The organism is Aeromonas sanarellii, assembly GCF_000820085.1.
Taxonomy (GTDB): Bacteria; Pseudomonadota; Gammaproteobacteria; order Enterobacterales; family Aeromonadaceae; genus Aeromonas; species Aeromonas sanarellii.
The window spans coordinates 1-56,343 of the sequence record NZ_CDBN01000071.1; the positions used below are offsets into that span (position 1 = coordinate 1).

General features: G+C 65.2%; 54 protein-coding genes (1 of these 54 only partly in view). 22 read left to right on the plus strand and 32 right to left on the minus strand.

Going from position 1 to position 56,343, the window contains the following annotated elements; all coding sequences use genetic code 11:
- The first annotated feature begins 66 nt into the window (after positions 1-66).
- Positions 67-1,392, plus strand: a complete 1,326-nt coding sequence (rstB, locus tag BN1132_RS13375) for a two-component system sensor histidine kinase RstB (protein WP_042078181.1) — start codon at positions 67-69, stop codon at positions 1,390-1,392.
- Positions 1,393-1,446: 54 nt separating this feature from the next.
- Entirely contained in the window at positions 1,447-1,623 is a 177-nt protein-coding gene (locus BN1132_RS19685) for a hypothetical protein (protein ID WP_167335715.1), read from the plus strand.
- Between the two features lie 83 nt (positions 1,624-1,706).
- Here BN1132_RS19685 and BN1132_RS13380 read toward each other — a convergent pair whose 3' ends face one another.
- The 3 genes from BN1132_RS13380 to rpmE all read right to left on the minus strand — a co-directional run bounded on the left by BN1132_RS13380 (position 1,707) and on the right by rpmE (position 4,908).
- Positions 1,707-2,963, minus strand: a complete 1,257-nt coding sequence (locus BN1132_RS13380) for a malic enzyme-like NAD(P)-binding protein (RefSeq protein ID WP_042078182.1) — start codon at positions 2,961-2,963, stop codon at positions 1,707-1,709.
- A gap of 179 nt (positions 2,964-3,142) precedes the next feature.
- The gene (locus tag BN1132_RS13385; RefSeq protein WP_042078183.1) at positions 3,143-4,576 is read right to left on the minus strand and encodes a DUF2867 domain-containing protein; all 1,434 of its coding nucleotides are present in this window, start codon (positions 4,574-4,576) and stop codon (positions 3,143-3,145) included.
- 116 nt (positions 4,577-4,692) lie between these two features.
- Positions 4,693-4,908 carry a 50S ribosomal protein L31 gene (gene rpmE / locus BN1132_RS13390; RefSeq protein WP_042078184.1) on the minus strand — a complete coding sequence of 72 codons (216 nt, stop codon included), beginning with the start codon at positions 4,906-4,908 and terminating at the stop codon, positions 4,693-4,695.
- Between the two features lie 147 nt (positions 4,909-5,055).
- On the opposite strand from rpmE, the gene priA reads away from it, so the two are divergent.
- Positions 5,056-7,263, plus strand: coding sequence for a primosomal protein N' (gene priA, locus BN1132_RS13395; RefSeq protein ID WP_042078185.1), 2,208 nt, complete (start codon positions 5,056-5,058; stop codon positions 7,261-7,263).
- A 156-nt stretch (positions 7,264-7,419) separates the two neighbouring features.
- Here the strand turns inward: priA and ompA are convergent, their stop codons facing one another.
- From ompA to ilvG, 6 genes are all read right to left on the minus strand, one after another.
- A complete protein-coding gene (gene ompA, locus BN1132_RS13400) occupies positions 7,420-8,547 on the minus strand; it encodes a porin OmpA (protein WP_042078186.1) in 1,128 nt (375 codons plus the stop codon).
- 253 nt (positions 8,548-8,800) lie between these two features.
- A complete protein-coding gene (gene ilvA / locus BN1132_RS13405; RefSeq protein ID WP_042078187.1) occupies positions 8,801-10,333 on the minus strand; it encodes a threonine ammonia-lyase, biosynthetic in 1,533 nt (510 codons plus the stop codon).
- Positions 10,334-10,398: 65 nt separating this feature from the next.
- A complete protein-coding gene (gene ilvD, locus BN1132_RS13410) occupies positions 10,399-12,240 on the minus strand; it encodes a dihydroxy-acid dehydratase (protein WP_042078188.1) in 1,842 nt (613 codons plus the stop codon).
- Positions 12,241-12,386: 146 nt separating this feature from the next.
- Positions 12,387-13,319 (minus strand): branched-chain amino acid transaminase, encoded by a 933-nt coding sequence (locus tag BN1132_RS13415; RefSeq protein WP_042078190.1) that lies wholly within the window; start codon positions 13,317-13,319, stop codon positions 12,387-12,389.
- Between the two features lie 12 nt (positions 13,320-13,331).
- Positions 13,332-13,595, minus strand: a complete 264-nt coding sequence (gene ilvM, locus BN1132_RS13420) for an acetolactate synthase 2 small subunit (protein ID WP_042078191.1) — start codon at positions 13,593-13,595, stop codon at positions 13,332-13,334.
- A complete protein-coding gene (gene ilvG, locus BN1132_RS13425; RefSeq protein WP_042078192.1) occupies positions 13,592-15,238 on the minus strand; it encodes an acetolactate synthase 2 catalytic subunit in 1,647 nt (548 codons plus the stop codon). The genes ilvM and ilvG overlap by 4 nt, the downstream gene beginning before the upstream one ends.
- A gap of 384 nt (positions 15,239-15,622) precedes the next feature.
- On the opposite strand from ilvG, the gene BN1132_RS13430 reads away from it, so the two are divergent.
- From BN1132_RS13430 to BN1132_RS13440, 3 genes are all read left to right on the plus strand, one after another.
- Positions 15,623-17,140, plus strand: coding sequence for a YifB family Mg chelatase-like AAA ATPase (locus tag BN1132_RS13430; protein ID WP_042078193.1), 1,518 nt, complete (start codon positions 15,623-15,625; stop codon positions 17,138-17,140).
- A 120-nt stretch (positions 17,141-17,260) separates the two neighbouring features.
- The gene (locus BN1132_RS13435) at positions 17,261-18,160 is read left to right on the plus strand and encodes an acyltransferase (RefSeq protein ID WP_042078194.1); all 900 of its coding nucleotides are present in this window, start codon (positions 17,261-17,263) and stop codon (positions 18,158-18,160) included.
- Positions 18,161-18,167: 7 nt separating this feature from the next.
- Positions 18,168-19,115, plus strand: a complete 948-nt coding sequence (locus BN1132_RS13440; protein ID WP_042078195.1) for an acyltransferase — start codon at positions 18,168-18,170, stop codon at positions 19,113-19,115.
- Here the strand turns inward: BN1132_RS13440 and BN1132_RS13445 are convergent.
- Together BN1132_RS13445 and BN1132_RS13450 are read right to left on the minus strand one after the other, a co-directional pair.
- Positions 19,058-19,531, minus strand: coding sequence for a 2-thiouracil desulfurase family protein (locus tag BN1132_RS13445; RefSeq protein WP_422613983.1), 474 nt, complete (start codon positions 19,529-19,531; stop codon positions 19,058-19,060). The two genes, BN1132_RS13440 and BN1132_RS13445, sit on opposite strands and share 58 nt — an antisense overlap.
- An 11-nt stretch (positions 19,532-19,542) precedes the next feature.
- A complete protein-coding gene (locus tag BN1132_RS13450; protein ID WP_042078198.1) occupies positions 19,543-20,193 on the minus strand; it encodes an NUDIX hydrolase in 651 nt (216 codons plus the stop codon).
- Between the two features lie 74 nt (positions 20,194-20,267).
- Between BN1132_RS13450 and BN1132_RS13455 the strand changes: the two genes are divergently transcribed.
- From BN1132_RS13455 to BN1132_RS13475, 5 genes are all read left to right on the plus strand, one after another.
- Positions 20,268-20,903 (plus strand): nicotinamidase, encoded by a 636-nt coding sequence (locus tag BN1132_RS13455; protein WP_042078199.1) that lies wholly within the window; start codon positions 20,268-20,270, stop codon positions 20,901-20,903.
- Between the two features lie 101 nt (positions 20,904-21,004).
- On the plus strand, positions 21,005-22,183 hold the full coding sequence (gene pncB / locus BN1132_RS13460; protein ID WP_042078200.1) for a nicotinate phosphoribosyltransferase: 1,179 nt from the start codon (positions 21,005-21,007) through the stop codon (positions 22,181-22,183).
- Between the two features lie 122 nt (positions 22,184-22,305).
- Entirely contained in the window at positions 22,306-23,151 is an 846-nt protein-coding gene (locus BN1132_RS13465; RefSeq protein ID WP_042078202.1) for a putative selenate ABC transporter substrate-binding protein, read from the plus strand.
- The gene (locus BN1132_RS13470; protein ID WP_042078203.1) at positions 23,148-23,909 is read left to right on the plus strand and encodes an ATP-binding cassette domain-containing protein; all 762 of its coding nucleotides are present in this window, start codon (positions 23,148-23,150) and stop codon (positions 23,907-23,909) included. Before BN1132_RS13465 ends, BN1132_RS13470 begins: the two co-directional genes overlap by 4 nt.
- The gene (locus BN1132_RS13475) at positions 23,897-25,444 is read left to right on the plus strand and encodes a PhnE/PtxC family ABC transporter permease (protein ID WP_052447026.1); all 1,548 of its coding nucleotides are present in this window, start codon (positions 23,897-23,899) and stop codon (positions 25,442-25,444) included. Before BN1132_RS13470 ends, BN1132_RS13475 begins: the two co-directional genes overlap by 13 nt.
- Positions 25,445-25,526: 82 nt before the next feature.
- On the opposite strand, the gene BN1132_RS13480 is transcribed toward BN1132_RS13475, so the two are convergent.
- The 9 genes from BN1132_RS13480 to rph form a co-directional block, all read right to left on the minus strand.
- Positions 25,527-26,135 carry a thiol:disulfide interchange protein DsbA/DsbL gene (locus BN1132_RS13480; protein WP_042078204.1) on the minus strand — a complete coding sequence of 203 codons (609 nt, stop codon included), beginning with the start codon at positions 26,133-26,135 and terminating at the stop codon, positions 25,527-25,529.
- A 134-nt stretch (positions 26,136-26,269) separates the two neighbouring features.
- Positions 26,270-27,259, minus strand: coding sequence for a serine/threonine protein kinase (locus tag BN1132_RS13485; protein WP_042078205.1), 990 nt, complete (start codon positions 27,257-27,259; stop codon positions 26,270-26,272).
- 126 nt (positions 27,260-27,385) lie between these two features.
- Positions 27,386-28,834, minus strand: coding sequence for a cytochrome c oxidase accessory protein CcoG (ccoG, locus tag BN1132_RS13490; RefSeq protein WP_042078207.1), 1,449 nt, complete (start codon positions 28,832-28,834; stop codon positions 27,386-27,388).
- Between the two features lie 197 nt (positions 28,835-29,031).
- Positions 29,032-29,295 carry a YihD family protein gene (locus BN1132_RS13495; RefSeq protein ID WP_042078209.1) on the minus strand — a complete coding sequence of 88 codons (264 nt, stop codon included), beginning with the start codon at positions 29,293-29,295 and terminating at the stop codon, positions 29,032-29,034.
- A gap of 31 nt (positions 29,296-29,326) precedes the next feature.
- Positions 29,327-30,481, minus strand: a complete 1,155-nt coding sequence (locus tag BN1132_RS13500; protein ID WP_042078210.1) for a GGDEF domain-containing protein — start codon at positions 30,479-30,481, stop codon at positions 29,327-29,329.
- Positions 30,482-30,586: 105 nt separating this feature from the next.
- Positions 30,587-30,976, minus strand: coding sequence for a Cu(I)-responsive transcriptional regulator (gene cueR / locus BN1132_RS13505; protein ID WP_042078211.1), 390 nt, complete (start codon positions 30,974-30,976; stop codon positions 30,587-30,589).
- 10 nt (positions 30,977-30,986) lie between these two features.
- Complete coding sequence (locus BN1132_RS13510; protein ID WP_042078212.1) at positions 30,987-33,410, minus strand: heavy metal translocating P-type ATPase; 2,424 nt, start codon at positions 33,408-33,410, stop codon at positions 30,987-30,989.
- A 161-nt stretch (positions 33,411-33,571) separates the two neighbouring features.
- Entirely contained in the window at positions 33,572-34,225 is a 654-nt protein-coding gene (pyrE, locus tag BN1132_RS13515; RefSeq protein ID WP_042078213.1) for an orotate phosphoribosyltransferase, read from the minus strand.
- A gap of 75 nt (positions 34,226-34,300) precedes the next feature.
- Positions 34,301-35,017, minus strand: a complete 717-nt coding sequence (gene rph, locus BN1132_RS13520; RefSeq protein WP_042078215.1) for a ribonuclease PH — start codon at positions 35,015-35,017, stop codon at positions 34,301-34,303.
- Between the two features lie 146 nt (positions 35,018-35,163).
- Here rph and BN1132_RS13525 point away from each other — a divergent pair, with 146 nt between their 5' ends.
- Positions 35,164-36,027, plus strand: coding sequence for a YicC/YloC family endoribonuclease (locus BN1132_RS13525; protein ID WP_042078217.1), 864 nt, complete (start codon positions 35,164-35,166; stop codon positions 36,025-36,027).
- 176 nt (positions 36,028-36,203) lie between these two features.
- On the opposite strand, the gene BN1132_RS13530 is transcribed toward BN1132_RS13525, so the two are convergent.
- The 3 genes from BN1132_RS13530 to waaF all read right to left on the minus strand — a co-directional run bounded on the left by BN1132_RS13530 (position 36,204) and on the right by waaF (position 39,561).
- Positions 36,204-37,082, minus strand: coding sequence for a DMT family transporter (locus BN1132_RS13530; RefSeq protein ID WP_042078218.1), 879 nt, complete (start codon positions 37,080-37,082; stop codon positions 36,204-36,206).
- A gap of 111 nt (positions 37,083-37,193) precedes the next feature.
- The gene (waaA, locus tag BN1132_RS13535) at positions 37,194-38,462 is read right to left on the minus strand and encodes a lipid IV(A) 3-deoxy-D-manno-octulosonic acid transferase (protein WP_042078219.1); all 1,269 of its coding nucleotides are present in this window, start codon (positions 38,460-38,462) and stop codon (positions 37,194-37,196) included.
- A 1-nt stretch (position 38,463) separates the two neighbouring features.
- The gene (gene waaF / locus BN1132_RS13540) at positions 38,464-39,561 is read right to left on the minus strand and encodes a lipopolysaccharide heptosyltransferase II (protein ID WP_042078220.1); all 1,098 of its coding nucleotides are present in this window, start codon (positions 39,559-39,561) and stop codon (positions 38,464-38,466) included.
- A 318-nt stretch (positions 39,562-39,879) separates the two neighbouring features.
- Between waaF and BN1132_RS13545 the strand changes: the two genes are divergently transcribed.
- Positions 39,880-40,668 carry a glycosyltransferase family 2 protein gene (locus tag BN1132_RS13545; protein ID WP_042078240.1) on the plus strand — a complete coding sequence of 263 codons (789 nt, stop codon included), beginning with the start codon at positions 39,880-39,882 and terminating at the stop codon, positions 40,666-40,668.
- 88 nt (positions 40,669-40,756) lie between these two features.
- Here BN1132_RS13545 and BN1132_RS13550 read toward each other — a convergent pair whose 3' ends face one another.
- Positions 40,757-41,800, minus strand: a complete 1,044-nt coding sequence (locus tag BN1132_RS13550) for a glycosyltransferase family 9 protein (protein WP_042078221.1) — start codon at positions 41,798-41,800, stop codon at positions 40,757-40,759.
- Positions 41,801-42,020: 220 nt separating this feature from the next.
- Between BN1132_RS13550 and coaD the strand changes: the two genes are divergently transcribed.
- Positions 42,021-42,503, plus strand: a complete 483-nt coding sequence (gene coaD / locus BN1132_RS13555) for a pantetheine-phosphate adenylyltransferase (protein WP_042078222.1) — start codon at positions 42,021-42,023, stop codon at positions 42,501-42,503.
- Between the two features lie 93 nt (positions 42,504-42,596).
- On the opposite strand, the gene BN1132_RS13560 is transcribed toward coaD, so the two are convergent.
- The 6 genes from BN1132_RS13560 to radC all read right to left on the minus strand — a co-directional run bounded on the left by BN1132_RS13560 (position 42,597) and on the right by radC (position 46,259).
- A complete protein-coding gene (locus BN1132_RS13560; RefSeq protein WP_042078223.1) occupies positions 42,597-43,469 on the minus strand; it encodes a VirK/YbjX family protein in 873 nt (290 codons plus the stop codon).
- 177 nt (positions 43,470-43,646) lie between these two features.
- On the minus strand, positions 43,647-44,459 hold the full coding sequence (gene mutM, locus BN1132_RS13565; RefSeq protein ID WP_042078224.1) for a bifunctional DNA-formamidopyrimidine glycosylase/DNA-(apurinic or apyrimidinic site) lyase: 813 nt from the start codon (positions 44,457-44,459) through the stop codon (positions 43,647-43,649).
- Between the two features lie 27 nt (positions 44,460-44,486).
- Positions 44,487-44,942, minus strand: coding sequence for a hypothetical protein (locus BN1132_RS13570; protein WP_042078225.1), 456 nt, complete (start codon positions 44,940-44,942; stop codon positions 44,487-44,489).
- A 90-nt stretch (positions 44,943-45,032) separates the two neighbouring features.
- A complete protein-coding gene (rpmG, locus tag BN1132_RS13575; RefSeq protein WP_005323752.1) occupies positions 45,033-45,200 on the minus strand; it encodes a 50S ribosomal protein L33 in 168 nt (55 codons plus the stop codon).
- A gap of 11 nt (positions 45,201-45,211) precedes the next feature.
- On the minus strand, positions 45,212-45,448 hold the full coding sequence (rpmB, locus tag BN1132_RS19690; RefSeq protein WP_005307492.1) for a 50S ribosomal protein L28: 237 nt from the start codon (positions 45,446-45,448) through the stop codon (positions 45,212-45,214).
- Between the two features lie 136 nt (positions 45,449-45,584).
- A complete protein-coding gene (gene radC, locus BN1132_RS13580) occupies positions 45,585-46,259 on the minus strand; it encodes a RadC family protein (RefSeq protein ID WP_042078226.1) in 675 nt (224 codons plus the stop codon).
- Between the two features lie 147 nt (positions 46,260-46,406).
- Here radC and coaBC point away from each other — a divergent pair, with 147 nt between their 5' ends.
- From coaBC to BN1132_RS13600, 4 genes are all read left to right on the plus strand, one after another.
- Positions 46,407-47,609, plus strand: a complete 1,203-nt coding sequence (coaBC, locus tag BN1132_RS13585; protein WP_042078241.1) for a bifunctional phosphopantothenoylcysteine decarboxylase/phosphopantothenate--cysteine ligase CoaBC — start codon at positions 46,407-46,409, stop codon at positions 47,607-47,609.
- Between the two features lie 90 nt (positions 47,610-47,699).
- Positions 47,700-48,158: a dUTP diphosphatase gene (gene dut, locus BN1132_RS13590; protein ID WP_010676116.1), complete on the plus strand. Its 459-nt coding sequence runs from the start codon at positions 47,700-47,702 to the stop codon at positions 48,156-48,158.
- Between the two features lie 70 nt (positions 48,159-48,228).
- Positions 48,229-48,825, plus strand: coding sequence for a nucleoid occlusion factor SlmA (gene slmA, locus BN1132_RS13595; RefSeq protein WP_042078227.1), 597 nt, complete (start codon positions 48,229-48,231; stop codon positions 48,823-48,825).
- A 170-nt stretch (positions 48,826-48,995) separates the two neighbouring features.
- On the plus strand, positions 48,996-49,829 hold the full coding sequence (locus BN1132_RS13600; RefSeq protein WP_042078229.1) for a mechanosensitive ion channel domain-containing protein: 834 nt from the start codon (positions 48,996-48,998) through the stop codon (positions 49,827-49,829).
- 123 nt (positions 49,830-49,952) lie between these two features.
- On the opposite strand, the gene BN1132_RS13605 is transcribed toward BN1132_RS13600, so the two are convergent.
- On the minus strand, positions 49,953-50,141 hold the full coding sequence (locus tag BN1132_RS13605; protein WP_042078230.1) for a hypothetical protein: 189 nt from the start codon (positions 50,139-50,141) through the stop codon (positions 49,953-49,955).
- Positions 50,142-50,554: 413 nt separating this feature from the next.
- Between BN1132_RS13605 and pgi the strand changes: the two genes are divergently transcribed.
- The gene (gene pgi, locus BN1132_RS13610) at positions 50,555-52,204 is read left to right on the plus strand and encodes a glucose-6-phosphate isomerase (RefSeq protein WP_042078232.1); all 1,650 of its coding nucleotides are present in this window, start codon (positions 50,555-50,557) and stop codon (positions 52,202-52,204) included.
- Between the two features lie 257 nt (positions 52,205-52,461).
- On the opposite strand, the gene ilvC is transcribed toward pgi, so the two are convergent.
- On the minus strand, positions 52,462-53,943 hold the full coding sequence (gene ilvC / locus BN1132_RS13615; RefSeq protein WP_042078234.1) for a ketol-acid reductoisomerase: 1,482 nt from the start codon (positions 53,941-53,943) through the stop codon (positions 52,462-52,464).
- A 213-nt stretch (positions 53,944-54,156) separates the two neighbouring features.
- Here ilvC and ilvY point away from each other — a divergent pair, with 213 nt between their 5' ends.
- The 3 genes from ilvY to BN1132_RS13630 all read left to right on the plus strand — a co-directional run.
- The gene (gene ilvY, locus BN1132_RS13620; RefSeq protein ID WP_042078235.1) at positions 54,157-55,050 is read left to right on the plus strand and encodes an HTH-type transcriptional activator IlvY; all 894 of its coding nucleotides are present in this window, start codon (positions 54,157-54,159) and stop codon (positions 55,048-55,050) included.
- 95 nt (positions 55,051-55,145) lie between these two features.
- Positions 55,146-55,337, plus strand: a complete 192-nt coding sequence (locus BN1132_RS13625; RefSeq protein WP_042078236.1) for a hypothetical protein — start codon at positions 55,146-55,148, stop codon at positions 55,335-55,337.
- 90 nt (positions 55,338-55,427) lie between these two features.
- Positions 55,428-56,343, plus strand: the start of a protein-coding gene (locus BN1132_RS13630) for a bifunctional acetate--CoA ligase family protein/GNAT family N-acetyltransferase (protein WP_042078238.1). 1,664 nt of this gene lie beyond the right edge of the window; 916 of the gene's 2,580 nt are visible here — the first part of the coding sequence; the start codon lies at positions 55,428-55,430; its stop codon lies off the right edge, out of view.

Genomic DNA, 56,343 nt, shown 5'->3' on the forward strand with positions numbered 1-56,343 from the left:
GAAGGGTTGGGGATGAGGGGCAACAAGGCAATGCCCGACGCAATCCAGGCAAGAGGAGAGCCCCCGATGCGACGCCTGTTTATCCAGTTCTACCTGCTGCTGATGGGCTGCTTCGCCCTGGCCATCCTGCTCATCGGCCTGGTCTATCAGGTCAGCGCCGAGCGGGCGGGGGATCGCTACCTGGAGCGGATGATGCAAGGCTCACTCGGCCTGCTCACCGGCGAGCTGGCCCGGCTGCCACCGGCGCGCTGGCCCGCCCGCACGGCGGAGCAGAGCCGCCAGCTCAACCTGCCGCTGCAGGTTGGTCCCCTCGCCAGCCAGCCCCTCGCCCGCGAGGATCGGGCCTTCCTCGCGGCGGGCAACATCGTCATCGTCGAGGAGGACGACACCTTCCTGCAGCGCATCCCGGGCACGGACCGGGTGCTGATCGTCGGCCCCGTCCCCTACCTCTCCTACCTGCACGAGCTGCGCTGGGTGGACGTGGGGCTGCTGCTGCTCATCGGTCTCTCGCTGGGCCTGCCCATCCTGCTCTGGCTGCGCCCCCACTGGCGCGGCCTGCAGCGGCTGGAGCAGACCGCCCGCCGGGTCGGCGACGGGGATCTCTCCTGCCGCACCGACCTGCCTGCGGGCAGCAGCCTGGGCCGGGTCGGTCGCACCTTCGATCAGATGGCCGAGCAGTTGCAGGCCATGCTGGCCAGCCGCAAGCAGCTGACCGACGCCATCGCCCACGAGCTGCGCACTCCCCTGGTACGGCTGAGATACCGGCTCGCCATGCTGGAGCGGGCCCCCTCGGCAGAGGAGCAGCAGGGGCTGGAGCGGGACCTCGGCGCGCTGGACGCCCTGATCGAGGAGATGCTCACCTACGCCAGGCTCGATCGCCCCGAGCTGCCGCTCCAGTACAGCGAACTGGAGCTGGGCCACTGGGCCGGCAGCCGCCTCGCCGACTGGCAGGCGCTGCGCCCCGAGATCCGGCTCGAACTCGAGTCCCCCGCCGCTCCCCTGCCCTGGCGCGGCGACACCCGCTTGCTGGATCGGGCGCTGGAGAACCTCATCGGCAACGCCCTGCGTCACGCCACCCGCCAGGTGACCCTGCGCATGGCGCGGCAGGGGGGCGACTATCTGCTGGAGGTGGCCGACGACGGGCCCGGCATAGCTCCCGCACTGGCGGGCCAGATCTTCGAGCCCTTCGTGCGGCTGGATCAGAGCCGGGACAGGCGCACCGGCGGCGCCGGCCTGGGGCTGGCCATAGTGCGCAGCATTGCCCGCCACCACGGCGGCGAGGTGCAGCTGCTGCCCAGCCCCAGCGGCGCCCGTTTCTGCCTGACCCTGCCCGTACATTTGGATACACACCGTCACCACTCCCTCACTGAAGCAAACCGGGGGCAGACTTAGGATGAACTCATGGAGAAACGCTCCATGCCATCAACCCGAACGAGGAACTGGAATATGAACAAGCTGATCCCCCTGAGCCTGGCCGCCGTCTTCGCCCTGACCTCCGGCTTCACCATGGCGGCCACCCCGACCAAGGCCGCCGCCCCCCAGGCGACCCAGACCAAGGTCGTGAAGAAGCACCACAAGGCCGCCAAGGCGCCGACCGCCCAGGTGGCTCCCAAGACCAAGTAATCCAGCCACAAGCTTCCCGCAATGAAGAGGGGCCCCATCACGGGGCCCCTCTTGTCGCTTGTCCTGCCCTCATCGGCTCAGGTTCACTCCAGCATATAGTCCGCCGGCAGTTCGATGCGGGCCACCCCGGAGGCAACCGCCGCCAGTGCCACGGCACGGGCGACCCGCGGCAGCAGGCGGGCGTCCATGGGCTTGGGAATGACGTACTCCTTGCCGAAGGCGAGTTCACTCACGCCAGCGGCGGTCAGCACCTCGGCGGGCACCGGCTCCCTGGCCAGGGCGCGGATCGCCTCCACTGCCGCAATCTTCATGGCATCGTTGATGCGGCTGGCACGGGCGTCGAGGGCACCGCGGAAGATGAAGGGGAAGCAGAGCACGTTGTTGATCTGGTTCGGGTAGTCGGAACGGCCCGTCCCCATGATGAGATCCCCGCGCACTGCGTGAGCCAGGGCAGGCTTGATCTCGGGGTCCGGGTTGGAGCAGGCGAAGATCACCGGGTTGGGGGCCATCAGGGCCACCGCCTCGGCGGGCAGTACGTCCGGGCCGGAGACGCCGACGAACACGTCAGCCCCGTCGATGACATCCATCAGGGTACGCAGGGGCGTGTCGTTGGCGAAACGCTGCTTGTACTGGTTGAGATCGGTGCGGTCGCTGTGGATCACCCCCTGGCGGTCCAGCATGAAGATATTCTCGGGCGCAGCCCCGCACTTGATCAGCAGGTCCATGCAGGCGGTGGCGGCGGCGCCGGCGCCCATGCAGACGATGCGGCTGCTGCCGATCACCTTGCCCTGCACTTCCAGGGCGTTGAGCAGGCCGGCGGCGGTGACGATGGCGGTACCGTGCTGGTCATCATGGAACACCGGGATGTCGCAGCGGGCGATCAGCGCCTCTTCAATCTCGAAGCACTCGGGGGCCTTGATGTCTTCCAGGTTGATGCCGCCGAAGGTGTCGGCGATGGCGGCCACAGTGTCGATGAACTGGGCGCTGGTCTCGTGCTTCACCTCGATGTCGATGGCGTCGATGCCGGCAAAGCGCTTGAACAGCAGGGCCTTGCCCTCCATCACCGGCTTGGAGGCCAGCGGCCCCAGGTTGCCCAGCCCCAGGATGGCGGTGCCGTTGGAGATGACGGCCACCAGGTTGCCCTTGCCGGTGTAACGGTAGGCATCGGCCGGGTTGGCGGCGATCTCGCGCACCGGCTCGGCGACACCCGGGCTGTAGGCCAGCGCCAGATCCCGCGCGGTCTCGGCGGGCTTGGTGAGGGCGATGGCGATTTTGCCCGGCACGGGCTGGGCATGGTAGTCGAGTGCCTGTTGGCGGAGATCGTGCTGCTGATCGGACATGGGGGACCCCGATACGGAAGTGAATGAGTGGTGCATTGGCTCGCCGATGGGCGAGGGCTGGGGATCATAAAGAAAACCCGCTCCCTTTCACAGCAGAAAGTATTGTCCAGATCTACTGATGAGGCGTTTGTCAGCAGGTAACACCAAATATTAATACCCATTTAGTTATAGATATGGTTTCAATCCATCACGGGTATGCCGGCCCTCTGCTCCGCCTGGCGGGCGATGGCCTCCGTCATCCCCTGGAAGATGAAGAGGTGGAAGGGCAGCATGGCGAGCCAGTAGGCCAGTCCCCAGGCCCCCTGCGGGTGCCAGTGGGCCGTCACCCTGAGCCGGGTCAGGCCGGACTCCAGCGGCTGGATGTTGAACTCCAGCCGCCCGACGCCGGGGGCCTTCATGTTGAACAGCAGATCCAGCCTGCGCCCCTCGTCCACCCCGAGGATCTGCCAGGAGTCCAGCATGTCCCCCTTCACGAAGCGATCCGGGTTGGTGCGCCCCCGGGTCAGGGCCGGGCCGCCGATCAGGTGATCCATCCACTCCCGTACCACCCACAGCTCGTTCATGTAGAAGTAGCGCTGCTCGCCCCCCAGCTGCTGCAGCACCTGCCACACCACCTCGGGGGAGGCGAGGCTGTCTGCCTCGCCGCTGGCGGTGCGATCGTAGAAACCATATTCGGGGTGGCGCCAGCGCAGGCCGAGCGGCGTCTCCTCTCCCTGCTGCTCAGCGCCGAGCCTCTGCTCCAGGGCCAGGCTCTCGGTCAGCGCCTCGTCGAAGCTGAGCAGGGTTTGCGGCAGCAGGGCGCGCAGCGGGCCGTCGTCCGCCGGGATGTCGTGCTTGAGGCCGCCCACCAGCGCCTTGGCCACCGGCTGGGGCACCGAGGTGGCGAACTGCAGCCACCAGGCGGAGAGCCGCGGGCTCAGGAAGGGGAGCGGGATGATGGGGCAACGCTTGCCGATATGGGCGGCGAACTTCTGGAGCTGCTGCTGGTAGCTGAGCAGCTCGGGGCCGGCGGCGTTGAAGATCTGGCCATCCACCCCTTCCGCTTCCACCAGCCCGACCAGATAGTGCAGCAGGTTGGAGAGGGCGATGGGGGGCGTGCGGGATCGCACCCATTTGGGCGTCACCATCATGGGCAGGTTGAACACCAGATCCCGCATCACCTCGAACGCCGCCGATCCGGGACCTATGATGATGCCGGCCCGCAGCTCCACCGTGGGCACGCCGGCCTCCCGAAACAGCTCGCCGCAGTAACGGCGGGAGTTGAGGTGGCGGCTGTTGCAGGGGTCGGGCTGGATGGCACCGAGATAGACGATGCGCCGCACCCCGGCCGCGCGGGCGGCGGCGGCGAAGTTCTTCACCCCCTGCTGCTCCAGCCGGTGAAAACCGGCTCCCGCCCCCATGGCGTGCACCAGATAGAAGACGGTGTCGACCCCCGCCAGCGCGGGCAACAGGGTGATGGGCTTGAGGCTGTCGGCGAGGCGAAACGCCACCCCCTCCGGCAGGCGGCAAGGGTGGCGAGCCCCGGCGATGACCCTGTACCCCAGACCCTGCAGATGGGGCACCAGGTAGGATCCTATGTACCCGGCCGCCCCCATCACCAGACATGTGCGCATCGGCTCTTCTCCCTTGGTTGAGCCAACACCATAGGGCAAAGCGGGGAATTACAGAATGCCGCGCAATAAAAAAGGCACCCGATGGGCGCCTTTTTCAGAATTCTTCAGAAGCAAGATTACTTCTTGGAGGTCAAGCCACCGAAACGCTTGTTGAACTTGTCTACGCGGCCGCCGCTAGAAACTTCTTTCTGCTTGCCGGTGTAGAAGGGGTGGCACTCGGAGCACACGTCCAGGTTCAGATCTTTACCGATGGTAGAGAAAGTGTTGATGACGTTACCGCAAGAGCACTTGCAGGTGATGGCTACGTAGTCAGGATGGATACCAGCTTTCATGGACAACCTCAATTATCAGGCCGTGTCGCCATCCGATCTCTTGTCGGACACCACACGATTGTTGAACACAGTTTCAAAGGCTGCGAATAATATAGGAAACGCCTGAGATCAGGCAAGTGGCTTCGCAGAAAAAATAGGCAATCCCTGGTGAATTCTTCCCAAACCCTTGATCTGGTTCGTGTGGCAGTGCCGGTGCCCTTGCGCCGTCATTTCGACTATCTCTCCCCCCTGCCCTTGCCTGCCCCCGGCTGCCGGGTCGAGATCCCGTTCGGCCCCCAGACCCTGGTCGGCCTGGTGGTCGATCATCCGGCCGAGAGTCAGGTGCCGCGCAACAAGCTCAAGCCCATCAAGCGCGTACTCGACAGCGCCCCCGCGCTGGGGCCCGACATCCTGGCGCTGATGGCCTGGAGCGCCTGCTACTACCAGCACCCCCTGGGGGAGGTGCTGCCCCACGCCCTGCCGGTGCTGGTGCGCAAGGGGGAGCCCGCCGCCTATCGGGAGCTGGAGTTCTGGTTCGCCACCGAGGCCGGCATGGCCATCGACCTCAACGAGCTCAAGCGGGCCGCCAAGCAGCAGCAGGCCCTCGCCCTGCTGCGCAAGGGACCGCAGACGCCATCCGCCCTCAAGCAGGAGGAGATCCAGGGCGCCGCCCTCACCGCGCTGGAGAAGAAAGGCTTGCTGGAGAAGCGTTCGCTGGAGCCGAGCCATGACGGCGACTGGGCCGCCCGTTTCGAGCCGGGGGAGGGTCTGCGCCTCAACGGCGAGCAGGCGCTGGCGGTGGCCGCCGTCACCAGCCAGAGCGACAGGTTCGGCGCCTTCCTGCTGGACGGCATCACAGGCTCCGGCAAGACCGAGGTTTACCTGAGCATCCTCGAGCCCCTGCTCAAGGCGGGCAAGCAGGCCCTGGTGATGGTGCCCGAGATAGGCCTCACTCCGCAGACCATCAACCGCTTCCGGCGCCGCTTCAAGGTGCCCGTGGTGGCCATGAACTCCGCCATGAACGACAGGGAGCGGCTCGACGCCTGGCTGGCCTGTCGCGACGGTGGCGCCGCCATCCTGATCGGCACCCGCTCCGCGGTGTTCACGCCGTTCAAGGATCTCGGCATCATCATCATCGACGAGGAGCACGACGGCTCCTTCAAGCAGCAGGACGGTTTTCGCTACCACGCGCGGGATCTCGCCGTGATGCGGGCCCATCGCGCCGGCATCCCTATCCTGCTCGGCTCGGCCACCCCGTCGCTGGAGACGCTGCACAACGCCCGCACCGGCAAGTATCACCACCTCAGCCTGACCCGGCGTGCCGGCAACGCCCAGACCGCCCGCCAGGTGATCCTCGACATCAAGAACGTGCGGCTGCAGGCCGGGCTTTCCCCCCAGTTGGAGCAGCTGATGGCGGAACACCTGGCGGCCGGCAACCAGGTGATGCTGTTTCTCAACCGCCGTGGTTATGCGCCGGCCCTCATCTGCCATCAGTGCGGCTGGAGCGCCGCCTGCGAACGCTGCGACGCCTGGTACACCTGGCACCAGGCCGGGCGGCGGCTGCACTGCCATCACTGCGACAGCGTGCGCCCCCTGCCCCACCACTGCCCCGAATGCGGCAGCAGCGAACTCATCGGCTCCGGGGTGGGCACAGAGCAGCTGGAGCAGCTGCTCACCACTATCTTCCCGCAATACCCCGTGGTGCGCATCGATCGGGACAACACTCGCCGCAAGGGGGAGCTGGAAGTCCATCTCGGCGACATCAAGGCGGGCAAGTACAAGATCCTGATCGGCACCCAGATGCTGGCCAAGGGCCACCACTTCCCGGATGTGACCCTGGTGGGTCTGCTGGATGTGGATGGCGCCCTGTTCAGCGCCGATTTTCGGGCAGCCGAGAAGCTGGCCCAGCTCTACACCCAGGTGGCGGGCCGGGCAGGCCGGGCCAGCAAACCCGGGCTGGTGGTGCTGCAGAGCCACCACCCGGAGCATGCCCTGCTGCAGGATCTGACCCAGAACGGCTATGGCCATTTCGCCGACACGGCGCTGCAAGAGCGCCGCCTGCTGGGGCTGCCGCCGTTCAGCCATCAGGGACTGTTTCGGGCCGAGGCCAATGGCCGGGACGAGGTGCAGCTGTTCCTCGCTCGCCTCGCCGATACCCTGCGCAGCGCCCGCTATCCCCAGGTGCAGGTGCTGGGGCCCATCAGCGGCTTCATGGAGCGCAAGGCGGGGAAGTTTCGCATGCAGTTGCTGGTGCAGGGACCGAGCCGTGCACCGCTGGCCCAGCTGCTGGACTGGGCGGTGAAGGAGCTGGAGGCCTGGCCCGAGACCAAGAAGGTGCGCTGGAGCCTGGATATAGACCCCACGGAGTTGAATTGAGGGTCGCTGCGCTGATCCGATTACGCTTCGCTAATCGAACCTACGTCCCTGCTCCCTTCTCCCCTCGCGGGAGAAGGGTTGGGGATGAGGGGGGAGCCAGAACGCAACGAGGGGGCCTTGGCCCCCTCGTTATTTTTACCCCATGACGGCACCGGCCTATTCGGCGACCTGGGACACCCCGGTCAGCCGCACCTCGACCCGGCGATCCGGGGCCAGGCAGGCGATCATCTGCGCCTTGGCGCCATCCGGGCAACTGCCCCCCGTCACCGGGGAAGACTCGCCCCGCCCCTCGGCGCGTACCTTGTCGGCAAACAGCCCCTTGGCGATGAGATAATCCGCCACGGTACGGGCCCGCTGCTCGGAGAGGGACTGGTTGTAGGCCTCCGAGCCGATGCGATCGGTGTGGCCGATCACGGTCGCCACCCCGTCCTTGGGATTGGCGGCCAGGATCTGGGCAAACAGGTTGTCCAGGGCCTGGCTGGCTTCGGGCTTCAGGGTCGCCTTGTTGAACTCGAACAGCACGTCGGAATCCAGGTTGAACTGCTTCTCCACCAGCACGGGAGCCGGGGCGGGCGCAGGCTCGGGCGCGGGGGTCGGCGCCACCGGCTCGTCGCCTATCTGGCCGAAACGATAGAGCATGCCGACCGACAGCAGGCCGTTGTCCATCTCTATGCCGGACTCATCCAGCGAGGTCTTGCCGAGCGGCGTGGTGTACTGGTATTCGAGGCGGGCGGCCCAGTCCTTGTCGATGGCGTATTCCACCCCCAAGGCCCCCACGAAGGCGGCACCGTGGTACTTGCCCCCACCCGACTCGGTGAGATTGGTGGTGCCGTCGTTGGCCCAGGCATCTATGGTGCTCTCCGTCCAGGCGTAGGCGCCCCCCAGCCGACCATAGATGTCCAGCGCCGTGGTCGCCGGGAAGCCGATCTTCATGGTGGCCTGGATCATCTGGGCCTTGGCTTCCCCATTCAGACCCGCATCGACACCGTTGCCCGAGAAGCGCTGATCCACCTGGTACTTGCCGAGCCAGTCGTAACCCAGCTCGATCGCCACGTTCCGGTTGACCTGATAACCGGCGAAGAGCCCCAGGCCCAGGTCGCTGTGATCCTTGTCCGGATCATAGGTATCGAGCAGATCCTTGACCTGATCGTCGTAATCCACCCCGTAAAAACTGGACCAGCCGGCCTTGCCACCGGCGTACCAGGTGTTGTCCTGGGCGGCAGCCTGCACCGTCCCCGTTGCCATCAGAGCGCCGATCAGGACGGCGAGCATAGATCTGTTCATGGATGAGCCCCTGCAATGAATTGTTATGACGCGACTGCGCCTCTCTTCCCTGACGGGGCCCCGAATCCAAGCCCCGTCTTCAGATTATCCCATCTGCAACCAGCCTCAAACGACCAGGGCCTCAGGAGTGTGATATTGGCGACATTATCGACCACCGTGCCCCCAATCATGGGGGGTTGGAACGTCGCCCATAAAAAAACGAAGAGCCGGGCTCTTCGTTTCTCATCTCGTAGCGCGGATCGTCAAGCCGCCGTCACTGACTGCCCTGGCTCGCCAGGAACAACCGGTAGGCGGGATCGTCGCTCACCTCCTTCCAGCCGTAGCCAATCTCGTGCAGGTAGTCGTGGAAGGCGGCCACGTCCTCGTCCGGCAGCTCGAAGGCACAGAGCACCCGGCCATAGTCGGCACCGTGGTTGCGGTAGTGGAACAGGCTGATGTTCCAGCGGCAGCCCAGGGTCTCGAGGAAGCGCATCAGGGCCCCCGGCTGCTCCGGGAACTTGAAGCTGTAGAGCCGCTCACCGAGCGGCCGGGCAGGCCGGCCACCAATCATGTATCGCACGTGGTTCTTGGCCAGCTCGCTCTCGGTCATGTTGACCACCGGATAGCCGTTACCGCCGAGCTGATCGATGATCTGGCCGAGCTCCTCGTCACCGCCGGTGAGGCGCACCGAGACGAACAGCGACGCCTGCTCGGCATCGGCGTAGCGGTAGTTGAACTCGGTCACCATGCGGGGCCCGAGCTGACGGCAGAAGTCGAGGAAGGCCCCCTTGCGCTCGGGGATGGTCACCGCCAGCATGCCCTCGCGCTTCTCGCCTATCTCGCAGCGCTCCGACACGTAGCGCAGGCTGTGGAAGTTGACGTTGGCGCCCGACAGAATGGCCGCCATCCGCCCGCCCTTCACCTGCTCCCGCTCGCTATAGGCCTTGAGGCCGGCCAGGGACAGGGCCCCCGACGGCTCGGCGATGGCGCGGCAGTCGTCGAAGATGTCTTTCAGCGCGGCGCAGATCTGGTCGTTGGAGACGGTCACCACCTCGTCCAGATACTGGTTGCACAGGCGGAAGGTCTCCTCGCCGATGCGCTTGACCGCCACCCCATCCGCAAACAGGGAGACCCGCTCCAGGTTGACCGGCTCGCCGGCCGCCAGCGCGGCCTTGAGGCAGGCGGAGCCCTCCGCCTCCACCCCGATCACCTTGACGTCCGGCAGCAACTGCTTGATGTAGACCGCCACCCCGGCGGCCAGACCGCCGCCCCCCACCGGCACGAAGACATGGGTGAGGTGGGTATCCTGCTCCAGCAGCTCCTTGCCGATGGTGCCCTGACCCGCGATCACCTCGACGTCGTCAAACGGCGGGATCAGGGTATAGCCCTCGCTCTCGGCGAGGCGGCGGCTCTCGCCATAGGCCTCGTCGAAGCTGTTGCCAAACAGCAGCACGTTGCCGCCCTGACGGCGCACCGCGTCGATCTTGATGTCCGGCGTGGTCTTGGGCATCACTATGATCGCCTTGATACCGAGCTTGGCCGCCGACAGGGCGACCCCCTGGGCGTGGTTGCCCGCCGAGGCCGCCACCACGCCGCGCGCCTTCTGCTCCTGGGTCAGGGTGGCGATCTTGTGGTAGGCGCCGCGCAGCTTGAAGGAGTGAACCGGTTGCAGGTCCTCCCGCTTCAGGCTGACGTGATTGCCGAGCCGCTCGGAGAGCTTTTTCAGGGTTTGCAGGGGGGTGACCCGCGCCGCCTCGTAGACGGGGGAGAGCAGCACCTTGCGCAGATAATCCGCCGCAGAGACCATGGTTTATTCCTCCGTCTCGTGGCGAAGGGCTCGCAATGCGCCCACATCATGACTGGTCATCATCTTCACTCCCCCAGCAGGGTACGATCGCGCACCGCACCCTTGTCGGCACTGGTGGCGAACATGGCGTAGGCACGCAGGGCGAACGAGACCTCGCGCTGGCGATCCAGCGGCTTCCAGCCACGCGCCTCGACGGCCACGCGACGGGCGGCCAGCACGCTGTCGGCCACCTCCAGCACCATGCTGCGGGCCGGGATGTCGATGTTGATGATGTCGCCATCCTCCACCAGGCCTATGGTGCCGCCGGAGGCCGCCTCCGGCGAGACGTGGCCGATGGAGAGACCCGAGGTACCGCCGGAGAAGCGGCCGTCGGTGATCAGGGCGCACGCCTTGCCCAATCCCATCGACTTGAGATAGGTGGTGGGGTAGAGCATCTCCTGCATGCCCGGGCCCCCTTTCGGCCCTTCGTAGCGGATCACCACCACCTCACCGGCTTTCACCGTGCCGTCCAGGATGCCGCTCACCGCGCTCTCCTGGCTCTCGAACACCCGGGCCGGGCCACGGAAGCGGAGGTTCTCCTCATCCACCCCGGCGGTCTTGACGATGGCGCCGTTCAGCGCCAGGTTGCCGGCGAGCACGGCGAGGCCCCCCTCCTGGCTGTAGGCGTTGTCGAAGGAGCGGATGCAGCCTTCCGCTCTGTCCAGATCCAGCTCGGGCCAGCGGCAATCCTGGCTGAACGCCTTGGTGGTGCGGATCCCGGCCGGGCCGGCGCGGTAGAAGTCGTGCACCGCCTTGTCATCGCAGCGGCTCACGTCGTACGCCTCAAGCAGCTCGCTGAGCGAGGTGCCGAGCACATTGCGGGCATCCCCGTGCACCAGGCCCGCCTTCTCCAGCTGGCCCAGGATGGCGACCACGCCGCCGGCGCGGTGCACGTCCTCCATGTGGTATTTCTGGGTGGAGGGCGCCACCTTGCACAGCTGGGGCACCTTGCGGGACATGCGGTCGATGTCGGCCATGGTGAAGTCGACACCCGCCTCCTGGGCCGCCGCCAGCAGGTGCAGCACGGTGTTGGTGGACCCCCCCATGGCGATATCCAGCGCCATGGCGTTCTCGAACGCCGCCTTGGTGGCGATATTGCGCGGCAACGCCGAGGCATCGTCCTGCTCATACCAGCGCTTGGCCAGGGTGACGATGCGCTGGCCCGCCAGCTTGAACAGCTGCTCGCGATCCGCGTGGGTCGCCAGCAGGGAGCCGTTGCCCGGCTGGGAGAGACCGAGCGCCTCGGTCAGGCAGTTCATGGAGTTGGCAGTGAACATGCCGGAGCAGGAGCCGCAAGTGGGGCAGGCGCTGCGCTCGATCTGATCGCTCTGGGCATCGGAGACCTTGGGGTCGGCGCCCTGGATCATGGCGTCCACCAGATCCAGCTTGATGATCTGGTCGGAGAGCTTGGTCTTGCCCGCCTCCATGGGGCCGCCGGAGACGAAGATCACCGGGATGTTGATGCGCAGGGCCGCCATCAGCATCCCCGGGGTGATCTTGTCGCAGTTGGAGATGCAGACCATGGCGTCGGCGCAGTGGGCGTTGACCATGTACTCCACCGAGTCGGCGATGAGTTCGCGGGACGGCAGGGAATAGAGCATGCCACCGTGGCCCATGGCGATGCCGTCATCCACGGCGATGGTGTTGAACTCCTTGGCGACGCCGCCGGCCGCCTCGATCTCCCGGGCGACCAGCTGGCCGAGATCCTTGAGATGGACGTGGCCGGGCACGAACTGGGTGAAGGAATTGACCACGGCGATAATGGGCTTGCCGAAATCCTGATCGGTCATGCCGGTGGCACGCCAGAGGGCGCGGGCCCCGGCCATGTTACGTCCGTGGGTGGTGGTGGCGGATCTCAACTTCGGCATTGTCTCTACTCCCTGAATGCCCCTGGGGCGCATTGTCTTTCAACATGAATGTGTGATTCGCGGATCGGGAATCGATCCTGGTGAAGGCACCTCGGGGAGCCTTCACCGGAAGCGACTCGGGGAGGCGTGACGCCTCCCCGCTCTCATCAGTCGTTGACGGGGGTCAGCCAACCCCACTTGTCTTCGGTCTTGCCGTTGAACAGGCCGAAGAAGGCGTTCTGCAGCTGTTCGGTCACCGGGCCACGGCAACCAGCGCCCACCTGCATCCGATCCACCGAGCGCACCGGGGTCACCTCGGCGGCCGTGCCGGTCATGAAGATCTCGTCCGCGACGTAGAGCGCCTCGCGGGGCAGCGCCTGCTCGCGCACCTCATAACCCAGATCGCGGGCCAGCGTCATGATGGTGTCGCGGGTGATGCCGGGCAGGATGGCGGCGGTGGCAGGCGGGGTGAACAGCACGCCGTTCTTCACCAGGAACAGGTTCTCCCCCGCCCCTTCGCTCAGGTAGCCGTTCACGTCCAGCGCCAGCCCCTCGGCGAAGCCGTTGCGCTTGGCCTCGCGGCTGATGAGCTGGGAAGAGAGGTAGTTGCCGCCCGCCTTGGCGCCAGTGGGGATAGTGTTGGGGGCGAGCCGGTTCCAGGAGGTGACGCACACATCCACCCCGTTTTTCAGCCCCTCTTCACCGAGATAGGCGCCCCAGGGCAGGGCCGCGACCATGAGGTCTGCCTTGGCATCCAGCGGTGGATGCAGCCCCAGCCCCACGTTGCCGACAAAGGCCAGCGGGCGCAGATAGCCGCTCTTGAGGCCGTTCTCGCGCACCACGGTGCGGCAGGCTTCATTCACTTCGGCCTCGCTGTAGGGGACGTCCATCCAGTAGATCCTGGCGGAGTCGAACAGGCGACGGGTGTGCTCCTGTAGGCGGAAGATGCAGGTGCCCCTGGGGGTGTCGTAGGCGCGCACCCCCTCGAACACGGAGGAGCCGTAGTGCAGGGCGTGGCTCATCACGTGCACCTGGGCATCCTGCCAGGGCACCAGCTTGCCGTTGAACCAGATGTATTGAGGGTGGGAAGGCTGTGACATTGGCTTGGCTCCTTAAGCGCTGATCCGGGATGGCTGTTCCAGTGCATCGACCCGGGAGACGTCCACCAGCTTGTTCAGCTGGCTCCACAACTGCTGGATGGGACGCACCGACTCGACAGTAACCGTGATCCGCAGCTGTTGGCAATCCTGCTCCATGTGCAGGGCATTGAGGGCGAAGCCGCGGTGGCGGACCACCCGCAGCACCCGCTCCATCACTTCGGGTCTGGGCTGGGCATGGATATGCAAGGTGTGCTGGTGCTGACTGTGCTGACTCATGGGCGTTGCTCCATCATCTTGTGGTTGGCGACTCCCGGTGGAACCAGGGGCCAGACGTTTTCTTCCTCTGAAATAGCCACATGCAGCAGGTAGGCACTCTCGCTTGCCAGCAGGCGATCGAGGGCGCCGGCTATCTGCTCCTTGCATGTGATGGTCTCGCCCGGGATGCCGAAGGCGGCGGCCAGGGCGATGAAGTCGGGGTTGTCGGACAAATTGGTCTCGCTGTAGCGACCGTCGAAGAACAGCTCCTGCCACTGACGCACCATGCCGAGGCGCTGATTGTCCAGCAGCACCATCTTCACCTTGAGCTGGGCACGGCGGATGGTGCCGAGCTCCTGCACGTTCATCATGAAGGAGCCGTCCCCGCTCACCAGCACCACCTCGTCATCCGGGCGCGACATCTTGGCGCCGATGGCGGCGGGCAGACCGAAACCCATGGTGCCGAGGCCGGCGCTGGAGAGGTGGTTGCGCGGGCTGGTGAAGCGCATGTGCTGGGCCACCCACATCTGGTGCTGACCCACGTCGCAGGCCACCACGCTGGTCTCTGGTAGCAGGCTCGACAGCTGCTTGAGCAGGGCCGGGGCGTAGATGGCCTGGCCGGGATGGTCGTAGCGGAAGGCATATTCCCGGGCCATGGCGGCGCAGTATTCACGCCAGGGGTCGATGGAGAGGGACATGGCGAGGCGCGGCAGCACCTGTTTGAGATCCTGGGTGATACCCACCTCGGCGGCACGGCGCTTGCCGAACTCGGCGGCATCCACGTCCAGGTGGATCACCTTGGCCTCCGGGGCGAACTCCTCCAGCTTGCCGGTCACCCGGTCGTCGAAACGGGCGCCCACCACCAGCAGCAGGTCGCACTGCTGCACCGCGAGATTGGCGGCCTTGGTGCCGTGCATGCCGAGCATGCCGAGATAGACGGGACTGTCGGGGTCGAGCGCCCCTATCCCCTTGAGTGTAGTGACCGCCGGCATGCCGGTCGCGGCGGCAAATTCGCGCAGCTGGCTCTCGGCATTCGCCATCCCCACCCCGCCACCGACGTAGAGCACGGGGCGCTCGGCGGCGGCCAACAGGATGCGGGCGACCTTCAGATCGGCCGGGTTGAGGGGCTCGGGCTCATCCACCGCAAACAGCGGGCTCTGGGAGGGAACGGCGGCCAGTTGCACATCCTTGGGCAGGTCGATCAGCACCGGGCCAGGGCGCCCCTCGCTGGCGATGGCGAAGGCCTCGGCAATCACCTGAGGCAGATCCGCCACGTCCGTCACCATGAAGGAGTGCTTGGTGCAGGAGAGGGACAGGCCGAGCACGTCGACCTCCTGAAACGCATCTGTCCCGACGGCGGCACAGGGCACCTGGCCGCTGATGGCCACCAGGGGCACGGAATCCAGCAGCGCCTCCGCGAGACCGGTCACCAGGTTGGTGGCGCCGGGGCCGGAGGTGGCGATGCAGACCCCCACCTGACCGGAGGCGCGGGCATAACCTACAGCCGCCATGGCGGCCCCCTGCTCATGGCGGCAGAGCTGATGGGCCAGACCGCCGTCATACAGGGCGTCGTAGACCGGCATGATGGCCCCGCCCGGGTAACCAAACACCTGGGTCACCCCCTGTTTCTTGAGAGCCTGTACCAAAAACTGCGCGCCGTTCATGTGGAAAATCCTGTCCTTTGGTCGAAAAAAAACCCCCGGGCCTTGAGGCTCGGGGGTCGCTTGTTTCGTTCTGTCCGGTGGTGGGTCTATCCCTTGTTCCGTGCAGCCAAACGAGCCCCGAGCGGTGAGATAATAATCACCACTAGGACCACGATAATGCTGACGAAACGGGAGGCCATGTTCATAGTTACAACCGGAAATCCTGTGAAATAGGGGCGGAGCTTGCCGCGAATGGCTATTAGAACTAGCACGGTGATTTTTATTGGGCAAGCGTTTTTTGCCTGACAAGACTCTGAATTTGACTGAGTCAGAACGCGCCAGTTGGAACAAAAAACTATTAAAAAACGGTTAACCAGCACGTACATCAAACCAAGGACGGGATTTATGTCATTAGCTGTGGTTTATAGCCGTGCCAGCCTGGGGATCACGGCGCCGCAAGTCACGGTGGAGGTGCACCTCTCCAACGGTCTGCCCGCCTTCAACATGGTGGGGCTGCCGGAAACCTCGGTGAAAGAGTCGCGGGATCGGGTGCGCAGCGCCCTGCTCAACGGCAACTTCGAGTTCCCGGCCAAGCACATCACGGTCAACCTGGCCCCCGCCGACCTGCCCAAGGAGGGGGGCCGTTTCGATCTGGCCATCGCCATCGGCATTCTCGCCGCTTCCAAGCAGATACCGGCAAAATACCTGCTTGATCACGAATTTTTGGGGGAGCTGGCCCTGACCGGCGAGATCCGTCCCGTACTCGGGGTGCTCCCCTCGGTGCTCGCCTGCCGCGACGCGGGCCGCACCCTGCTGGTGCCGCAGGAGAACGGCCCCGAGGCTTCGCTTATTCAGGATGCCGAGGTGCGCACCGCCCACCAGCTGCTGGCGGTCACCGCCTGGCTGGCGGGCCAGTACGAGCTCCCGTTGCCGGAGCCCCAGAGCACGGAGACGCCGCCCGATGTGCCGGATCTGCAGGACGTGATCGGCCAGTCCCAGGCCAAGCGGGCGCTGGAGATCGCCGCCGCCGGCAGCCACAACCTGCTGTTCATCGGCCCGCCCGGTACCGGCAAGAGCATGCTGGCGAGCCGGCTGCCCGGCATTCTGCCGCCGCTGAGCGAACAGGAGGCGCAGCAGACCGCCGCCATCCACTCCATCGGCGGCCTCACCCCGCGGGCCGGTCACTGGCACCACAGACCCTTTCGTACGCCGCACCACAGCGCCTCGGCGGTAGCCCTGGTGGGCGGTGGCAGTCACCCTCGTCCCGGCGAAATATCCCTGGCCCACAACGGCGTGCTGTTTCTGGACGAACTGCCCGAGTTCGAGCGCAAGGTGCTCGACTCCCTGCGCGAACCGCTGGAGACGGGCCACATCACCATCAGCCGCGCCGCCCGCCAGGTGGACTTTCCCGCCCGCTTCCAGCTGGTGGGGGCCATGAACCCCAGCCCCTGCGGCCACTATGGCGACGGCCAGACCCGCTCCAGTCCGGACCAGATCCTGCGCTACCTCGGCAAGCTCTCAGGCCCCTTCCTCGACCGGTTCGACCTGACGGTGGAGGTGCCGCTGCTGCCCAAGGGGAGCCTGACCGGCAAGGCACAGCGGGGGGAGTCGAGCGGTCAGATCCGCGAACGGGTGCTGAGGGCGCGCGAGCGGATGCTGGCCCGCAACGGCAAGCTCAACAACCTGCTAGACAGCCGTGAAATCGAAGAAATTTGCCGCTTATCATCGCAGGATGCCGAATTTCTGGAGAACGCCATCCAGAAGCTGGGGCTCAGCATCCGGGCCTGGCACCGGATCCTGCGGGTGTCGCGCACCATCGCCGATCTCGCAGGGCGGCCCACCATCGAGCGGGAGCATCTCATCGAGGCGCTCGGTTACCGGGCCATGGACCGGCTGCTGTCGCGCCTGCGCAGCGGCCAGTAAGCAACGCAACCAACCCCGCCACCGGGATGCCTTCCATGGTCTAGTCGTGCCTCGGCTGATATTATGGCCACTGATCTGACCACTTGGTTGCCATCCACCGACACGAAAACGGATTCCACCATGCCCAACAAGCTGATAGAGCGACTGCGCGGCAGCCTCTCGACCCTGCTCTATTTTCTCAACACCCTGTTCTGGTTTGCCCCCGTCCTGCTGCTTGGCCTCATCAAGCTGCTGCTGCCCATCAAGGGGTGGCGCACCCTGTGCAACGCGCTGCTGGATGGCTGCGCCGGCTGCTGGATTGGTTTCAACAACCTGATCCAGAAAACCATCATCAGAACCCCTTTCGAGGTGGTCGGAGTGGACAAAGGGCGCCGGAATGAGTGGTATATGGTGATTGCCAACCATCAATCCTGGGTCGACATACTGGTACTGCAGCGGATTTTTAATCAGAAAATCCCCTTCCTGAAGTTTTTCCTCAAGAAAGAACTGATTTGGGTACCTTTTCTCGGTCTGGCCTGGTGGGCGCTCGACTTCCCCTTCATGCGACGTTATTCCCGAAAATTTCTGGAAAAACACCCGCATCTGAAGGGAAAAGACATAGAGACCACGCGAAAGGCCTGTGCCAAATTCCGCCACATTCCGGTGAGCGTGATGAATTTCGTCGAGGGCACCCGCTTCACCGCCAGCAAGCACGACAAACAGGGCGCCCCCTATCGTCACCTGCTGCACCCGAGGGCGGGTGGCGTCGCCTTCACCCTGGCGGCCATGGGCGATCAACTGCACAAACTGGTGGATGTGACCATCGCCTATCCGGGCGGCATCCCCAGCTACTGGGACTTCATGTGCGGTCGAGTGAGGGAGATCAAGGTTCGGGTCCGCTTTCTGCCGATCGAACGCAATCTGGTGGGGGATTACTTCAATGACCCCGAATTCCAACAAGAGTTTCAGCAGTGGCTGAACGGGATCTGGTGCGAGAAAGACCAGACCCTGGGCCAACTGCTGGCGGACAAGACGCAGTAAGACACTCATGCTAAGCCTGCTCCCCGGCCCCCTGGTGCTGCTCATCAGTACCGGCCTGACCATATTGTTTACCGCCCTGTGCGCCAGCCTGATCCTGCTGGTGTCCCTGGCCAAGCTGCTGCTCCCCGTGCCGGCCTTCGGTCGCGCCTGCAGCCGCCTCAACAACCGTTTCATGCGCCTGTGGCTCTGCTGCAACGCCCTGGTGATCCGCCTCACCACCCGCATCGACTGGCAGGTGGAGGACGACACCCGGCTGCGCAAGGATGGCTGGTATCTCATCATCAGCAACCACCTGAGCTGGACCGACATCGTCGTGCTGGGCCATCTCTTCCGCGACCGGCTGCCAGTGCCCAAGTTCTTCATGAAGCACGAGCTCATCTACATCCCGCTGCTGGGGCTCGCCTGCTGGGGGCTCGACATGCCCTTTATGCGCCGCTATTCGAGAGAGTTTCTGCTGCGCAACCCGCACCTGCGGGGCAAGGACATCGAGACCACCCGCAACGCCTGCGAGAAGTTTCGCCATATCCCCACCACCGTCATCAACTTCGTGGAGGGCACCCGCTTCACCGAGGCGAAGCGCGACACCTCCCGATCCCGCTTTCGCCACCTGATGCCCCCCAAGGCGGCGGGGCTCGCCTTCACCCTGGCGGCCATGGGCGATCAGTTCGACAGCCTGATCAACGTCACCATCAGCTACCCGGACAACCCCGAGACCCCCTTCAAGGACTTCCTGATGGGGCGGATGAAGCGCATTCGGGTGCGGATCGAGGAGCTGCCGGTGGACGAGCAGCTGGTGGGGGATTACTTCAACGACAAGCAGTTCAAGCGCGGCTTCCAGGAGTGGCTGAACCTGCGCTGGCAGGAGAAGGACGAGGTGCTGGAAGGCTGGCAGCAGGCTCAGGCGCCCGCGGCGTTGACCGCCAAGGAGAGCGCCGACGCCAGCTCGGGCAGCTGATCCTCGCTGAACACGGCGATGCTGTGGCGGCGCAGCAGGGCCGTGGTCTTGCCCTCGCCCGCCACGGATTGCCCCTCGAAGCAGCCGTTGTAGATGCGGCCGCTGCCACAGGAGGGGCTCCCTTCTTTCAGCAGGGCGAAGCGGATGCCCTGGGCCTGGCAGAGCTCGAGCGCCAGCAGGGCACCCCGATCGAACTCCGCCGTCACATCCAGCCCACCCTCGGTCACGACCCTCTCCCCCTGCCGCTCGGCGGGTGGACGCGGTGTCGGCAGACCGCCCGCCACCTCAGGGCAGAAGGCCAGCACCCGCCCCTCGGCACCGAGGGCCTTCAGCCAGTCGCTGACAATCCCCTTGCTCCGGCCGTCGTAGCGCACCGGCTGACCCAGCAAGCACGCGCTCACCAGCACCTTGTGCATGCAGACATCCTTCATGCTTCCGCTCCGTTCATCACCTGATCGAACATCACACAGCAGGGGCTCTCCAGCCGGTAGAGGATGGCGGGGCGCTGCTTGCCGGTGCGCTTGCGACCGGTGTCCACCAGGATCTCGGCACGGTGGATCCGCTTGCGAAAGGCGGCCGTGTTCATGGGGGTCTGCAGGACGATCTCGAACGCCCGCTGCACCTCGGAGAGGGTGAACTCGGCCCCCAGCAAGTGCAACGGCAAGGTGCTGTAGCGGCTCTTGATGCGCAGCCGCTCCAGCCCCATGGCGACCAGCTGGCCGTGATCGAAGGCGAGATCCAGGCCGGGCAGGTCGGCAAGCGGGTGCCAGCAGCCGCGCACGGCCCCTGCCTCTGGCTCCGCCAGGCACAGATAAACGAGCGTGGTGGACCATCCCCTGGGATCCCGCTCCAGGTTGCCCAGGGTACAGACCTGCTCGCTGTAGCACTGCTCCAGTCCCCACTGCGCCAGCAATCGGTGGCGGGCGGCATCCAGATCCCGGTCCCGGGTCTCGTCGATGCGCAGGGCCGGCAGTTGCCAGCAGTGGGCAAAGGGGGGGCGATCCCGGGTCTCGAGGAGCAGTTCGAGCCGCTCCTCGCGCAACCGCAGCACCACCATATCCAGACTCATTCTCGGCATCCTGGTCGACCTGCTCGCCTTCTAATAATGTTTGGTAGATAATATCACAAGAATACTATGTGAAGGAGCCGTCCATGGGAATCGTCGCCAGCCTGGATATTGATGCGCAGAAGGGGTTCAGCCCCCTCTGCCCGAATGAACTGCCCGTCGCGAGCGGGGACGAGATAGTGGCCGCCCTCAACGCTCAGGCTACCCTCGCCAGCCTGCGGATCGGCAGCAAGGATGCCCACCCCGTGAACGCCGCCTGGGTGGTGAGCGAGCCGGCCGCCATGCTGCAACCCCTTGCGCTGGCGAATGCCGATCTCACCTGGCCGGCCCATTGCGTGCCGGGCACCCCGGGGTTCGAGCTGCTGGACGGCCTGCCCGCCCCCATCGATTACGACTTCTTCGTCTGGAAGGGGGTCGAGCCTGATCTGCATCCCTATGGCGCCTGCTACCACGATCTCGCCGAGCGGCGCAGCACCGGGCTCATCGAGTTCCTGCAGGCCCGCAACGTCGCGACTGTGCTGGTGGGCGGCCTGGCCACCGACTACTGCGTCAAGACCAGCGTGCTGCAGCTGCGCCGCGCCGGTTTTAGGGTGATCGTCCACCTCGATGCCTGCCGCGGCATCGCCCCCGGGACGGTGGCCCAGGCCCGCACCCAGATGATCGAGGCCGGTGCCGAGCTGGCCCAGACCCTGGCCGATGTACAACGCCTGCTGGACGCCTGATATGCCCCCCATCCTCTACAGCCTGCTCGATACCGACGCCCGCACCTTACCCATGCAGCAGGGGAACGACACTGTTCGCTCCCGCCTGCGAGGAGCCTGACATGCCTCCCATCCTCCACAGCCTGCTCGACACCGACGCCTACAAGCTGCACATGCAGCAGGCGGTGTTCCACCGCTACCCGGATGCCGAGGTGGTGGCCGAATTCCACAGCCGCAACGAGGAAGACCTGCTGCCCATGATGGGCCAGATCGAGGAGCAGTTGCGCCTCGCCGGCTCCCTGCGCCTGACCCGCTCCGAACTCGATTTCCTGGCCGAACGCCCCTTCTTCACCGCCGACTATCTGGATCACCTGCGCCGCAAGCCGCTGGATGCCTCATTGCTCAAGGTGTTCGAGCGGGATGGGCGCATCAATGTGCGGGTCGAGGGGCCCTGGCAGGACGTCATCCTGTGGGAGATCCCGGTGCTCGCCATCATCAGCGAGATGCGCAACCGCTTCCGCTACCCTCAGTTCGGGGTGAGCCAGGCGCTGGCGCGACTCGACCAGAAGCTCGACAAGCTGGAGCGGGAGCTGAGCCCGGCGGAGATGCAGGAGTTCAACCTCATCGACTTCGGCACCCGCCGCCGCTTCTCCCACGCGGTGCAGGATGCCGTGGTGGGCCGCCTCCAGGAGCGGCTGCCGGCGTTTCGCGGCACCAGCAACTACCAGCTGGCACGCAAGTACCGGCTGCCGGCGGTGGGCACCCAGGCCCACGAGTGGTTCCAGGCCCATCAGCAGCTCGGCTTCCCGCTGGAGCTCAGCCAGCGCGCCGCCCTCACCAGCTGGCTGGATGAATTCACCAATCACCTCGGCATCGCGCTCACCGACTGCATCACCATGGATGCCTTCCTGCGCGACTTCGACTTCGAGCTGGCCAGCCGCTACCAGGGGCTGCGCCACGACTCCGGCGACCCCGTGGTGTGGGGGGAGAAGGCCATCAGCCACTACCAGCGCCTCGGCATCGATCCCGCCACCAAGACGCTGGTGTTCTCGGATGGCCTGGATCTCGACAAGGCGGTCCAACTGTTCCGCCACTTCCGTGGCCGCATCAACACCAGCTTCGGCATCGGCACCAAGCTCACCTGCGATCTGCCGGGCGTCACCCCCATGAACATCGTCTTCAAGCTGATGGAGTGCAACGGCGGCCCGGTCGCCAAGATCTCCGACAGCCCGGGCAAGACCCTGTGCCGGGACGCAGACTTCATCCGCAACCTCAAGCAGGCGTTCCACGTCGGGGTCTAGCCCCTTTTTGCGGGGACATCTTGCCCCCGCGGCCCGAGCCCACCTACCATGACCCTCTTGCCAGGTCCGACCGCCGTCGGGCCTGTTTATTGTCCGAATGACAGACCAGAAAGGAACCCGACATGACCCGTAAATGGATACTCGCCCTCACTACTCTGTTCGCCAGCCTGGGCGCCGTCGCCGCCGAGCCGCTGCGGGTCTCCGCCATCCCGGACGAGGCCCCCACCGAACTGCAGCGCAAGTTTGCCCCCCTGGGTGACTACCTGGCCGAGAAGACGGGCCGCGAGGTGGTGTTCGTGCCTGTCAACGACTACGCCGCAGTGGTCGAGGCGCTGGCCGCCGGCAAGCTGGACATGGCCTGGCTCGGGGGCTTCACCTATGTGCAGGCCCATCGCCGTGCCGACAAGGTGGTACCCCTGGTGCAGCGCCAGGAAGACGCCCAGTTCACGTCCAAGTTCATCGCCAACGTCGACAGCGGCATCAAGACCCTGGCCGACACCAGGGGCAAGGACTTCGCGTTCGGTTCCCCCTCCTCCACCTCGGGTCACCTGATGCCGCGCCACTTCCTGGCCGAGCAGGGCATCAACCCGGAGCGTGACTTCGCCCACGTCGCCTTCTCCGGCGCCCACGACGCCACCGTCGCCTGGGTCGCTTCCGGCAAGGTGCCGGCCGGCGCGCTCAACGCCTCGGTGTGGGAGAAGCTCGTGGAAGAGGGCAAGGTCGATACCGCCAGGGTCAAGGTGATCTGGACCACGCCGACCTACTTTGACTACAACTGGACGGTGCGCGGCGATCTGGATCCGGCCCTTCAGGAGAAGATCAAACAGGCCTTCCTCAGCCTGGATCCAGCGGTGCCCGCCCAGGCCGAGATCCTCAAGCTGCAACGGGCCAGCCGCTTCATCGAGACCAGGCCCGAGAACTACCAGGGCATCGAAGCCGCCGCGACCCAGGCCGGCCTGCTGAAGTGATCGCCGTCGCGCTGGACGGGAAAGGATTGCGGCTCGGGCATGGCCGCATCCTGCACCCGCTTCATCTGCAGATAGCCGCAGGGGAGTGCGTGGCCGTCATCGGGCCGAGCGGCGCGGGCAAGACCAGCCTGCTGCGGCTGATCGCCACCGAGCTGCGCGGCGAGGGCGAGCTCACCCTCTGGGGCCAGGATCCCTGGACCCTCTCCACCCGGGCCCGCCAGCGGCTGCGCAGCCGGATCGGCATGATCTGGCAGCAGCCTCCGCTGCCCGCCTCCCAGCCGGTGGTGACCGCCGTGCTGGCCGGCCGCCTCGGCCAGTGGTCCCTCGGCCGCTCCCTGATCTCCTTGCTGCGCCCCCGGGATCCCGGCGGTGCTCGGGCCGAGCTGGCCCGCCTCGGCCTCGCCGACAAGTGGCAGCAGTGCTGCGGCGAGCTCTCCGGCGGCCAGCTGCAACGGGTCGGCATCGCCCGGGTGCTCTACCAGCAGCCGGACCTGATCCTGGCGGACGAGCCTGTCTCCGCCCTCGATCCCGTGCTCGCCCAGAGCAGCCTGGATGCCCTGCTGGCCCAGGCCCGCGCCCGGGGCAGCACCCTCGTCGCCAACCTGCACGCAGTCGAGCTGGCCCTCGACCGCTTCCCCCGCATCATCGGCCTGCGGGAGGGGCGGGTGCAGTTCGACTGCCCGGCGGCGGCCGTCACCCCGGCCATGCTGGCCGAGCTCTACGCCGGTGACGACGAGGCGGCAGCGTGTTTGGTCTGACCCTCCACTGGCGTCATCCCCTGCCCTGGTTGCTGCTGCTCATCGGCTACAGCCTGTGGCAGCAGGCCGACGGCTGGCTCGGCCTGTTCGATGGCCAGAGCTGGCGGCAGATGGGCAACTTCCTCGCCACCAGCTGGCCGCCCCGTTTTGATCAGGACTTTCTCGCCCTGACCCTGACCGCGACCCTGGAGAGCCTGGCGGTGGCGACCCTGGGGCTGGCGGGCGCCCTGCTGCTCGGCGTGCCGTTCGCCCTGCTCGGTTCCCGCGCCCTGTCGCTCGCCGAGCTGGGGCCGGTTCCCAGCCCCCTGCGCGGCGCCTTGCGGGCCCTCTCGCGCCTCGTCGCCATCCTGCTGCGCAGCCTGCCCGAGCTCATCTGGGCGCTGCTGTTCGTGCGCCTGTCGGGGCTCGGACCGCTCGCCGCCATCCTGGCCATCGCCGTCAGCTACGGCGGCATGCTGGCCAAGGTCTACAACGAGATCATGGAGAGCGGCGCCCTGCAACCGGCCCGCGCCCTGCTGCTCGGCGGCAGCGGCCGGCTGCAGGCGCTCTGGTATGGCGTGCTGCCCGCGGTGCGCCAGGAGCTGCTCTCCTACACCGTCTATCGCTGGGAGTGCGCCCTGCGCGCCTCCGTCATCATGGGCTTCGTCGGGGCGGGCGGGCTCGGCCAGCAGCTCGAGCTCTCCCTGCGCATGTTTGCCGGCGGCGAGGTGGTGACCCTGCTGCTGGCCTTCATCCTGCTGGTGACCCTGGCGGACGGCCTCAGCGCCTGGCTGCGCCACAGCCGCTCCCCCGGCCTGCTGTTGCTGATCTGCCTGGGGCTGGCCGGGGTCCTGGCCCTCTATCGGCTCGACTGGCGCATGTTGAGCTTCTCCCTGGACGGCCTGGGCGCCTTCGTGGGGGAGTTTCTGCGACCGGACTGGTCATGGCCCTTCCTCAAGGCTGTGGGCACAGGCCTGCTCGATACGGTGCAGATGGCGCTGCTGAGCACCCTCTTCAGCGCCCTGCTGGCCCTGCCGCTGGCCTGCCTCGCGCGCCACTGCTGGCCGCTGCGGCTGCTGTTCAACCTGCTGCGATCCGTGCCCGAGCTCATCTTCGCCAGCCTGCTGGTGATCGCGGTCGGGCTGGGGCCGGTGGCGGGCATACTGGCGCTCACCCTGCACACCACCGGCGTGCTGGCCAGGCTGTTCGTGGAGACCCTGGAGAATGCGGACCCCGCCCCCCGCCTCGCCCTGCAACTGAGCGGCGCCGGCGCCGTGGCCAGCTTCTGGTACGGGCTGTTTCCCCTGGTGTCACGCCAGTGGCTGGCCTACAGCCTCTATCGCGGCGAGATGAACCTGCGCGCCGCCACCATCCTCGGGGTGGTCGGGGCCGGCGGGCTGGGGCAGCAGCTCTATGTCTCCTTAAGCCTGTTCCGCTACGATCAGGCGGCCACCCTGCTGCTGGCCATACTGCTGCTGGTCTGGCTGGCGGAGGCCCTCAGCCGCCGTACCCGTCTGCCACGCCCGGCCCCCACCCAGCGGGATTGCCAGATCTGAGCCCCTCCCGTCGTCATGGGCCCGATAAACAAAAAGCCCGCCGGTTTGCACCGGCGGGCTTTTTTCACGAGGTCAGTCTGGATCAGTCTTTCTTCGCCAGCAGGAACTGCACCAGCTGGTTGAACTGTTCCTGGGAGGTGATGGATTCAATCTTCACCATGTACTTGCCGTTGACCAGGAAGGCCGGCACGCCGCGCACGTTGTAAGTCTCGGTGTTGCGATCGAACTGGGAGACCATGCCGGAGACGGCGAAGCTGTCGACGGCGCCGTCAAACTCCTCGGCCGGCACGCCGTTGTCCACGAAGATCTGCTTCACGTCGGCACGGCTCTGGGGGATCTGACGCTGGGTGTGGATCTTGTCGAAGATGGCCGGGGTCAGCTTGGCCTCCACGTTCAGCAGGTTGGCGACGGCGTAGGCACGCTGCATCTCCGGACCCATCTCGCGGCCCAGGAAGGCCACCGGGTTCTTCTTCAGGGGCACGCCTTCGGGCAGGCTCTTCTTCAGATCTTCGGCGATCGGCTCGAACTTGGCGCAGTGCGGGCAGTAGTAGGAGAAGAACTCCAGTACTTCCGGCTGGGCGCTGCCGGTCTGGGTGACCACGTCATAGTTGACGCCTTCCTTGAATTGCGGGGCGGCGTGAACCATGGGGATCATCAGCATGGCGGCGAGGAAAAATAGGATTTTTTTCATGACGTTTCCTGTTAAGGGATCACTGTGAGGCACGCCCGGCGAACCGAAGCAGTCCAAGCCTATTGCGTCACCCTCGTGCCGTCAATGGCAAAGGCAGCCGGGGGAGGCTGGCATGCCTCCCCCGGCTGCCTCCCTCACCACTGCGGCATCAGGCTCAGCGGCGGCGCCTTCAGGGCCGCCAGCTGGTCGTGCAGGGTGGCAATCTGCTGGCGCCAGTAGTGCTCGGTGTTGAACCAGGGGAAGTGGCGGGGGAAGGCGGGATCCTCCCAGCGCCGGGCCAACCAGGCCATGTAGTGGACGATGCGCATGGCCCGCAGGGGCTCGATGAGCGCCAGCTCCCGCTGGTCGAACTCCATGAACTCCTCGTAACCCGCCAGCAATGTGTCGAGCTGAAGCTGCTGCTCGTGACGCTCGCCACTCAGCATCATCCAGAGATCCTGGATGGCAGGGCCGGTGCGGCAGTCGTCGAGATCGACGAACAGCGGGCCGTCACGCCACAGTATGTTGCCCGGGTGGCAGTCGCCGTGCAGGGAGATGCGCGCCACGTCCAGGGTCATGGCGTCGCTCACGTGCCGGATCAGCTCGTCGAGCACCCCGAAGAAGGGCTTGGCCAGGCCGCTCGGCACCCATTCGCCTGCCGCCAGCAACTGGCGCGGCTCGTGCAGCATGGTCTCCACGTCCAGGGGGACGCGGTGATGAAACCCGTGGCTGGCACCGACCCTGTGGATGCGGCCGAGGTAGCGCCCCACCCACTCCAGCTGATCCAGGTTGTCCACCTCGAACTGACGGCCACCGACGCTCTGCCAGATGGCGAAGGGGTAGCCCTGATGCTCCAACAGGGTCTCGCCGGCGAAGCTGAGGGGTGCGGCGACCGGGATCTCCGTCTCCATCAGGCGGGCGGCGAATTCGTGCTCCTCCAGGATCTGGGCCCGGCTCCAGCGACCGGGACGATAGAACTTCACCACGTAGCGGCGGCGATCCTCGTCCTGAAACTGGTAGACCCGGTTCTCGTAGCTGTTGAGCTCGATCAGGCCGGAATCGATGCGCAGGCCGCTGAGATCGATGGCATCCATGATGAGATCGGGATTGAGGTCGGAATAGTTGAAACGCATGTCATCCACCATAGGAAAGGGGCGCTGTTGCGCCCCATTCTATCCGATCCAGCCCGGGATGGACGACCCGCCCTCCCGGAAACCGTCACAACCCGCTGATAAATCTGCTGGCTTGCTTCAAAGCAGGGTGCCCCGTGGTCACAACCTGCTGATAAATTTACTGGGCTGACGCAGGGTGCCCTTGCTGTCGTCCGCAGCCGCCCCTTCCCGCTTCAACACGAACTGCACATCTAGGGTCGGCCGCTTCAGGTTGAAGGGATCCACCGCCAGGCTCACCGGCAGGGTGAAAATCTCCCCTGGTTTGAGAGTCACCTCCCGCGGACCGAACCACTGATGCTCCGGCAGCCCCTCCACATCCAGCAGATAGGTCTGGGACTGCAGGGTCTTGTTGAGGATCTTCAGGGTGTAGGTGTTCTCGATGAGCCCCTCGCTGTTCTCGCGGAACAGCTGGTTGCGATCCCGCAATATGTCGAGCCCCATGGGCATGATGGACATGGCGTTGTAGACGAAGACCCCCAGCATGATGACCATCACCAGGCCGTAGCCGATCAGCTTGGGCCGCGCGACCTGGGTCTCGCTGTGGGCCAGCTTGTGCTCAGTGGTGTAGCTGATGAGGCCGCGCGGGTAACCCATCCGATCCATGGTCTGGTCGCAGGCATCGACGCAGGCGCCGCAGTTGATGCACTCGTACTGCAGGCCGTCGCGGATGTCGATGCCGGTCGGGCAGACCTGCACGCAGAGATCGCAGTCGATACAGTCCCCCAGCCCCAGGGCCTTGGGATCGGCCTTGCGACCCCGGGCACCCCGGGTCTCGCCGCGCTGGCTGTCGTAGCCGACGATGTAGGTGTCCTTGTCGAACATGGCGGACTGGAAGCGGGCATAGGGGCACATGTGGATGCACATGATGGCGCGCATCCAGCCGGCGTTGCCATAGGTGCAGGCGGCGAAGAACAGCACCCAGAAGATGACCCAGCCGCCCGCCTGCAGGGTGAAGAAGTCGGGCACCAGATGGAAGACGTCCTGGAAGTAGGCGACGAAGGTGAGGCCGGTGCCGAGGGACAGCAGGATCCACGCCAGGTGCTTGGCCCCCTTGCGCGCCAGCTTCTCGCCGCTCCAGGGAGCCTCATCCAGCTTGCGCCGCTTGTTGGCGGCCCCTTCCAGCTTCTCTTCGAACCAGATGAACATGAAGGTCCACACCGTCTGGGGGCAGAGATAGCCGCACCAGACCCGGCCGAGGAAGGTGGTCACGAAGAAGAGGGCGAAGGCGGCGATCATGAAGACCCAGGCCAGCAGGGTGAGGTCCTGCGGCCAGATGGTGGCGCCGAAGATGTGGAACTGCTGGTGCTCCAGATCGAACAGCACCGCCTGGCGACCGTCGTAACGCAGCCAGGGCAGGGCGACGAAGAGCGCGACGAAGAACCAGCCCATGGCCTTGCGCACCCGCTGCCAGTAGCCGGTCTGGGAGCGGACATAGATGCGCTTGCCGGGGTTGAACCTGTCGTCACCCGCCTTGAAGGTATTGGGATTGAAGGTCCCGGTGACGTCACCGGTCACGTCCTTGATATCGATCTTGTCCTGGTCGGCCATCGCAACACATAGCTCCACTCACATTGTTATGAAGCCGATTATATCTTAAACAACCTGCTAATTGTGTGGGTTAAATGTATCTATAGTTCGAGTGCCGTCGCAATTTCAGGCAACAAAAAAGGCCCATAGCCAGTTGACTATGCGCCTTTTGCGAGATTCCCTTGAAACCTTCCTCTTCCGGCAACCCGGCGGTCGGGTTACTTGATGCCGCGGGCCTTGAGCAGGGCTTCCTTGAAGTCGGGCACATGATCCTTGGCCAGCCCCGGGATCATCGCCTGTTTGTCGGATTCCCGCATCTTGAGGTGATAGATCAGCATGTCGTCGGTCAGCTCGGACAGGGGACCGTCAAATCCCGCCTCCTCGGCCAGCTTGGCGACAAACTGCACCAGGCTGAGGTCCTGTTCCTTGATCCAGGCGGGCTGCAGCAGCTCCAGCAGCTCTTCGATACGATGACATTGCATAGACGACCTCTTCAACTCTGTCTTGTGAAACTCAGGCAACCTTACCCATCAAGGCTACTTCGATACGATCCCGGCCATTATGCTTGGCCTGGTAGAGGGCCGCATCCGCTTTTTGGATGAGATCGGCGATGGAGTGGTGCTGGTCCGGCACCAGGGTCGCCACCCCGAAGCTGCAACTGACCCGCCCCGAGACCCGGGACTTGTGGTGGGGAATGCCGAGCGTGCGCAGGGCCGTGCGCACCTGCTCGGCGATCTGCATGGCCCCCTGCAAGGTGGTGCAGGGCAGCAGCAGGGCGAACTCCTCCCCCCCGTAACGGGCGGCCAGATCGTCCTCCCGGCGCAGCACCTCGGCCAGCAGGCTCGCCACCTGCTGCAGACACTGGTCCCCCAGCTGGTGGCCATAGTGATCGTTGAACTGCTTGAAGTAGTCCACGTCCACCAGCACCAGGGAGAGGGGGGCCTGGGCCCGGTGGCAGCGGCGCCAGGCCCGCGCCAGGCTGTCATCGAGATGGGCCCGGTTCGCGATGCCGGTCAGCCCGTCCAGGCGGGAGGTGAGCTTGAGGTGCTCGGAGACCGCCTTGAGCTCCGCCACCAGCTCGGCGTTGGAGAAGCTGTGGTAGAGGGAGGCCACCTGGTCCCGCCGCAGGCGTCGCAGCAGGGTGGGCAGAAACACGAACAGATAGCCCGCCAACATGCAGGAGACGATGCGCTCCTGCTCGTTGCCGCCACCCAGTTCGAACAGCATGGCAGACCCGAGCGGCAGCACGGCCCCGTAGAGGGTGCGGCGGCTGCCGAACAGCATGATGGCACTGCCGGTGAGGATCAGGCTGGCGAGCATCATCATGGCGGCGCGGTAGGTGTCCGGCAGCCTGTCCATGTAGAGCAGCACGCCCAGGGCCCAGATGATGGAGGTGATGGTGACGCCGATGAACAGCTCCCGCTCCAGCACCGGCAGCGGGAGCTGCGTCAGTCTGGGCTGACGCCAGCGCAGGTGCCACCAGCGCCCCAGCAGCAGCAGGAAGACCAGCCCCAGCCAGCCGAGGGCCTCCCCCACCGGCAAGTAGTCGTGGCACAGCAGGCTCCAGCTGATCGCCAGCAGCGCCAGACAGGGCAGGCTGAAGGAGGCGTGGGTATAGAGCTGGACCATGATGGCACGCCGCACCTGATGTTTCACACTCTGGGTCAACTGGGCACTCCCTGTACAAGAGCCGCACAGTCTACCACTCCCCTTTCCTGCTCAACAATCAATCGCCCGCTATTAAGCTGACACTCAGCGCTGCCTCCGGCCCGCTCACCCTTTTTCCAGCTCGTCGAGGATGGGGCACTCGGGGCTTGCATCCCCGTGGCAGCAGCTCACCACCTCCTCGAGCGCAACGAGCATGGCCTGAAGGCCGGCAATGCGGGCGCGCAGATCGACGATCTTCTCCTGGGCCAGCTTCTTCACCTGGGCGCTGGTTCTGTGCTCGTCCCGGTAGAGTGCCAGCAGCTCCTGGCACTCCTCCAGGTTGAAGCCGGTCTCCCGCGCCCGCTTGACGAAGCGCAGCTCCCGCAGGGCGCCGTCGCCGTAGCTGCGATAGCCGTTGTCGCTGCGCACCGGCGCCGTGATGAGCCCGATGCTCTCGTAATACCGGATGGTCTTGGCGGTCAGGCCGGTGGCCTTGGCAACCTTGCTGATGTTCATGCTCGCCTCCTTATTGGCTCGAATGGGTGCTTGCGACGCGGGCGCCCGCCCTGGGCTGCCAGCGCTTCAGTAACAGGGAATTGCTCAGTACGGTGACGCTGCTGAGCGCCATGGCCGCCCCCGCCAGCTCCGGGCTGAGATAGCCCAGCGCCGCCAGCGGAATGCCGACCACGTTGAACACGAAGGCCCAGAACAGGTTCTGCTGTATGGTGCGCCAGGTCGCCGCCGAGATGTCGATGGCATCGGCCACCAGCCGAGGGTCAGATCGCATGAGCGTGATGGCGGCGGTCTCCATGGCCACATCGGAGCCGGAGCCCATGGCTATCCCCACGTCCGCCGCAGCGAGCGCCGGCGCATCGTTCACCCCGTCCCCCACCATGGCCACCAGCCCGGAGGTCTGCGCCCGCAACGCCGCCACCTTGTCCACCTTGCCGGCGGGCAGCACGGAGTCGAATGCCCCGTCCAACCCCAGTTTGGCGGCGATGTGGGCCACAGGCGCGGGCGCGTCGCCGCTCACCAGCCAGCTGGCGATGCCGCGCTGGCGCAGGGTGGCGATGGCCTCGGGGCTCTCCGGCCTCAGGGTATCGGCCAGGGCAGCGAGGCCGACGACCACGCCGTCGATGGCCACCCAGACCCGGGTCGCCCCGTCGGCAGGTTGTTCCTCCTGCGCAGGCGCCTCGATGCCGAGCTGGGCCAGCAAGACACTGTTGCCGATGGCGACCCCGTGGCCCGCCACCTGACCGAGGATGCCGGCACCGACCCGCACCTCCACCGCCTCAGGCTGGGGCAGCGCGGCATCTTTGCCGGCCGCCTCGCGCATGGCCAGCGCCAGCGGGTGTTCGCTCGCCTGTTGCAGGGCGGCGGCGAGACGCAGCTGCTCGTCGCTGCCGCTCCAGCTCGCCAGCACCGGCCGGCCCTGGGTCAGGGTCCCTGTCTTGTCGAAGATGAGGGCCTTGATGGCGTGGGCCTTCTGCAGGGTGTCGACGTCCTTGATCAGGATGCCGTGGCGCGCCGCCACCCCGGTGCCGGTGACAATGGCGGCCGGAGTCGCCAGCCCCAGGGCACAGGGGCAGGCGATCACCAGCACGGCCACCGCCGCCAGCAGCGCCTGGCCGAAATCGTTGCTTGCGGCATACCAGGCCAGCAGGGTAAAGAGGGCGATGGCCATCACCACGGGCACGAACACGGCGGAGACCCTGTCCACCAGCTGTTGCAGCGGCGCCTTGCCCATCTGGGCGCTCTCCACCAGGGCGATGATCTTGCTGAGGCTGGAGTCCTCCCCCACGGTCGTGGCCTCGATCTCCAGCACGCCGGAGCGGTTGATGGCGCCCCCCAGCACGGCATCCCCCAGCGCGCGCGGCACCGGCAGGCTCTCGCCGGTGAGGATGGATTCGTCCAGTTCGCTCTCGCCGCTCGTTATCTTGCCGTCCACCGGCACCCGCTCGCCCACCAGCACCCGCAGCCTGTCGCCGCGCAGCACCTCGTCGATGCCGACGCTGCGCCACTCCCCCCCGCGCCAGACGGTAGCCGTCTCGGGGCGCAGGGCCATCAGCTCGCGGATGGCGGACTGGGTGCTGCGGCGGGCTCTCGCCTCCAACAGCTTCCCGAGGGAGATCAGGGTGATGATGATGGCGCTCGCCTCGAAGTAGAGCTTGCCGCTGGCGGCAGCCCCCAGGGTCAGCAGCAGATAGAGGCTGTAGAAGTAGGCGGCACTGGTACCGGTCGCCACCAGCACGTCCATATTGGCCGCCCTGTTGCGCAATGCGAGCCAGGCGCCGCGATAGAAGCGGGCTCCGATCCAGAACTGCACCGGGGTGGCGAGCACCAGCTCCAGCCAGGCGGGCAGATGCCAGTGCAGCAGCCCGGCCATGGAGAGCATGCCCACCAGCAGCGGCAGGGTCAGCAGTGCCGAGATACAGACCTGGATCAGCGCCTGGTGCGCGGCGGCAGACTCCTGCGCCTCCCGCTCCAGCAACTGCTGGCGGCGACCGCTCGCGGAGCCCTGTGCCAGCTGGGCGTCAAAGCCGAGGGCCTCGATCCGGGTGCGCAGGGCGGCGGGGGTCTGCATCCCCGGCACCAGCACGAGGCGGGCCTGCTCGAGGGAGAAGTTGACGTCGGCCGAGATGACGCCGGGCAGCGCCGCCAGCATCTTGTTCAAACGGGCAGAGCAACCGGCACAGGTCATGCCGCCTATCTGGAACGTGAGCGTCTCCTGGCCATAGTCATAGCCCTGGGCCTTGATGCTCTCCAGCACCTCGGGCAGACGGTCGGGGCTGGCCAGGTCGATGGCCGCCTGCTCCAGCGCGAAGTTGACGGTGGCCTGTACCCCGTCGAGCTTGTTGAGGGCGGTCGTGATGCGGCTGGCGCAGTTGGCGCAGCTCATGCCGCTGAGCGGCAACTGCAGATGGATGGGTGATTGAATATCTGTGGTCATGATGTTCCTCCCAGGAACCAGTCGGCCAGAACCAATGCCGATGATCAAACCCTAACCTTTACTGTAAGGGTAAGCTCAAGTCGCGATGACCACTTTTTTATCCCATGAAAAATGGCGCCGCCCCGGCAGGGGCGACGCCATTCTCATGGATACGGAGAGGCTTAGATGCCGTACTGGGCGCGATACGCCTTCATGGCCGCCAGCTGGGAGGCCAGCTCGGGCTGCTCGGCCTGCTTCTCCTCCAGATACTGGATCAGATCGCTCATCTGGATGATGGCGATGATGTGGGCGCCGTAGTCACGCTCCACCTCCTGGATGGCGGAGAGCTCGCCCTTGCCCTTCTCCTGGCGGTCCAGGGCGATCAGCACCCCGGCCAGGGAGGCACCGTTGGCCTGGATCAGATCCATGGATTCGCGGATGGCGGTGCCGGCGGTGATGACGTCGTCCACCAGCATGATGCGCCCCTTGAGCGGGCTGCCCACCAGGTTGCCGCCCTCGCCGTGATCCTTGGCCTCCTTGCGGTTGAAGCACCAGGGCACGTCCACGTCGTGCTGCTCCACCAGCTGCACCGCGGTGGCGGAGGCGATGGGGATCCCCTTGTAGGCCGGGCCAAACAGCACGTCGAATTCGATGCCGGCATCCATCAGGGCGGCGGCGTAGAAACGGCCGAGACGGGCCAGATCGCGGCCGCTGTTGAACAGGCCGGCGTTGAAGAAGTAGGGGCTCTTGCGGCCGGATTTCAGGGTGAATTCACCGAATTTGAGGACCTGTTTCTCCAGGGCGAACTCGATAAATTGACGCTGGTAGGCTTTCATTCTGGCTCCTTGCTTGGCTTGTCGTTGACTGGTGTGGGGGTATAAAAAAACGCGGTCAATGCCGCGTTTTTAAAATCATGCAAGTGACTGCTTCTGCAGCGCGATGATGTCCATGATGCCGCCCTTGGCGAGCGCCAGCATCGCCAGCAGCTCCTCGTGGGTGAAGGGCTCCGCCTCGGCGGTGCCCTGCACCTCGATGATGCGGCCGTCTTCGGTCATCACCACGTTCATGTCTGTCTCGGCGGCGGAGTCTTCCACGTACTCCAGATCGCAGATGGCCTCCCCCTCATACATGCCGACGGAGACGGCGGCGATCATCTGCTTGAGCGGGCTCTGCTTGAGCATGCCCTTCTCCACCATCCAGTTCAGGGCGTCCACCAGGGCCACGCAGGCCCCTGTGATGGCGGCGGTGCGGGTGCCGCCGTCGGCCTGCAGCACGTCACAGTCCACCGTGATGGAGTGCTCGCCGAGCGCGGTCAGGTCCACCGCGGCGCGCAGGGAACGGGCGATCAGGCGGGAGATCTCCAGGGTGCGGCCGCTCTGCTTGCCGGCGGCCGCCTCGCGGTTCATGCGCGAATGGGTGGAGCGTGGCAGCATGCCGTACTCGGCGGTGACCCAGCCCTGACCCTTGCCTTTCAGGAAGCGCGGCACGCTGGTATCGACGCTGGCGGTGCAGAGCACCCGGGTGTGGCCAAACTCCACCAGCACGGACCCTTCCGCATGCTTGGTGAAGTTGCGGGTGATGGTAACCGGACGCACCTGGGCGGCGCTGCGATCGCTGGGACGGGACATGGGACTGACCTCTGGGCTGGCTGAATTGGCGCAGGAGTATAAGCGATTGCTACTCAAATATCAGCCGCTAAAACCACCTCGTCGGCTGACGGGGCAGGCCTGGCTGAGTATACTGGCCGCACACTTCATCAAGCCCGGAACAATCAATGATTCACAGCATGACCGCCTACGCCCGCAAGGAACTCAAGGGCGACTGGGGCACAGCCGTTTGGGAAATTCGTTCGGTCAACCAGCGCTATCTGGAGACCTACATTCGCCTGCCGGAACAACTGCGCAGCCTGGAGCCGGTCCTGCGCGAGCGTTTCCGTGCCAAGCTGCAGCGCGGCAAGGTGGAGTGCAACCTGCGCTTCGAGGCCGCCCAGGCCGCCGCCAGCCAGCTCCACATCAATGAAGAGCTGGCCAGGCTCATCATCGACAGCGCCAACTGGGTGATGAAAGAGGCGGGTCAGGGCCAGCTCAACCCGGTGGACGTGCTGCGCTGGCCGGGGGTCATGGCCGCCGCCGAGCAGGACATGGACGTGGTCGCCACCGAGCTGATGGCTGGGTTTGACCTGACCATGGACGACTTCCTCGCCTCCCGCGCCAGCGAAGGGGCCAACCTCAAGGCGCTGATCGAGCAGCGCCTTGACGGCATCCAGGTGGAAGTGAAGAAGGTGCGCGTGCACCTGCCGCAGATCATCGAGTGGCAGCGCCAGAAGCTCACCGACCGCCTGGCCGAAGCCAAGGTGGAGCTGGATCCCGCCCGCATCGAGCAGGAGATAGTGCTGCTGGCCCAGAAGATCGACGTGGCCGAAGAGCTGGATCGCCTGGAGATGCACATCAGCGAGACCATCAAGATCATGAAGAAGGGGGGCGCCTGCGGCCGCCGTCTCGACTTCATGATGCAGGAGTTCAACCGCGAGTCGAACACCCTCGGTTCCAAGTCCATCAACGCCGAGGTGACCCAGTCCGCCGTCGAATTGAAGGTCCTCATCGAACAGATGCGCGAGCAGATCCAGAACATCGAGTGATCCCCTCCTCGATGCACCAGCCCCCGCCACGCGGGGGCTTTTTTATGCCCGTTTCCCGCGGCGATCAGCCGCCTGACTGATGGCAGCCCAACTCGACATGCGCCATCACGCAGAGAGGGCCTGCAATGCAGACCCTCTCGCATTTCCGAACCATTTACGCTCGTCGCCCGTGCAGGCTAGACCGGTGATTTCAACTTGCGGCTGCGCAGCAGCAGGGGGAGCTGGTAGAGCACCAGGGCGCCCAGCACCAGGCCGGCGCCGGCCAGCTTGGCGGGGCCCAGCGGCTCGTCATAGAAGAGGGTGCTTAAGATCAGGGTCCAGACCGGTTCCAGCAGCATCAGCAGGGCGGCGTGGGCCGTGGTCATCCGGCTCAGGGCATGGGTGAGCAGCCAGTAGCGCAAGGTGGTGGCGATCAGCACGCTGGCGGCAAACCAGCCCCAGATGCCAGTGCCGATGCTGGCGGGCCACTGCTCGGTCAGCAGGGAGAGCAGGGTGCCGAGCAGCCCGGTCACCGCCAGCTGGATGCAGGTGAGCCAGGTAGGGGGGATGGACTGGGCAAAGTGGCGGTGCACCGCGAGCTGCACCCCCAGGGTGGCGGCCGCCGCCAGAAACCAGAACAGGGAGAGCGACACGCCCCAGTGGGTGCTGCTGGAGAGCAGCAGCAGACCCGCGACGGCCACGGGCAGGGTGAGCCAGTAGTGACGGCCGGGTCTGGCCTTGAAGGCGGCCCAGGCGGCGAGCGGCGCCATCAGGGTGGCCACACTCATGATGAAGGCGCCGCTGCCGAGCGCATCGCTCTGGCTGATGGCGGTGACCCAGAACAGCAGGCTGGCCCCGAGCAGGGTGCCGCAGCCGGTGGCGCGCAGCAGTTGTGAGCCACTGGGGGGCGGCTCCCGCAACCAGGCGAGCGGCAAGAGCAGCAGGGCGGCCAGCAGGAAGCGGCTGCCGATAAAGGCGGCAGTGGGCAGTTCGCGAATAGCCTCTTTCGAGAAGAGCCAGCCGGCGGCGGCCAGCAGGGTGACCAGTATCATCAACAGCAGGGGAGCGCGGTTCATCGGGGCATCACAGGGTCGGGGGCAAAGGGCAGAGCATAAAGGAAAGGGGCGCGGATTGTCTCCCGGGGTTTGGCAGACGTGTTGGTGAGGCGGCCACGAGGCCGCCCCGCCTCAGTCGTCACTTTCCAGGCTGGCGAGGCAATGGGACAGGGTGCGCGCCAGCGCCCCCTGATTGCGCAGCACCACGGCGCGGGCCTGCTCCCCCATCTCGCGGCGAGCAGGGGCATCGCCGAGCAGGGTGCTCACCCGGTGGCCGAGCGCCTCGGCGTCCGCCACCACGGCCGCGCCACCCTGGGCCACCAGCTGGCGGGTGATGTCGCTGAAGTTGAAATAGACGGGGCCGGTCAGGCAGGGTTTGCCCAGCGCCGCCGGTTCCAGCAGGTTGTGACCGCCCACGGGCACCAGGCTGCCACCGACAAAGGCGAGATCCGCCGCCGCCAGCATCAGCGGCAGCTCGCCCATGGTGTCACCCAGGTAGATCTTGTCGCTCTCGCCGACCGCACTGCCCGCCGTGCGCCGCACGCAACCGTAGGGGGCGCACAGCTCGGCCACCCGATCGAAACGCTCGGGATGGCGCGGCACCAGGATCAGCAGGGCGGAGGGATGGGCCTTGAGCACCCGCTCGAAGGCGGCCAGCACCTGCTCGTCTTCCCCCTGGTGGGTACTGGCGGCGATCCAGACAGGTCGGGCCTCCCCCAACTGCTGGCGCAGGGCACGGCCCCTGGCCTGCACCTCGTCGCCGAACTGGATGTCGAACTTGATGGAGCCGGTCACCGCCAGCCGATTGCGCGCGATTCCCAGCCGATGGAAGCGGTCCGCATCGTCCTGGTGCTGGCAGAGCAGGTGGGTCAGGGGCCGGCTGAGGGCATCGAAGGCGCCCTGGAAGCGGCCATAGCGCCGGCAGGAGCGCTCCGAGAGGCGGGCATTGAGGATGGTCACCGGCAGGTGGCGCGCCTCGCAGGCCGCCAGCCAGTTCGGCCACAGCTCGGTCTCCATCACCCAGAGAGCGCGGGGCTTGACGGTGCTCAGAAACGCCGAGACGGCCCAGGGGTAGTCGAGCGGCGCATAGCGGTGCACCACCAGATCCCCGAGCTTGGCCGCCTGCTCGGCACCGGTGCGGGTGGTGGTGGTGAGCAGTATGGGCAGCTCAGGCAGCTCGGCCTTGAGGGCACGGATGAAGGGGGTGATGGCCAGGGTCTCCCCCACGCTCACCGCATGGATCCAGAGCGGGGCCTCCTGTCCGGTGGCGGGTGTCCGCCCCAGGTGCTCTGCCCAGCGCTTGCCGAAGCCGGGCTTGCCTTTCTTGGGCTTGTAGAGCGCCAGCAGTGCCAGGGGCAACCCCAGGTGGATCAGCAGGTTGTAGAGCAGCCGGTAGATCATGTTATCGGCCTTCGCCCCCGTCGGCGGCCTGAGCCACCGGCTGCAGCGCGATCACCCGATCCTCCGGCTCGCTCCGCTCCAGTCGCTTGCCAGCCTCGATGACCTGCTCCGGCATCAGCTCGATCAGGCACTTGAGGTGGCCGAACTTGCAGGTGCGCTTGAAGCAGGGGCGGCATTCGATATCGGTGTGGACGATCTCGACCCTGTCCGCCAGGGGCGGCGTGTAGAGGGGCGAGGTGGAGCCGTAGACGCCGATCAGCGGCCGGTTGAGGGCGGCCGCCACGTGCATCAGGCCCGAGTCGTTGGCGATGACCCGACCGGCCAGGGCCATCAGATCGATCGCCTCGTGCAGGCTGGTCTTGCCCGCCAGCACGTGGCAGTTGGGGCGTGACAAGGGGTTGATCCGATCGCGGATGGTGTTGGCCACCTCCACGTCCTTGCCCGAGCCGAAGATCCACACCTGCCAGCCCTCGTCGAGGTGCTTCTGGGCCACCACGGCGTAGTGCCCCTCCGGCCAGCGCTTGGCCGGGCCGAACTCGGCCCCCGGACAGAGCACCAGCACGGGGCGGGCGCGATTCAGGCCGAGCCGCTCCAGCGCCTTGCCCTGGTTGACGAGATCCACGTGCAGGGAGGGATGGGGAATGGCGGGGATGTCGGCCCGGCTCTTCATCTGCCCCTTGGGGTAGGCCAGCGCCAGATAGCCTTCCACCATCAGCGGGAAGGCCTGCTTGTTGCTGCGCATGTCGTTGAGCAGGCCGAAGCGGTGCTCCCCCTTCCAGCCGGTGCGCACCGGGATCCTGGCAAACCAGGGGATGAGCGCCGACTTCATGGAGTTGGGCTGGATGATGGCCTGATCGTACTGCTCGGCGGCCAGCTGCTTGCCGAGCCGGCGGCGGGCCCCCAGCTTGAAGTCGCCGTGGCCGAGCGGCATGGGGATGGCTTTGTCCACCTCGGGCATGCGCTCCAGCAGCGCAACGCACCAGGCCGGCGCCATCACATGGAGCTCGCTGCCCGGGTGGTTGCTCTTGAGCGCCTTGTAGAGGCTCTGGGACATCACCATGTCGCCGACCCAGGAGGGGCCGATCACCAATATCTTCATCGCGCGTCTTCTCTCGGGACTAGCCCGGCTGTTGATCGTTACTGGGCGAGATTATGCCCCAAGAAAGGCCGAAGAAATAACAGAAGATACCCGTCAGCCCCGCCGGACAGCCTCTTTGTCGGGATCCGCTGCGCCCGCTCAACCACACAAGCACCTTTTCCCGCCCCGCTAGAGGCGTGCCGGGCGCCACCAGATGCCACGGTGGCAGGCAAGCCGGTCAAATGAGCCCAGCCCATGCCCCGGCCGGGGTTTTAGGCTAGAATGGGCGCCAATCCGAGCATGACCCGCCCGCCGGGTGCCAATGAGAGTCCCTTGCCTGTGAAAAAACCGACCCTGGCGGCCGTCCTGATCGTCAAGAACGAAGCCGACAACCTGCGTGCCTGCCTCGCCTCCCTCGAAGACCTGGTGGATGAGATCGTCGTCCTCGACTCCGGCAGTCAGGATGACACCCCCGCCATCGCCGCCGAGTTCGGCGCCCGCTTCTTCGTCAACACGGCCTGGCCCGGCTTCGGCCGCCAGCGCCGCCTCGCCCAGTCCCATGTCCAGTCCGACTGGGTGCTGTGGCTGGACGCGGACGAGCGGCTCACCCCCGAGCTCAGGAGCGCCATCCAGGACGTCATGGCCAACCCGGCCAGCGACACCATCTACTCCATCCCGCGCCTCTCCTGGGTGTTCGGTCGCTTCATCCGCCACAGCGGCTGGTACCCGGATCGGGTGCTGCGCCTCTACCCCAAGGCGCTGACCGGCTACAATGAGGCGCTGGTGCACGAGAAGGTGGAGGTACGCGCCAACATGAAGATCGTCAACCTGCACGGCGACCTGCTCCACTACACCTACCGGGATCTGGAGCACTATCTGGTCAAATCCGCCGGCTACGCCCGCGCCTGGGCCGATCAGCGCACCGCCCGCGGCAAGAAGGGATCCCTGGGCCAGGGGCTGGTGCACGCCGTCGGCTGCTTCCTCAAGATGTACCTGCTCAAGGCCGGTTTCCTCGACGGCAAGCAGGGACTGCTGCTGGCCATCCTCTCCGCCCACTCCACCTTCGTGAAGTACGCGGACCTCTGGATCCGCCAGCAGCCCCAGGCACCGGATCAGGCTGGCAAGTAAGCCACCAGCAAACCCTGGCTGCCCGTCGGCAGCTCCCGTGACGAGACAGGGCCCCTCGGGGCCCTGTCTGCATTTCCTGTGTTCGCTCTCAGCCCTCGGCGCGCCAGAACGGCGGCGCCCAGCGGGCGATCGCCGCCGCCATGGCCTTGGGATCGAGCTGGCTCATGTCATCCGGATGATCGCTGTCCTCCGGCGGGCTGAACGCCAGATGGCGCCCCTCGCTGTTGAGGGGTCGCCAGCGCAGCGGCGTGGCGGAGCGGTGCGCCGGGAAGACGCCGACGGTCGGCACGTCCAGCGCCGCGGCGATGTGCAGCGGCCCTGTGCTGCCCGCCACGAACAGGGCGGCATTGGCCATCACCTGGCAGAACTTCGGCAGCCCCTCGTCGGAGCGATAGATCCAGCCGTTGCCCCCATGGGCCAGCAGTTCGGCCGCCAGCTGCTCCGCCTTCCCCTCCTCCCCCGGCCCCGCCGTCAGCACGCACTGCAACTCGGGACAGGCCTGGTTGAGCTTGATGATGAGGCGCGAGTACTGCTCGATGGAGAGGTTGTTGGCCGAGCCGCCGCTGCCGGCGTGCACCATCAGCCAGGGGCGGCTGGCGTCGAGCCTGAGACGGGCGGCGACCTGCTCGCGCACCTGTTGCAGGCTCTCGGGGTCGAAGCCGAGGTAAGGGCCCTGGGGCTCCACCACGGTCTGATGCTGATCGGCGAGGAAGCGGCGCACCAGATCCAGGTTGTATTCGTACTCCGGCTTCTGGGAGCGGGAACGGCGCTGCACCAGGCGCTGGTTGTAGAGCACCTGGGCCAGCTTGGTGGCGGGGGCCAGCCGGTAGGGAATGTGCGCCTGCCACACCAGCTTGGCGTTGCGGGTGTTGGAGAAGAAGCAGATGGAGGCATCGAAGGCGGCCGCCTTGATGCGCGCCAGCAGGGCGCGTTGCTGTTCCTTGTCTGCCCGGGCACCGGGATCCAGGATGATCTCGTCGATCCAGGGGCAGAGGCGGGCCAGCGGCGCCGTGTAGGCGGGAACCAGGGCAGTCACATGACACTCCATGGAGCGCTTGAGCATGGCAAAGCTCGGCCAGGCCAGCATGAAGTCACCAATCTTGTCATTGCGGACTACCAGAATACGTTTCATAAAAAATCCCTATGCTCCCTGTCACCAATGAAGGAGGCTTGATGCGCGATGCGGGTATTCTTGCCTGATGCAGGGCTATTCTCAAGCGAAGACGCCACGGGGCCCCGATTTGTGCGGACGAAGCAGGGGGCTCACGCCAGGATCCGCGCCATCACAGTCGCACCGGACCGGCAACAGCCCCTATAATGCGACCAACTTTCCGGCTTCAGGAATCACCACCATGACCAACAAGGTAATCTATCCCGGCACCTTCGACCCCATCACCAATGGCCATACCGACCTCATCGGCCGGGCCGCCCGACTGTTTGACGAAGTGGTGGTCGGGGTCGCCAACAGCCCGAGCAAGCGGCCCCTGTTCGATCTGGCGGAGCGCGTCCAGCTGGCCCGCCAGGTGACGGCGCACCTCCCCAACGTCAAGGTGGTCGGCTTCTCCGGCCTGCTGGTGGATTTTGCCAGGGAGCAGCAGGCCAACGTGCTGATCCGGGGCCTGCGCGCCGTCTCCGACTTCGAATACGAATTCCAGCTGGCCAACATGAACCGCCGCCTGATGCCGGAACTGGAGAGCGTCTTCCTCACCCCGGCGGAAGAGAACTCCTTCATCTCCTCCACCCTGGTGAAGGAAGTCGCCCTACACGGCGGCGACATCCACCAGTTCGTCGATCCCCTGGTGGCCCAGGCCATCGCCGCCAAGCAGAAAGGGTGACCCCTTCCCCCACCGGCAACAATGCACAAGGGCTACCCGCGGGTAGCCCTTGTTGTATTAGTCTCGTTGTGTTGACCACGGCCAGCTTGCCGGTTACTGGCGGGCAAACTGCCCGGCCATCCCCTGCACCAGCAGATCGAGCCACTCGTAGCGGCGCCGGTACATGGCCCTCTTCTTGGAGGCGATCTCCTCCAGCGGCTTGCGCTGGGCTGGCTGCAGCCGCACGAAGTTGCTGTCCAGATCGATGGCGCCAAACTCCTGCCACAGGGCGTCATAATCCGCCTGCAGGCAGGCTTTCTTCTTCTTGCTGTAACGCCTGGCCTGGAAGATGTGCGCCCTCATCCGCACGGCCGAGACGCGGCTTGCCCCCATGGCTCCGGCCAATGCCAGCACCAGCATCACCACCAGCGACCTGGGCCTCAGGCCGTGGCCCGCCCTGGTCAGGGCCCGCACCTGCCCCTGGGGCTCTGCCACACTGGGCTCGGGCCCCTGCACCGACCCTATCACCAGCGCCAGCTCGCGCTCGTTGCCCGCCAGGGAGAAGGCGCAGCTGTAGAGCCGCTCGCCTTTCTCGTTGACGATGGAGAGAGCCAGCTCCGCCTCCCGGCGAAAGGTGCCGTCGTGGCGCAGCACGATGCGATAATCCCCCTCGGGATAGCGGCCAAGTTCGATCCCCTCCCCCAGATAGAGCGGGTCGATGAGATCGGGATAAAGGCCCAGCAGCAGGCGGTAGTGATCCTCCACCATCCTGACCCTCTGGTTCACCGTCGAGCAGGCGAACCGATAGGGCCGTATCGGCTTGTCGAGCAGTTCGGGGTGGTGGGCAGGCAGGGCCCTGAGGGGTTCGGTCTGAAACAGTTCGAACACCCGGTTCAGCTGCGGCCGGTAGAGCAGGCTGCGCAGCACGAACTTGCCGCGATTGAAGGTCTTGCGGGCACTGTCGTCGGGATAGAGGAAGCGGGCCATTTTTTGGGCGCAATAGTGCCCCTGCCGGGATAAATGATCCCAGTCTATTGATTTAGCTGTCATTTTTGTTACCTCGCAGCCTGAACTGGCGAGATGGTAGTCATGGGCTGACGCGGCTTCAACAGACTGGCAATACTCTCTTACAACTTGGCCGATCCCGGCTCAACAATCGGCCTTTCAGCGCTGGCAGTAGGAGCAGAACACCGTGGTGCGCTGGCCCATCCTCACCTCGGTGAGCAGGGTGTGGCAGTGGAAACAGGGTTGGCCGCCCCTGCCGTAGACCTGCAGCTGCTGGACGAAATAGCCCGGCTTGCCGTCGGCGCTGGTGAAGTCCTTGAGGGTGGTCCCCCCCTGGCGGATGGCTTCAGTCAGCACCCGCTTGATCTCGCTCACCAGGGTGCCCAGCCGCTCGGCGCTGATGTTGCCTGCCGCCCGTTTGGGGTGGATGCCGGCGGCATAGAGCGCCTCGTTGGCGTAGATGTTGCCCACCCCGACCACCACGTGATTGTCCATCAGGAACTGCTTGATGGCGGTGCTGCGCCCCCTGGCCCGCTCCCGCAGGTAGTCGGCGCTGAAGGCGTCGGTAAGCGGCTCCGGCCCCAGCTTGGCGAGCAGGGCGTGGGCCTCGGCCGGTTCGCGGGTCCACAGCAGGGCACCGAAGCGGCGCGGATCGTTGAGTCGCAGCAGCTTGCCGTTGGCCAGCTCGATATCCACGTGATCGTGCTTCTCGGCCGGGGTGCCTATGTCCAGCACCCTCAGGCTGCCGGACATCCCGAGGTGCAGGATGGCAGTACCGAAGTCGGTCTCCAGCAGCAGGTATTTGGCGCGGCGGCGGACCCGGTGGATGACGAGATCCACCAGCTCCTGGATTTCGCCGGGCACCGGCCAGCGCAACCGGCCGTCCCGCACCACCACTCGGGTGACCTTGATGCCGGTGAGCCAGGGCGAGATCCCCTGGCGACTGACTTCGACTTCCGGTAATTCGGGCATAAACGGGCCTCTCGCTCAGAGCAGGGTTCAGGGGGTGGGACGCATCAGGTCACGGTACTGCGCCTGGCTCAGGCTGAGCCAGGTCGAGGGAGGCAGCAGGGCGGCAAACTTGCCGTCATCCTGATAGAGCCCCACCTCCACGGGATCGCTCTGACCGGCGATCCAGATCTTGAGGGTCACCGGGGTGCCGCGCACGGCCTCGCCGGGCGGCAGCAGCCAGCCCTGCCAAGCCTCGATGCGGGCGGCCAGCCGGGCGCTGTCGAGCCCGAGATCCGGCCCGCTGCGCCAGCCCTGGCCGATGCGCTCTATCTGCCAGCTCGGCCCCTGCCAGGTGAGCACCACGGCGTTCTCCGGCAACAGCGGACGCGGTCGCTGGGCGCTGTTCTCCTGCTGGGCCTGCTCCAGCCGGTGCAGCAGGGTAATGACGATCAACACGACCACGATGATCACGTTGTTCCAGCCTTTGCGGCTCAGTTTGAACATGGCTAGCCTCCCTTCGAACCGGCAGTGTACTGAATTCCAGCCATAAAAAAACCCGGCACGAGGCCGGGTTTTTGCAGCGAAACCAAGTAATTACTTGATTTTGCCTTCTTTGTAGATCACATGCTGACGAATCACGGGATCAAATTTCTTGATCTCCATTTTTTCGGGCATGGTGCGCTTGTTCTTGGTAGTGGTATAGAAGTGACCAGTACCGGCGCTGGAGTTCAGGCGAATCTTATCGCGAATACCTTTAGCCATGATCTAATTCCTTATACCTTAACGCCGCTGGCACGCAGTTCAGCCAGAACCACTTCAACGCCGCGCTTGTCGATGATACGCATGCCTTTTGCGGATACGCGCAGGCTCACGAAGCGTTTTTCACTCTCAACCCAGAAACGGTGAGTGTGCAGGTTCGGCAGGAAACGACGCTTGGTAGCGTTGTTAGCGTGCGAACGGTTGTTACCAACTGCCGGGCGCTTGCCGGTTACTTGGCATACTCTAGACATGTCAGTCTCTCCAAATCTTACTTCATTGCTCGAGCAAATATCTGCCCCGCTGGCCTTCGATTGCGGGGCAAACAGAAGGCGGCATTTTATACAGCATCCGTGATCAAAGATCAACTAATACAGTGCCAGAGCCCAGTCACAACCAACCACGCTCTGCGAAAGAAACCGTGATGCCATCACCGATCACCAGGTGATCAAGCACTCTGATATCGACCAGGGCCAGGGCGGCCAGGATCCGATCCGTGATCTGGCGGTCCGCCCGACTGGGCTCGGCCACGCCGGACGGGTGATTATGCGCCAGAATCACGGCGGCTGCATTATGTTTGAGCGCGATCTGCACGATTTCCCTGGGCCAGACGCTCGCCGAGTCCAGGGTACCGTAAAAAAGTTCGACGAACCGGACCACCCTGTGCTGGTTGTCGAGCAGCAACAGGGCGAACACCTCCCGCTCGCGATCCCGCAACTGGGCCTGCAGAAAGTCCCGGGTCAGCTGGGGCGAGGTGAGCGCCTCTCCCCGCTGCAGCTGCTCGGCCAGATGACGCCGGCCCATCTCCAGCACCGCCTGCAACTGGGCATACTTGGCCGGCCCCAGCCCATGAGCCCCGCAGAAGGCCTGCTGCTCGGCCCCGAGCAGCGCCCGCAGGGAGCCAAACTGGCTGAGCAGCTGGCGGGAGAGATCCACCGCGCTCAGGCCGCTGACCCCGGTGCGCAGGAAGATGGCCAGCAGCTCGGCATCGGAGAGCGCCGTCGCCCCGCGCCGCAGCAGCTTCTCCCTCGGGCGCTCATCCTCTGGCCACTCCTTGATGCTCATTTGTCTCTCCCTCATTGCTGTTGAGAGAAAACATAGCAAAGAATCGCGGGAGCCCGACCACAACTCCCCCATGTCAGCCTCTGTCGCCGTCCATCGCCTGTGCTATCTTAGCCGACCAGTCAGAGTGAGTCGGAAGAGATGCAGCAGATGAGATTGGCCGATAAACGCATCCTGTTGGGTGTCAGTGGCGGGATCGCCGCCTACAAGAGTGCCGAACTGGTACGTCGCCTGAAAGATCAGGGGGCCGAGGTGCGAGTGGTGATGACCCGCTCCGCCAAGGAGTTCATCACCCCCCTGACCCTGCAAGCCGTCTCCGGTCACCCGGTGGCCGACAGCCTGCTGGACCCGGCCGCCGAGGCGGGCATGGGTCACATCGAGCTGGCCAAGTGGGCCGATCTGGTGCTGATCGCCCCCGCCAGCGCCAACCTGATGGCCCGCATGGCCGCCGGCATGGCGGACGAGCTGCTGACCACCCTCTGCCTCGCCACCCCGGTGACTGTCGCCCTGGCGCCCGCCATGAACCAGCAGATGTACCGCAACGCCGCCACCCAGGCCAACCTCAAGACCCTGGCCGGCCGCGGCATCCTGCTGTGGGGGCCGGATTCCGGCAGCCAGGCCTGCGGCGACGTGGGCCCGGGCCGCATGCTGGATCACCTCGACCTGGTGGAACGCTGCTGCCAGCAGCTCGCCGCCGAACCGCTGCTAGCCGGGGTCAGGCTGCTGCTGACCGCGGGGCCGACCCGCGAGGCGCTGGATCCGGTGCGCTACATCAGCAACCACAGCTCCGGCAAGATGGGCTATGCCATCGCCCGCGCCGCCCGTGAGGCGGGCGCCGAGGTGACCCTGGTGAGCGGCCCGGTCGCCCTGCCAACGCCCCTGGGGGTTGAGCGGGTCGACGTGGAGAGCGCCTTGCAGATGCATGAGGCGGTGATGAGCCGGGTCGGCCAGTGCGACCTCTTCATCGGCTGCGCCGCCGTGGCGGACTATCGCCCCGCCCAGGTGGCCAGCCAGAAGATCAAGAAGAGCGGCGACAACGACCAGATGGCGCTGACCCTGGTCAAGAACCCCGACATCATCGCCGATGTGGGAGCCTTGTCAGACAAACCCTTCACCGTCGGATTTGCCGCCGAAACCGTGGATGTGGAACAATACGCCCTCGACAAACTTCGACGTAAGCGGCTGGACATGATCGCCGCCAACGATGTGTCCCGTGCCGGCCAGGGCTTCAATGCCGATGACAACGCCCTGACCGTCTTCTGGCAGGGGGGTCAAGCCGCACTGCCCCTGGCCGATAAGCTGACGCTGGCTCGTCATCTGGTCGCCCTGATCGCACGCCACTATCGACCTTAAGCCCGCTCCCGGGCCCGTTGAACATGCCGGGTGCCCCGCGGGCACCCGCTGAACCACCCGATCGCCCGGCGATCCAATTGAACGATATTCATGACGACACAAATTGAACTGAAAATCCTGGATGCCCGCATCGGCACCGACTTCCCGCTGCCCGCCTACGCCACCCCGGGTTCCGCCGGCATGGACCTGCGCGCCCTGCTGGATGCCCCGCTGACCCTGGCCCCCGGCGACACCACGCTGGTGCCGACCGGGCTGGCCATCCACATCCAGGATCCGGGTCTGTGCGCCACCATCTTGCCCCGCTCCGGTCTCGGCCATAAGCACGGCATCGTGCTGGGCAACCTGGTGGGCCTCATCGACTCCGATTACCAGGGCCAGCTGATGGTCTCGGTATGGAACCGCGGCAACGACAGCTTCACCATGCAGCCCGGCGAGCGCATCGCCCAGCTGGTGATCCTGCCGGTGGTCCAGGCCAGCTTCCAGCTGGTCGACGAATTCAATCAGAGTGAACGGGGTGAAGGCGGGTTTGGTTCTTCTGGTCGCCAATAACAAGACCACACCGGCCCCGGGGCCGGTGCCAAATAACAGAATCAAGCCATTGTTTTTTTTAGGGGAATCCATGGCAAGCAGTAACCAGAAACAGAGTCGGCGCGATCAGATCCTGCAGGCACTCGCCCACATGCTGGAAACCAGCCCGGGCCAGCGCATCACCACGGCACGCCTGGCGGCCGAGGTGGGCGTGTCCGAGGCGGCCCTCTACCGGCATTTTCCCAGCAAGGCGAGGATGTTCGAGGGGCTGATCGACTTCATCGAGGATTCCCTGCTGTCACGGGTCAACCTGATCATGGCCGAAGAGAAGGACACCATGGCCCGCTGCCACCACATACTGCAGCTGCTGCTGGTGTTCGCCGAGCGCAACCCGGGCATTACCCGCATCCTCAACGGCGATGCCCTGCTGGGGGAGCACGATCGGCTGCGGGATCGCATCAGCATCCTGTTCGACAAGCTGGAAACCCAGCTCAAACAGGCGCTGCGGGAGAAGCGGCTACGGGAAGGCCAGGGCTTCCAGCTCGACGAGACCATGCTGGCCAACCTGCTGCTCGCCTATGCGGAGGGCCGCATCAGCCAGTTCGTTCGTTCCGAGTTCAAGCTCAAGCCCACCGCCGGGTTTGAAGACCAGTGGCAGTTTATGCGCAGCCAGCTATTGCAAAGCTGAGTCAGAGGGCCGGATCACCCGACGCAGGTGGACTGGAACACGGAGGGAGGCCTTGGCCTCCCTTGTTTTTTGTGGCACAAAAGAAATGATGAGCACCAGATGCGACCCAGGCTGTCGCGCGTCGGTGTTAGATTCACGCGCCATCCACCTTTAGAGCAACAGGATACCTTATGGAACCCGAGATCATTACCGAAGCACAGACCTGGCTGGTCAACAACCAGGGACTGATCATCGAGTATGCGGTCAACATTGCCGCCGCCCTGCTCACCCTGCTGATCGGTTACATCGCCGCCAACATCCTCAGCGGTGGCGCGGTCAAGGTGATGCAGGCCCGCAAGCTGGATACCACGGTCACCCACTTCGTCGGCAGCATCCTCAAGTACACCATACTGGTGTTCGTGGTGATTGCCGCGCTGGGCAGGGTCGGGGTACAGACCGCCTCCTTCGTGGCCATCATAGGTGCCGCCGGCCTGGCCATCGGTCTGGCGCTGCAGGGGTCCCTCTCCAACTTCGCCGCCGGTTTCCTGCTGATCATCTTCCGCCCCATCAAGGCGGGGGAATTTATCGAGGTCGCGGGGACAGCGGGGGTCGTACAATCTGTGCAGCTGTTCACCACCACCCTCACCTCGGGTGACAACAAGATGGTGGTGGTGCCGAACTCCGCCATCCTCAACGGCACCATAGTCAACTATTCGCGCATGGACACCCGCCGCGTCGACATGACCTTCGGCATCGGTTACGGCTCCGACCTGCGCAAGGCCAAGCAGATCCTGGAGCGTCTGGTGAGCGAAGAGCCACGCATCCTGAAGGATCCCGAGGCCACCATCGCCGTCGCCGCCCTGGCCGACTCCTCGGTCAACATAGTCGTGCGCCCCTGGGTCAAGACCGGCGACTACTGGGGTGTCTGGTTCGACTTCCACGAGAAGGTGAAACTGACCTTCGACGCCGAAGGCATCGAGATCCCCTTCCCGCAGATGGTCATGCACATGCAAAAGCCGCAGTAATTCGCACGGCGTGATGATCCAATGCCAGCCTTCGGGCTGGCATTGTTGTTTGTGGATCCCGGCCGAGCCGGCCACCGGGATCGGCTGCGGGCCTCCCGTGGGCAACCCGCGGCCGGGCCGCACTCAAACCAGCCGGCGGGCCAACCGATTGAGCAACGGCTGCACCAGCACATAGCCACCCAGCACGGCCCCCATGACCGCCAGCACCCGCATCTCCAGGGTCGGGGCGGCCGTGGTCAATGCCAGGGTCAGCAGGCCGATGAGGCCGGTGGCAATCAGGCTAAGGGCAAACAGGGACAGTACGCGTTTCATGTCGATCTCCTCGTTCCAACAGCCATCCCTGGGAGCATCGTCCATCTGACCGGATGATAACCGGCTCCGGACGGAGCAAGTTTGCGTTTGCGCATAAAATCGACGAAAAGGTGTATTGTCTGTGGCCTTTCACCGGGATGGAGGCTGCACCTCCCCGACCCCGGACTGAAAGCCCTTTCACCCGGGAGAAGCCGTGCCAAGCATGCGCAAACGCAAGATCCGGCCGCCATGGGTGACTCATAATCACCGCGTTTTGGTTGTAAACTCCTTCGACGACAGACAATTGGTAAAGCTCTGTTACACGGACCGCACAATGAGCCCGGTATAATGGGCCCGGCATAGTGCTCGAATAATAAGGTTTGGCGGGGCCTTGCCTGCAAGGTTCAAACACAACTTGGAAGACTGATAATCCTATGAAAAACATCAATCCAACCCGGACCCAGGCCTGGCAGGCACTGGAAGCCCACTTTGCAGCTAACAAAGAGACTCGGCTCAAGGATCTGTTCGCACAGGATCCGAAGCGTTTCGACAAATTTTCCCTCACCTTCGGTGGCGACATCCTGGTCGACTACTCCAAGAACCTGATCACCGAGGAGACCCTCAAGCTGCTGGTGAACCTGGCCAACGAGACCGACCTGCGCAGCGCCATCGACGCCATGTTCAACGGCGACAAGATCAACATGACCGAAGGGCGTGCCGTGCTGCACACCGCCCTGCGCAACCGCTCCGACCGCCCCATCGAGGTGGATGGCAAGGACGTGATGCCGGAAGTGAACGCCGTGCTGGCCAAGATGAAGGGCTTCTGCGAGAAGGTCATCGGCGGCGAGTGGAAGGGTTATACCGGTAAGCCGATCCAGCACGTGGTCAACATCGGCATCGGCGGCTCGGATCTCGGCCCTGTGATGATCACCGAGGCGCTGCGTCCCTATAAAAACCATCTGGAGATGCACTTCGTCTCCAACGTCGACGGCACCCACATCGCCGAGACGCTCAAAAAGATTGATGCGGAAACCACCCTGTTCCTGGTGGCCTCCAAGACCTTCACCACCCAGGAGACCATGACCAACGCCCTGACCGCCCGCGACTGGTTCCTCGGCCACGCCGGTGACAAGGCGCACGTCGCCAAGCACTTCGCCGCCCTTTCCACCAACGGCAAGGCCGTGGCCGAGTTCGGCATCGACACCGACAACATGTTCGAGTTCTGGGACTGGGTCGGCGGTCGTTACTCCTCCTGGTCCGCCATCGGCATGCCCATCGCCCTCTCCCTCGGCTTCGAGCACTTCGAAGCCCTGCTGCAAGGCGCCTTCGAGATGGACATGCACTTCGCAACCGCCGCCTATGAGCAGAACGTGCCGGTGCTGCTGGCCCTGATCGGCCTGTGGTACAACAACTTCCATGGCGCCGAATCCGAGGCCATCCTGCCCTACGATCAGTACATGCACCGTTTCCCGGCCTACTTCCAGCAGGGCAACATGGAGTCCAACGGCAAGTACGTGGATCGCGACGGCAACCCGGTCGACTACCAGACCGGCCCCATCATCTGGGGTGAGCCGGGCACCAACGGCCAGCACGCCTTCTACCAGCTGATCCACCAGGGCACCAAGCTAATCCCCTGCGACTTCCTGGCGCCGGCCATCAGCCACAACCCCATCGGCGATCACCATCCGAAACTGCTGGCGAACTTCTTCGCCCAGACCGAGGCACTGGCCTTCGGCAAGAGCAAGGAAGCGGTGGAAGCCGAGTTCCTGGCCGCCGGCAAGACGCTGGAGCAGGTCAAGGATCTGGTGCCGTTCAAGGTGTTCGAGGGCAACCGCCCGACCAACAGCATCCTGTTCAAGCAGCTGACTCCGAAAACCCTCGGCTCCCTGATCGCCATGTACGAGCACAAGATCTTCGTTCAGGGCGCTATCTGGAACATCTTCAGCTTCGACCAGTGGGGCGTGGAGCTGGGCAAGCAGCTGGCCAACAAGATCCTGCCGGAGCTGGGCAACGACGAGGCCGTCACCAGCCACGACGCCTCCACCAACGGTCTGATCAACACCTGGAAAGCCTGGAAGGCCTGATCGCTCACGCCTTCCTGAACGCAAAAGCCCCGCTCGATGAGCGGGGCTTTTTATTGCCGGATACCGGCGTTGCCATCCTTTGGAGATCTGGCCAGGTGTCTAAGCCAGCCAGAAGACGGGGATCGTCACCCCCGCCCCTTCTGATACAGCGCGGTGAAGGCTTAACCGCCGACGGCAATGCGCTTCATGTCCTTCATGTAGCCGCGCAGGGTCTGGCCGATCTTCTCGCACCTGGCATGGTTGCGGGTCATGCCAGATTAGCCGCCGACTGCGATGCGCTTCATGTCTTTCATATAACCGCGCAGGGTCTGGCCGATCTTCTCGATGGGGTGATTGCGGGTCGCCTCGTTGGCGGCCAGCAGCGCCAGGTTGTCCACGGCCTTGCTCTCGGCACGGGCACTGCCCAGATCCCCCGCTTGCAACGTCGGCATGAAGTGCTCGCGCAGGAGCGGCACGGCGGCGTTGGCGAACAGATAGTTGCCGTACTCCGCGGTGTCGGAGATGACCACGTTCATCTCGTACAGACGCTTGCGGGCAACTGTGTTGGCGATCAGCGGCAGCTCGTGCAGGGATTCGTAGTAGGCAGACTCCTCATAGATACCGGAGGCCACCATGGTCTCGAACGCCAGCTCGACACCCGCCTTGACCATGGCCACCATCACCACGCCATTGTCGAAGTACTCCTGCTCGGCGATCTTGCCGGCATAGGCCGGGGCATTCTCGAAGGCGGACTTGCCGGTCTCTTCGCGCCAGGTGAACAGCTTGACGTCATCCTCGGCCCAATCGGCCATCATGCCGCGGGAGAACTCGCCGGCGATGATGTCGTCCATGTGCTTCTCGAACAGCGGGCGCATCAGGGTCTTGAGCTGCTCGGAGAGCTCGAAGGCACGCAGCTTGGCCGGGTTGGAGAGACGGTCCATCATCAGGCTGATGCCGCCCTGCTTCAGGGCCTCGGTGATGGTCTCCCAGCCGAACTGGATCAGCTTGCCGGCATAAGCGGGATCTGTGCCCTCGGCAACCAGCTTGTCGTAGCAGAGCAGGGAGCCGGCCTGCAGCATGCCGCACAGAATGGTCTGCTCGCCCATCAGGTCGGATTTCACTTCCGCCACGAAGGAGGATTCCAGCACGCCGGCACGGTCGCCGCCGGTGGCGGAGGCCCAGGCCTTGGCGATGGCCATGCCCTCGCCCTTGGGGTCGTTCTCCGGGTGCACGGCGATCAGGGTCGGCACGCCGAAACCACGCTTGTACTCTTCACGCACTTCGGTACCCGGGCACTTGGGCGCCACCATCACGACGGTGAGGTCGGCGCGGATCTGCTGACCCTCTTCCACCACGTTGAAGCCGTGGGAGTAGCCCAGGGCGGCGCCCTGTTTCATCAGCGGCATCACGGTTTTCACCACGTCGGAGTGCTGCTTGTCCGGGGTCAGGTTCAGCACCAGATCGGCGGACGGGATCAGCTCTTCATAGGTGCCGACCGCGAAGCCGTTGTCGGTGGCCTTCTGCCAGGAGGCACGCTTCTCGGTGATGGCGGCCTTGCGCAGGGCGTAGGAGATGTCCAGCCCGGAGTCGCGCATGTTCAGGCCCTGGTTCAGACCCTGGGCACCACAGCCCACAATCACCACCTTCTTGCCCTTGAGCACGTTGCAGCCGTCCGCGAACTCCTCGCGCTGCATGAAACGACACTTGCCCAGCTGGGCCAACTGCTGACGCAGGTTCAGGGTGTTGAAATAGTTAGCCATGGTGATTGCTCCGTTCGATTGATTCCATGCCGGGTAACGGCGTTGTCCAAACCACTATAGCGTGGGACACTTATTGCCTGAACTGATATATTCGAAATAGTACGTTGCATTTATTGAAATGTGAGACGCCGCAATCTCGCCCCGTTTCGCCGCCACAGGGCGCAAGGAACCACGAACGCCGTCGCCACTACACGCCTTAGCAGGAATTGAAAGATGGATCTTCGCAATCTCGAGCTGTTTCTCCACCTCGCCGACTCCCTCCATTTCGGCAAGAGCGCCGATGCCATGGCGGTCAGCCCCTCCACCCTGAGCCGCGCCATCCAGCGGCTGGAGCAGGAGACCGGCTGCGTGCTGTTCGAGCGGGACAACCGCTCGGTGCGGCTCACCCCTGCGGGCGAGAAGCTGCGGGAGTTTGGCGGCAGCCTGTTGCAGGAGTGGCGCCGACTCAGACAGGAGCTCAAGCGCAGCGACGAACCGCTGCAGGGCCGGCTGCGGGTCTTCTGCTCGGTGACTGCAAGCTACTTCCTGCTACCCGAAGTGCTGGAACGCTTCCGCCGCCGCTATCCCCAGCTGGAGATCAAGCTGGAAACCGGGGACCCGGCGCTGGCGGTGGACAAGATCCTGGCGGACGAAGCCGATCTGGCCATCGCCGCGCGGCCGGACGCGCTCTCCTCCAAGCTGGAATTTGCCAGCCTGCAGCAAGTCCCGCTGGTCTTTATCGCCCCCCGGGCCGCCCCGCTGTCGAGCCAGTGGTTCCAGCAGGGCGAGCCGGACTGGGAGCGGCTGCCCCTGATCCTCTCCGAGCAGGGGCTGGCCCGCAAACGCTGCGATCAGTGGCTGCGCAACAAGGGGATAGCCCCCAACCTCTACGCCGAGGTGGCGGGCAACGAGGGCATAGTCGCCATGGTAGCGCTCGGCTTCGGCGTTGGCGTGGTTCCCGCCGCCGTGATCGATCACAGTCCCATGGGGGACAAGGTGCGTATCGTCGAGCCCAAACCCGCCCTCAAACCATTCGATGTGGGCATCGCCGTACAGAAGAAACGGCTGGAGGAGCCGCTGATCCGCGCCTTCTGGGATACGGCGCGCGGCCAGAACGGTGCACGCTGAGCCCGCAACGGGTCGGTGTCAAATGTGTCAGTATGAAAGCCGCGCAGAAGAGGAGAGACTGGCCGCCACATCCAGCCACCATCAGGGGATAGAGCGTGAGCCAGCATCTTGTCGAAATCCGGAGTGCCATCCTGTTCGCAGAATATCTGCAAAGCCTCGGGGTCCAGCGCCATGAACTCGATCGGGAACAGGAGATCTATTTGCAGGACAGGCTCCTGGCCACGGTGCAATGCATTCAGGGCGAGCTGCGCTTTTATCTGCGCGCCAATGCCCTGGCCCGGTCGTGATCCGCAATCGGTCACAGATCGCGCACGCAAAGCGTATTAGACTGGCACCATCCGTCACCCTCGCCCCGGGGGTCGCCACGAGGAGTGCCCATGAAACCAAGCGGCCTGGATCGCCTCTTCAAACCTCACTCTATCGCCGTCATCGGCGCCTCCGGCGATCCGCAGAAGGCCGGCCATGTGGTCATCAGGCACCTGCTGGCAGGCCAGTTCAAGGGCCCCGTATTGCCGGTTGCACCTCACAGCCAGGCCGTCGCAGGGGTACTCGCCTATCCCGATATCGCCAGCCTGCCCCTAGCGCCGGATCTCGCCATCGTCTGCACCCGGCGCGAACGGGTGTTGCCGCTCATCGAGGAGCTCGGCAAGAAGGGAACCGGGGCCGCCATCATACTGGCTGCCCAGTTCTCCGGTGACGAGCGCCAACGGCTCAGAGAGCTGTGCCGGCAGTACGGCATCCGCCTGCTCGGTCCCAACAGCATGGGCATGCTGCTGCCGGACCAGGGGATCAACGCCAGCTTCTCGCCCATTGCCGCCACCCCGGGGCAGGTGGCGTTTCTCTCCCAGTCCGCGGCGGTCAGCACCACCATCCTCGACTGGGCCAAGCAGCGCGAGATCGGCTTCTCGGCCTTCATCTCCCTCGGGGATCACTGCGACATCGACTTCGGTCAACTGCTGGATCAGCTCTCCCGCGACGGGGCAACCCGCGCCATCCTGATCTACATGGACAAGCTGCACGATGCGAGGCACTTTCTCTCCGCCGCCCGCGCCGCCTCGCGCAACAAGCCCATCCTGGTGCTCAAGAGCGGCCGGCACGACCCGGCCAACGGCCTCGACAACGTCTATGACGCCGCCATCCGCCGGGCCGGCATGTTGCGGGTGCGGGACACCCACGAGCTGTTTGCCACCGTCGAGACCCTGAGCCACTCCCTGACGCTCAAGGGGGAGCGCCTCGCCATCCTCTCCAATGGGCGCGGACTCGCCAACATGGCAGCAGACGTCCTGCTGTCTC

Coding starts and splice junctions, on each gene's coding strand:
- mutM (WP_042078224.1), bottom strand. CDS start 44,459: ATGCCCGAATTACCGGAAGTCGAAGTCAGTCGCCAGGGGATCTCGCCC.
- BN1132_RS13525 (WP_042078217.1), top strand. CDS start 35,164: ATGATTCACAGCATGACCGCCTACGCCCGCAAGGAACTCAAGGGCGAC.
- rph (WP_042078215.1), bottom strand. CDS start 35,017: ATGTCCCGTCCCAGCGATCGCAGCGCCGCCCAGGTGCGTCCGGTTACC.
- BN1132_RS13380 (WP_042078182.1), bottom strand. CDS start 2,963: ATGTCCGATCAGCAGCACGATCTCCGCCAACAGGCACTCGACTACCAT.
- BN1132_RS13600 (WP_042078229.1), top strand. CDS start 48,996: ATGGAACCCGAGATCATTACCGAAGCACAGACCTGGCTGGTCAACAAC.
- pgi (WP_042078232.1), top strand. CDS start 50,555: ATGAAAAACATCAATCCAACCCGGACCCAGGCCTGGCAGGCACTGGAA.
- BN1132_RS13385 (WP_042078183.1), bottom strand. CDS start 4,576: ATGCGCACATGTCTGGTGATGGGGGCGGCCGGGTACATAGGATCCTAC.
- coaBC (WP_042078241.1), top strand. CDS start 46,407: ATGAGATTGGCCGATAAACGCATCCTGTTGGGTGTCAGTGGCGGGATC.
- BN1132_RS13510 (WP_042078212.1), bottom strand. CDS start 33,410: ATGACCACAGATATTCAATCACCCATCCATCTGCAGTTGCCGCTCAGC.
- BN1132_RS13570 (WP_042078225.1), bottom strand. CDS start 44,942: ATGTTCAAACTGAGCCGCAAAGGCTGGAACAACGTGATCATCGTGGTC.
- ilvD (WP_042078188.1), bottom strand. CDS start 12,240: ATGCCGAAGTTGAGATCCGCCACCACCACCCACGGACGTAACATGGCC.
- ilvM (WP_042078191.1), bottom strand. CDS start 13,595: ATGAGTCAGCACAGTCAGCACCAGCACACCTTGCATATCCATGCCCAG.
- BN1132_RS13480 (WP_042078204.1), bottom strand. CDS start 26,135: ATGAAAAAAATCCTATTTTTCCTCGCCGCCATGCTGATGATCCCCATG.
- BN1132_RS13450 (WP_042078198.1), bottom strand. CDS start 20,193: ATGCCGAGAATGAGTCTGGATATGGTGGTGCTGCGGTTGCGCGAGGAG.
- ccoG (WP_042078207.1), bottom strand. CDS start 28,834: ATGGCCGACCAGGACAAGATCGATATCAAGGACGTGACCGGTGACGTC.
- BN1132_RS13445 (WP_422613983.1), bottom strand. CDS start 19,531: ATGCACAAGGTGCTGGTGAGCGCGTGCTTGCTGGGTCAGCCGGTGCGC.
- cueR (WP_042078211.1), bottom strand. CDS start 30,976: ATGAACATCAGCAAGGTTGCCAAGGCCACCGGCCTGACCGCCAAGACC.
- BN1132_RS13455 (WP_042078199.1), top strand. CDS start 20,268: ATGGGAATCGTCGCCAGCCTGGATATTGATGCGCAGAAGGGGTTCAGC.
- BN1132_RS13465 (WP_042078202.1), top strand. CDS start 22,306: ATGACCCGTAAATGGATACTCGCCCTCACTACTCTGTTCGCCAGCCTG.
- BN1132_RS13430 (WP_042078193.1), top strand. CDS start 15,623: ATGTCATTAGCTGTGGTTTATAGCCGTGCCAGCCTGGGGATCACGGCG.
- ompA (WP_042078186.1), bottom strand. CDS start 8,547: ATGAACAGATCTATGCTCGCCGTCCTGATCGGCGCTCTGATGGCAACG.
- pncB (WP_042078200.1), top strand. CDS start 21,005: ATGCCTCCCATCCTCCACAGCCTGCTCGACACCGACGCCTACAAGCTG.
- BN1132_RS13435 (WP_042078194.1), top strand. CDS start 17,261: ATGCCCAACAAGCTGATAGAGCGACTGCGCGGCAGCCTCTCGACCCTG.
- BN1132_RS13440 (WP_042078195.1), top strand. CDS start 18,168: ATGCTAAGCCTGCTCCCCGGCCCCCTGGTGCTGCTCATCAGTACCGGC.
- rpmE (WP_042078184.1), bottom strand. CDS start 4,908: ATGAAAGCTGGTATCCATCCTGACTACGTAGCCATCACCTGCAAGTGC.
- BN1132_RS13550 (WP_042078221.1), bottom strand. CDS start 41,800: ATGAAACGTATTCTGGTAGTCCGCAATGACAAGATTGGTGACTTCATG.
- BN1132_RS13560 (WP_042078223.1), bottom strand. CDS start 43,469: ATGGCCCGCTTCCTCTATCCCGACGACAGTGCCCGCAAGACCTTCAAT.
- rpmB (WP_005307492.1), bottom strand. CDS start 45,448: ATGTCTAGAGTATGCCAAGTAACCGGCAAGCGCCCGGCAGTTGGTAAC.
- pyrE (WP_042078213.1), bottom strand. CDS start 34,225: ATGAAAGCCTACCAGCGTCAATTTATCGAGTTCGCCCTGGAGAAACAG.
- dut (WP_010676116.1), top strand. CDS start 47,700: ATGACGACACAAATTGAACTGAAAATCCTGGATGCCCGCATCGGCACC.
- waaA (WP_042078219.1), bottom strand. CDS start 38,462: ATGATCTACCGGCTGCTCTACAACCTGCTGATCCACCTGGGGTTGCCC.
- coaD (WP_042078222.1), top strand. CDS start 42,021: ATGACCAACAAGGTAATCTATCCCGGCACCTTCGACCCCATCACCAAT.
- ilvA (WP_042078187.1), bottom strand. CDS start 10,333: ATGGTCTCTGCGGCGGATTATCTGCGCAAGGTGCTGCTCTCCCCCGTC.
- BN1132_RS13415 (WP_042078190.1), bottom strand. CDS start 13,319: ATGTCACAGCCTTCCCACCCTCAATACATCTGGTTCAACGGCAAGCTG.
- waaF (WP_042078220.1), bottom strand. CDS start 39,561: ATGAAGATATTGGTGATCGGCCCCTCCTGGGTCGGCGACATGGTGATG.
- BN1132_RS13530 (WP_042078218.1), bottom strand. CDS start 37,082: ATGAACCGCGCTCCCCTGCTGTTGATGATACTGGTCACCCTGCTGGCC.
- ilvG (WP_042078192.1), bottom strand. CDS start 15,238: ATGAACGGCGCGCAGTTTTTGGTACAGGCTCTCAAGAAACAGGGGGTG.
- radC (WP_042078226.1), bottom strand. CDS start 46,259: ATGAGCATCAAGGAGTGGCCAGAGGATGAGCGCCCGAGGGAGAAGCTG.
- rstB (WP_042078181.1), top strand. CDS start 67: ATGCGACGCCTGTTTATCCAGTTCTACCTGCTGCTGATGGGCTGCTTC.
- BN1132_RS19685 (WP_167335715.1), top strand. CDS start 1,447: ATGAACAAGCTGATCCCCCTGAGCCTGGCCGCCGTCTTCGCCCTGACC.
- slmA (WP_042078227.1), top strand. CDS start 48,229: ATGGCAAGCAGTAACCAGAAACAGAGTCGGCGCGATCAGATCCTGCAG.
- BN1132_RS13605 (WP_042078230.1), bottom strand. CDS start 50,141: ATGAAACGCGTACTGTCCCTGTTTGCCCTTAGCCTGATTGCCACCGGC.
- BN1132_RS13495 (WP_042078209.1), bottom strand. CDS start 29,295: ATGCAATGTCATCGTATCGAAGAGCTGCTGGAGCTGCTGCAGCCCGCC.
- BN1132_RS13485 (WP_042078205.1), bottom strand. CDS start 27,259: ATGGTGGATGACATGCGTTTCAACTATTCCGACCTCAATCCCGATCTC.
- ilvY (WP_042078235.1), top strand. CDS start 54,157: ATGGATCTTCGCAATCTCGAGCTGTTTCTCCACCTCGCCGACTCCCTC.
- rpmG (WP_005323752.1), bottom strand. CDS start 45,200: ATGGCTAAAGGTATTCGCGATAAGATTCGCCTGAACTCCAGCGCCGGT.
- ilvC (WP_042078234.1), bottom strand. CDS start 53,943: ATGGCTAACTATTTCAACACCCTGAACCTGCGTCAGCAGTTGGCCCAG.